Genomic DNA, 56,233 nt, shown 5'->3' on the forward strand with positions numbered 1-56,233 from the left:
GACAAGTACCCGGCGCTGGAGAAGGTGCTCCAGCCGGTCATCGACAAGCTCGACGACGACACCATGCAGCAGCTCAACGCGCAGGTGGACGTCGAAGGCAAGGAGCCGGACAAGGTCAGCGAGGAGTGGCTGAGCAAGGAGGGCTTCCTGAGCTCGCCCGCCGCCTGACAGCCCGCCTGCCCGCACCCTGAGGACGAGGATGGAACAGCCCCACACAGCACCAGCACCCCCGCCATCACGGCGCCTGCACGCCTGGGAACGCCGGACCGATCCCGTGCTGCTCGGCGTCGGCCTCCTGTTCCTGGCGAGCTGGGCACTTCCCATCGTGCTGCCCCAGCTGCCGGAGAACGCCGACCGATGGCTGGAACGCGCCCAGCAGACAGCCTGGGCGCTGTTCGCCGCCGACTACGCCATCAGGGTGTGGCTGTCCGACCGGCGCGGGCACTTCATCGCCACCCACATCCCCGCGTTGCTGGTCGTCCTGCTGCCGCTGCTCCGGCCGCTGGCCGTGCTGCGCTCGCTGCTGCTGCTCACCGCACTGATGCGCCGGGTCACGCTACCGCTACGCATGCGGGTGACCGTGTACGTCAGCGGCTGGGCCTGCTTCCTGGCCCTGGTCGGCGGCATCGCGGTGCTGGACGCCGAACGCCGCTCCGCCGATCCGACGATCGTCACCCTGTCCGACGCCCTGTGGTGGTCGCTGACGACGATGACGACGGTGGGCTACGGAGATCTGTATCCGACGACGCTGGAGGGCCGGCTGATCGCGGCGACGTTGATGCTTTCAGGCATCGCGCTGCTCGGCGTCGTCACCGCCTCGATCGCCGCCTGGTTCATCGAACGCTTCCAGCAGACCTCGGCCGCGGAGACGCGCAACGAGGCCGACCTCCGGCTCGTCCTGGCCGAGCTGCGGGAGGTGCGCGACCGGCTGGACGAGATCACCCGACGGCAGGACGACGACGTGAGCGGCGCCACGGCCCCGGACCGGTGAGCCGGGGCGAGGCAGCCGAAGATCTGCGCCGCGGCCTCCCGCATTCTTTTGCACTATGCAAGGATGAGAGGCGGCGGCCTACCACGGGAGGGCAGATGGGGTTCGGGGGCGCCGCATGAGGTCACAGTGGACGCTGCGCTGGCTGCCGTTCATGGTGATGGCCCCGGTGGCGCTCATCGACCTCATGGCCGGGCCGGCGCTTGGCTTTCTTCCCCTGCTCACCCTGGGGCCGAGCTTCGGGTCCGTCTACGGCAGCGTGCGGCGCACCGCCCTGATCGGTGCGGTCGCCCTCGCCATCTGCATACCCCTGGCCTATTACAACGGCTCCCTGCTGAAGTGGCAGAACAACCTCACCATCGCCACCATCGTCAGCGCCACCGGAGCGAGCATGCTCGTCAGCCACCTGAGGCTGAAGCGCGAACGCGAACTCGCCAGCGTCCGCCTCGTCGCCGAGACCGCGCAACGCGTCCTGCTGCGGCCGGTCCCCCGCAAAGCGGCAGACCTGCAGGTGGCCCTGTCCTACACCTCCGCGGCGGCCGAGGCGAGGATCGGCGGCGACCTGTACGAGGTCGTCATCACGCCCCACGGGGTGCGGCTGCTCGTCGGGGACGTCCAGGGCAAGGGGCTCGACGCGGTCGAGACCGCCGCCTGGGTGCTCGGCGCCTTCCGCGAGGCCGCCTACGACGAACCCGCGCTCGACGACGTGAGCGAGCGACTGGAGTCGAGCCTGTCCCGGCACCTGAGCGGCGAGAAGTTCGTGACCGCGATCATCGCCGAGGTGAGACCCGGCGAGATCGTCTTACTCAACCATGGCCATCCCGCTCCTCTCCTCCTCACCGCCGAGGGGAAGGCCTGCACCGTCGAGCCCCCGGCGGAAGCTCTCCCGTTGGGGCTCGGCCCGCTCGGCACCGACCGGCCCAAGGCGCACCGCGTGCCCTTCCTGGAGGGTGACCGGATCCTCCTGTTCACCGACGGCGTGGTGGAGGCCCGCGATGACAGCGGAACCTTCTACCCCCTGAACGACCGCCTTCACCTGTTGCGGTCGGACGAGCCGCAAGAGGCGCTCGACTCGCTCCGCGCCGACCTGGTGGCCCACACCGGTGGGCCGCTTCCCGATGACGCGGCGATGTTGTTGCTGCGCAGGCACGCCCGGTGACGCATGGCCTACGAGCTCTGCGCTGCCTCGGCGAACGCGGCTTCGCCGGCTCAAAGGCCGCCGGCGGATCCTCCAGCACATCACCGTGAGCCCCAGCAGAGTCGGTGACATCACCCGCGCGGCACTCGTGCTCACCCAGTTCGAGCACGACCACCTGACAGCAATTCGCTGAGATCACGTCGCTGCCGCCTCAGGCTTACGTGGTCCGACATCAACCCCTTCCACGCCGGGATTTCGGGGACAGCCCGGCGGATCGCCCGGCGGCGTCGTCATGAGCGCACCGCACTCGATGATCTCGGTGGACGAGTACTACACAACTGAGTAGTGTATAGCTCGTTTGAGTAGCTTCGTGTACGTCTGAGTAGGCAGGAGTTCGGGTGATGGCCAGGATCGAGGCGGATCTGGAAGATCTGACCGCTCGCGCGCGCATCAGAGATGCCGCGATGCGGCGCTTCGGTGAGTACGGGTTCGAGGGAGCGACGATCCGTGACATCGCCGAGACGGCCGGGGTCTCCTCAGGACTGGTGCGCCATCACTTCGGGTCCAAGCAGGCGCTGCGCGAGGCATGCGACGCCTATCTCGTCAAGGAGATCCGCCGGATGAACGACGAGGCACGCATCGATTCCACGCGCACCGCTGTGAACCCGGTCGGTACCGCTCTGGCCAAGCTGGGTCCGTACCAGCGGTATCTCGCGCGGGCCCTGGCCGAGGGATGGGCCGCGCCGTTGTTCGACGAGATGGCCAGGATGAGCGAGGAGTGGCTGGAGGAGGCCGACAAGGCCCGCCCGGATCCCCCTTTCGCCAGCCGCAAGGCCCGTGCGACGGTCGGCACCGCGATGGGGCTGGCCGTCCCGATCCTGCACCAGCACATCTCCCGCGGGCTCGGCGTCGACCTGGCAACCCCGCAAGGCGCGCATCTGCTCGCGGTGACTCTCCTCGACATCTACTCCCACCCCGTGCTCACCCCGGAGGCGGCCGCCTCGATGCGAGACGCCCTCGAAAGGCTCCGGGACAGCATGCCCTCATCGCCTTCCTAGGAGTGCCACATGACACAGGACGGCATCGAGTTGACCTGGTCAGCACGTGTCAGCCGGCCCAGCCCTTTCGACCCACCAGAGATCTTCACCAGACTCAGGAACGAGCGCCCGCTCCGTCCCCTGATCTTCGCCGACGGACATCCGGGCTGGCTGGCCACCGGTTACGACGTGGTCCGCGCCATCCTCGCCGACAGCCGTTTCAGTATTCGGCGCGAGCTGGCCCATCCACCGGTCATGATGCCCAACTCAAACGCACAGGCGGTGTTCACCGCGCCCGCCCCGCCCGGCATGTTCGTCCGCATGGATCCTCCGGAGCACACCCGCTACCGCAAGCTCCTCGCAGGAGAGTTCACCGTGCGCCGGATGCGGGGGCTCGAAGAGAGAATCGCCGAGGCGGCTCACGGCTGCCTCGACGACATGGAGACGTCCGGGCCACCCGCCGACCTAGTCACCGCCCTGTGTGTTCCCGTGCCCACCCTGCTCATCTGCGAGCTGCTGGGCCTGCCCCGCCCCATCATTCCCACGTTCCGGCAGGCCGCGGCGACCGCGCTCGACGCGGACTCCACCCAGGAGCAGATCCAGCAGGCATACGCCACCATGCTGGCCCTCTTCCCGCCCCTTATCGCGAGCAAGCGCGAACATCCCACCAGCGACGTCTACAGCGGCGTGATCAACAGTGGCGCCCTGTCGGACGAGGAGCTGGCCTCCATCGGGTTGCTGCTGTTCGCCGCCGGATACGAGACGACCTCCAGCATGCTCGCGATGGGCACGTTCGCCCTGCTGGAGCACCCCCGGCAGCTCCAGGCGCTGCGCCGCGATCCCAGCCTGATCGACAACACGGTCGAAGAGCTGCTCCGCTACCTCACCGGGCCCGGCGGCATGCTCCGTACGGCGCTCGAGGACGTCGAGGTAGGCGGCGAACTGATCAAGAAGGGCCAGACCGTGGAACTGCTGGTCGGCGCCGCCAACCACGACCCGGCCCGCTTCCAGCGCCCGCACGAGTTCGACGTCACCAGACCGGCACGAGGCCATCTGGCCTTCGGGCACGGCATTCACCAGTGCCTCGGCCAGCAGCTCGCCCGTGTCGAGCTGCGCGTGGTCATACAAGCACTCTTCACCCGATTCCCCCGGCTGCGCCTCGCGGCGCCCGCACAGGAGATCCCCATGAAAGACGACTCCCCCTTCTTCGGCCCCAAGCGCCTCCCGGTCCAGTGGTGAGCCCTGTCATGGCCGCCATCACCACCCGCGACCTCGTCAAGAAATTCGGCCCCGCCCGTGCACTGGACGGGCTCGACCTGACCGTCGGCACAGGGGAGATCCACGGCTTCCTCGGCCCCAACGGGGCGGGCAAGTCCACCACCATCCGGATCCTGCTCGGCCTGATGCGCGCCGACTCCGGCCGCGCCGAGGTGCTGGGCGGCGACCCGTGGGCGGACGCCACCGAGCTGCACCGGCGGCTGGCGTACGTGCCGGGCGACGTCGAGCTGTGGCCGAACCTCACCGGCGGGGAGGCCATCGACCTGCTCGGCCGCCTGCGCGGCGGCCTCGACGAGACCCGCCGCGCAGAGCTGATCGAGCGCTTCCAACTCGACCCCACCAAGAAGAGCCGCACCTACTCCAAGGGCAACCGGCAGAAAGTGGCGCTCGTGGCCGCCTTCGCCGCCGACGTGGAGCTGCTCATCCTGGACGAGCCGACGTCGGGTCTCGACCCGCTCATGGAGGCCATCTTCCAGGAGATCGTCGCGGAGACCCGCGCGGCCGGGCGCACCGTCCTGTTGTCGAGCCACATCCTTTCCCAGGTGGAGAAGCTGGCCGACCGAGTCAGCATCATCAGACAGGGCAAGATCGTCCAGGCGGGCACGCTGGCCGAGCTACGTCACCTCACCCGCACCACGGTAGAAGCCGTGACCGCTGCCCCGGTCAGCGGCCTGGCCGCGCTCCCGGGCGTCCACAACGCCGAGACCGAGCACGGGCAGGTGCGGTTCAGCGTGGACGCCGAGCACCTGGACGGCGCCATCAAGCATCTGGGCGCCTTCGGCATCCGGGCGCTGACCAGCCATCCCCCCACATTGGAGGAGCTCATGCTGCGCCACTACGGCAACGGAGCGGCCGCATGACCGCCACCACCGTCGGCCGCGTCACGGCCGCCGCTCCCAGCGGCGCCTTCAAAGGCACCAGGGCGATGCTGCGGCTGGCCCTGCGCCGGGACCGCGTCAAGCTGCCCACGTGGACGCTGGGAATCGCCTTGTTCCTCCCATACTTCGCCAGCGTGGCGAACGCCACGAACCCGACGGCGGAAACCCTGCGTGCCAGTGCGAAGATGATGGACGTCCCCATGCTGCGGCTGTTCTCCGGGCCCATGTTCGGCATGGAGAACCCCACGGTCCTGAAATATCTCGTCAACGCCTACTTCCCGGAGTTTCTGCTGGGCGCCGCGCTGATGAGCATGCTGCTGATCGCCCGGCACACCCGCGCCGAGGAGCAGAGCGGCCGGGCCGAGCTGGTGCGCGCAGCGGTCGTCGGCCGGCAGGCCGCACTCACGGCCGCGCTCCTCGTCTCCGTCCTCACCAACGTGCTGCTGGCCCTGCTGCTGACCGCGGCGGGGGTGGGCGTCGGGATGACGCCAGGCGACGCGCTACTGTTCGGCGCGGCCACGGCCGCGATGGGGCTTGTCTTCGCCGCAGTCACCTCGGTGAGCGTGCAGCTCACCGAGCACTCCAGAGCCGCGGTCGGAATCGCCGGCGCCGTGCTGGCCGTCGTGTGGCTGCTTCGTGCCGTAGGCGCCGTCCAAGACATTCAGGGCGGCTGGCTGACGTGGCTCTCCCCCATGGGGTGGGCGCAGCTCACCCGAGTGGCGGATGACGGGCGCTGGTGGCCACTGGCTCTGGCGGTACTGCTCAGCACGGCTCTGGCAGCGGTCGCATACGCGCTGTCGGCACGACGGGACCTCGGCGCCGGGCTGGTGGCCTCGCGCCCCGGCCGCGCGCGGGCGGCCCGCGGGCTGCGTTCACCCCTCGCGCTGGCATTCCGGCTCCAGCGCGCTTCCATCCTGTGGTGGGGCGGGTCCCTGATCGCGGCCGGCCTGGTGTTCGGCGGGCTCGCCGGCTCCATGCGCGAGGGGGTGGCCGAGGAGATCCTCGGCGGCGGCGCGGACGTGGTGGGCGGCTACCTGAGCCTCATGGCAGTCGGGATGTCCTTCCTCGTCGGAATCTTCACAGCCCAGGCGACGACGCGGTTGCGGGCGGAGGAGAACCGCGGGCGGGTGACGCCACTGCTCGCCACCCCGACCAGCCGATGGGCCTGGCTGGGCTCTTCACTCCTGGCCACCGGGCTCGCCGCAGTCGCGCTGCTCATGGTGTCCGGTCTGTCGATGGCCGCCGGCACCGCCCTGGCGCTCGATGACGCCACCCGGGCGGGGGCGGCGGCCGCCGCCGTGCTCGCCCGCACCCCGGAGATCCTCTTCCTGCTGGGGGTCGCGGCCACGCTGTTCGGGCTCGCGCCCAGGGCCGTCCCCCTGACATGGGCCGTGCTCGCCCTCGGCGTCGTCGTACGCTTCTGGGGCGCGGACCTGCCCGGCTGGGCTCGGGGGCTGTCCCCGTTCGACCACATTCCCCGGCTGCCGGTCGAGGACTTCCGCCTCGCCCCGCTGGTGATGCTCACCGCGCTCGCGGCGGGCCTGCTTCTCCTCGGCCTGTACGGCTTCCGCAGCCGCGATCTGAAGGGCGCATAGGCCTGTACGATCCGGGCAACCGCTCCGCGCCGCCCCGGCCGATCGTTCCCGCAGCCCGGCCGTCAATGCTCGTGGTGGGTCGCCGGAGGCCGGTTCGCGGACCGGCCTGGCGCCGTGACGACGAACTGGCCCATGAGGCCCTGATCCTCGTGGTTGAGGATGTGGCAGTGGAACATGTAGGGCGTCGCCGGGTCCGGTTCTCCGCGGAACCGCAGAGCGATGCGTACGGGGACGCCGGGCGGCGTGTGGACGGTGTCCTTCCAGCCGCGCAGTTCCGGGGGCGGGAGCCGGCCGCCGACCGACACCACCTGGAACTGCGCGTCGTGGACGTGGAAGTTGTGCGGGGCGTCGTCGATGGCGGTGACCTCCCACACCTCGGTGCCGCCCTGGGGGACGGCGAAGTCGACGCGGTTCATGTCCATCGACCTGCCGTTGATGGTGAACCCGGAGAGCTCGAAGCGGCGGACCGGCGGCGTCGCGGGATCGGTCACGAGCCTGGGCGCCTCGGCCAGGCGGGCCGGGAGGGGCGATGACCGGGCGAGCCGCGGCGCGGCGCGCAGCTCCATGACGTCCAGGGTGTCGTCGCCGCCGGTCCAGCGCCGGTCCCAGAGGTTCAGGCCGGTCTCGGGCGGGAGGCTCCGCAGCACATCGCGTTCCCCGGGCCGCAGGGCCACCACGATCTCGGCCCGTTCTCCCGGGCTGAGCTGCACGTGTCCGGTCTCGTACGGCGCCGCCAGCAGCCCGCCGTCGGTGCCGACCAGGGCGAACGTCCGCCCGGAGCCGAACCCGAAGCGGTAGATCCGCGCGTTCGACCCGTTGAGCAGCCGCAGCCGGACCCGCTGGGTGGTGACCGGGAGGTACGGCGCCGGGGTGCCGTTCACGGTGACGAGGTCGCCCACGATGCCGACGCCGCCCTGTTCCCGGTCCCGCTCGTCCAGCTCGTTGTGGTCGGTGAGGTTGAGGTCGCGGACGATGACGGGGATGTCGTCGATTCCGTACCGGTCGGGCAGGCCGTGCGGGTGCGGGTCGTCCAGGATGAACAGCCCCGCCAGCCCCCGGTAGACGTGGAGGGCGGTACGGCCGTGCGGGTGCGGGTGGTACCACAGCGTGGCGGCGGGCTGGTCGACGGTCCAGGTCGGCGACCAGGTGGCGCCCGGCCTTACCGGCTGGTGGGGTCCGCCGTCCATCCGGGCCGGTACGTGCATGCCGTGCCAGTGCAGAGTGGTGGACTCCGGGAGGTCGTTGCGGAAGCGGACCGTCACCGTCTCGCCGCGCGCCGCCCGCAGCGTGGGCGCCAGGTAGGGGCCGTTGATCCCCCAGGTGGGGGTCGGCCGGCCGGCTCGGAACCGGTGCTCGCCCCCGCTCGCCCGCAGGTCGAACACCCGGCCGCCGGCCCCGTCCCGCCGCGAGGGGGCCAGCGGCGGAATGGCCAGCCGGTTGACGAACCGGACCTTTCCGGCGGTGTTCAGATCCGCTCCGGCCCACCACAACCCGGCACCGCCGAGCGCTGCGGCGGAGGCGGCGGGTACGGCGATCAGCCCGGCCTTCAGAACAGTGCGGCGCTTCACGCGGCGACCACCGTGACGGTGTCGGCGCCGCCGGCCACGACCACCTCGTACCCCGGCGCGTCGCCGCCGTGGGTGGCCTGCGTGAGACCTCCGCCGACGGCGCCGTACCACTGGTCGTCCAGGCTGAGCCTGGTGACGGCCCGCGCGAACGCCACCCGGACCGGCACCCCGGCGGGGCGTTCGACGCGCAGGTCCTCGACCGAGGCCAGCCGGATGACCCGGGTACCGGCGGGGCGGCCCAGCACGAGGCGTACGTGCGCGGCGCCCGAGTGGAACGTCACCGACCGCACGTCGAGGCCGGTGAGGTCGGCGTCCAAGTGCGCGGCACCGCCGTGGACGTCCAGCGCCCACGGCACGGCGGGGTTGAGGGCGAGGGCGGACGGGCGGGTGCGGCGCAGCAGTCGCGCCCCGGCCGGGTAGGCGATGTGCACGTTGGCGTCGGCAGCCCACACCAGCGGCAGCGGCGTGCCGAACCGCGCCTCCAGCAGGCCCGTGAGGCCGGGCCGCGGGCCCAGGGTGACCCGCTCCAGCCCATTGTCGAAGCTCAGCCGCGCGACCGAGGGGGCGTCCGGCAGGGGGACGGCGACGTGCTCGTCCCGGACACCTTCGGCGGAGGCGAATGCGGTCATGACGGTTCCTTTCGGTACGGTGCTTTCCTTACGAGGGATCGGATCTAGGGCGTGCGCGGCCTGGCGGGCAGCGCCCAGGTCAGGGACAGGCCGAGGCCGAAGGCCACGACGGCGTAGCCGAGCGACCACTGCGCGGCGGTGTCGATGTCCCAGCCGGCGGCCAGCGCCGTGGTGTACAGCGCGCCGACCGCGGCGATGCCGGTGGCGCCGGCCACCTGGATGACGGTGTTGACGACGCCGGAGGCGGCGCCGGCGTCCTGGTGGGGCACGGCCGACAGCACGATGTCGACCAGGATCGGCGCGACCAGCCCGAAACCGGCGCCGCCTGCCAGCAGGCCCGGCACCAGGTGCCAGCCGGTCAGCGCGTCTCCGGCCACGGCGATCCCGGCGATCAGCGCCACCATGGCGGCGGCCAGCGCCGCCGCGCCGCAGGCCACCAGCCGGCGCCCGGCCGTCGCGGCGAGCCGTACCGCGAGGCCCGAGGTCACGGCCAGGCCCAGCGGCCAGGCCAGGAACGTCAGCCCGACCTGCAGCGCGGACAGGCCGTGGCCCTGCTGGAGCTGCAGGGTGAGCACCAGGAACAGCGCGGTGACCGAGGAGAACACGGCGAACGCCACGGCCAGCCCGGCCACGAAGGAGCGCTGCCGGAACAGCGAGACCGGCAGCAGCGGTTGCCCCCGCCGGCGCTCCCGCCGCGCCTGAAGGCGGGCGAACACCGCGAGCACGGCGACGGCGGCGGCCACCATCGGCCAGGTCCAGCCCGGCCAGCCCGACTCCGGTCCCTGGATCAGCGGGTAGAGCACCAGCAGCAGGCCCGCCGCCACCAGGACGACCCCAGGCAAATCCAGCCGGGGCGGCCGGGGCGAGCGGGATTCGCGCATCAGCACGGCGGCGCCGAGCAGCGCGGCCAGGCCGATGGGCACGTTCACCCAGAACACCGAGCGCCAGGCCGGCCCGAACACGTCGTTGCCGACCAGCAGACCGCCGGCGATGGGCGCGGCGGCGGCCGCCAGCCCGTTCACGGCGCCGTACAGGCCGAGGGCTTTCGGGCGTTCCGCGCTCGGGAACATCACCTGGATCGTGGCCAGCACCTGCGGCACCATCATGGCCGCCGCGGCCCCCTGAACCGCCCGTGCGGCGATCAGCATCCCGATGGTCTGCGCCAGCCCGCAGGCGGCGGAGGCGGCGGTGAAGCCGGCCACGCCCGCCAGGAACACGCGCTTGCGGCCGAAGATGTCGCCGAGCCGCCCACCGGTGATCAGCAGCAGGCCGAGCCCGAGGGCGTACGCGGCCATGATCCACTGCACGGCGGCGGTGGGGGCCCCCAGGTCGGCCTGGATGGCCGGGGCCGCGACGACGACGATGGTGATGTCCACCAGGTCCATGAACACGGCCAGTAACGTGACGGCCAGCGCGGCCCAGCGGCGCGGGTGCCCGGACCCGGCCGTCGCGGGCACGGTGGTCTGCTCGGTCATCAGAGGCTCCTCATCGGCGGGAAACGATCGACGCCGAACGAGCCTCGCGCTGAGCAGATACGTTCCGCTTCGGGGGAATGTCCTGTCCGATGCCTTAGATTCGGCTTCGAGGGGCCTTAGTAGACTCCGGCCGATGACAGCGTTCGTAGGGCGCCACGCGGCGCTGGAATCCGTTGGGAAGGCCGCGCGGGACGCGCGGGCCGGCGAGCCGCGGGCGGTGGTGGTGAGCGGCCTGCCGGGAATGGGCAAGACGCGGCTGCTGGAGCGGCTGGAGGCCGACCTCGGCCGGTCCGGGTTCCGGGTGTTGCGAGGCGCCTGCGTCGAGCTGGGGGTCGAGGGACTGCCGCTGGCGCCGATCACCGCCGTGCTCAGGCAGCTGGTGGACGACCCCGGCCCGCGCGAATTGCAGGCACTGCTGCCGGGCGTGGACGGGCTGCTGCGGTTGCTGCCCGAGCTGAACCCCGGCGAGCGCCCGCCCGAGTCGCAGGCCCGGCTGTTCGACCTGTTCGCCGCGCTGCTGCGGCGGCTCGGCGGCGCCCGGCCCACGGCGCTGCTGATCGACGACCTGCAATGGGCCGACCGGTCCACCCGCGACCTGCTGGAGGTGCTGGTCCGGCCCGCGCGCCCCGCTTCGACGCTGCTCGTGGTCACCAGCAGAACGGATCTGGACCGGCGCCACCCGGTGCGCCCGTTCCTGGCGCGATGGGCGAGGCTGGACCAGGTGCGCCACGCGCGCCTTGAGCCGCTGTCGCGGGCCGAGATCGCCGAGCTGGTCGCGGCGGCGAACCCGGCCTTCGCCGACCAGGTGCTCGCCGACCAGGTGTACCGGCGCTCGGGCGGCAACCCGCTGTACGCCGTCGAGCTGGCGGAGGCCGGCGCGCGGACCGTCACGTGGACCGGCGCTGAGGCCGGCGCTGGGGCAGGCGCTGGCGCAGGCGCGGAGACCCTGCCGGAGTCGTTGCGCGATCTGCTCCTCGCCCGGGTGCGCGGGCTCCCGCCTCAGGTGCGGCAACTGGTGGAGGTCGCTGCGGCGGGCGGCCGCAGCGTGCCGCACGGCCTGCTCGCCGCCGCCTCAGGGCTGGACGCGGGCGCGCTGCTGGAAGCGTTGCGGGCGGCCACGGAGGCCCGGGTGCTGACCGCCGACGGGGATGGCTACGCCTTCCAGCACGGGCTGGTCCTGGAGGCGGTCGTGGACGAGCTGCTTCCCGCCGAGCGGGTCGGCCTGCACCGCGCGTACGCCGAGGCGCTGCGCGCCGACCCCGGGCTCGTCCCGCCGGACCGGCACGCCGCCGAGCTCGCGTTCCATTGGAACGGCGCGGGCGCGCCCGCGGAGGCGCTGGCGGCCTCGCTGCGCGCGGCGGAGGTCGCCGAGCGGCTCTCCGCCCACGCCGAGCAGGCGCAGTTGCTGGAACGCGCCCTGGAGCTGTGGCACCGGGTGCCCGAGGCGGAGCGCCCGGCCGCCGGCCGGCTCGCCCTGTTCGAGACGGCCGCCACGGCCGCCGTATGGGCCGGCGAGCCGCTCCAGGCTCTCGACCTGATCGACCGGGCGCTCGCGGAGGCCGACCGGGTACGCGAGCCCGCGCGCGTGGCGCTGCTGCTGGCCCAGCGCGGCATGGTCATGCACGACCTGAACCGCGACGGCGCGGTGACCTCCGTGGACGAGGCGCACGCGCTGCTGCCGCAGCTATCCGGCCTCGACCGGGCACGGGTCCGCAACCTGACCGCGGTCGTGCTCACCCTGCGCGGAGCCGCCGGGCAGGGCCAGGACGCCGCCGCCGAGGCCGCGCGGCTCGCCGCCGCCCACGGCGACGCCGCGCTGGAGGGCAACGCCCGTACCACCCTGGGCTGGGCGCTCAACGTCGCCGGCGACCACGACGAGGCGCTGCGTGTCCTGGCGCAGGGCCGCGAGCTGGCCCGGGGCCAGGACGATCTCGTGGGCGTCGCCCGCGCCTGCCTCAACATCGCGGAGAGCCGCAACGCGGTCGGCCGTCACACGGCGGCGTGCGAGGCCGCCCGTGAGGGGATGGCCGCCGCCCGCCAGGCAGGGCTCGAACGCACGCTGGGCGCCCTGCTGGCGAGCAGCCTGGCCACAGCGCTGGCCGCCACCGGCCGGTGGGACGAGGCGGAGGCGGTGGCACGATCGGCGCTGGAACGCGACCCGCAGGGGGCGCCCGGCGTCGGGCTGCACCTGCTCCTGGCGAGTACGGCCCTGTCCCGCGGCCAGTGGAGCACCGCCCGCGCCGAGTCCGCCGCGGCCGGCGCGCTGCTGGGCGGGCCACCCGAGGCACCCTATGCCCAGGCCGTGGCGGTGGCGGCCACGCTGGCCGTGCGCGACGACCGTCCGGACCACGCCTGCGAGCTGCTCGCCGGCGCCCTGGCCGCGGCCGGTACGCCCGCGGCCTGGCCCCTGCTGCTCACCGCCGCGAACATCGCCGCCCTGCTGCGGCCGGTGGCCACACCGTCCTGGCAGTCGCGCCTGACCGGCGAGCTCCGCGCGGCGCGGACCCGCCTCCCCGCGGACACCCCCCTGCACGCGCAGTACGCGGCCCACGTGACCGCCGAACTCGTCCGGGCTCCGCCCTCGAAAGCCGCGGCCGTGGAGCAGTGGGCCGAGGTGGCGGCGGGATGGGAGCGCCTGGGGCGGCCCTTCGAGACCGCCTGCGCCGGGCTGCGCGCGGGTGAGCGGCTGCTGGCCGCCGGAGACCGGGAGGGCGCGGCGGCCCGGCTGCGGGCGACCGCCGAGGTGGCCGAGCGGTTGGGGGCCGCGCCGCTGCTGGAAGAGGTACGGGTGCTGGCGCGCAACGCCCACTTGCCCCTCGGGCCGGACGATGCCGCCACCGACGGCGCCCTCGAACGGCTGGGACTGACCGACCGGGAGACGGAGGTGCTGCGGCTGGTCGCGGCCGGGCGTACCAACCGGCAGATCGGTGAGCAGCTCTTCATCAGCGCGAAGACGGTGAGCGTGCACGTGTCCAGCATCCTGATCAAGCTCGGCGTCGCCGGCCGGGGCGAGGCCGCCGCGACCGCGCATCGGCTCCGCCTGTTCGACGGGGCCTGAGTGCCCGCCTGCCGATACTAAGGACTCGGATAAGGCATGTGCCGGATGTGGCCGGCCGGCGGCCCGGGACAGGCTACCGGCATACGAATCGCCACCGCGTTCCGCACCACCCCGCCCGGCTCGCCCCTACGGATGACCGGGCGCGGCGAGCGGCTGCGCGACGGATACGGCCCCGGTCCGTGACGGACCCACCGGCCCGTCACGGACGGCACGAAAGGAACTGATCATCATGAGCGAGCGGAACGTCCCCGTCCTGATCGTCGGCGGCGGCATCACCGGCCTCACCACCGCGCTGTTCCTGTCCTGGCACGGCGTCCGCTGCACGCTGGTCGAGCGTCACCCGGACCTGCTGACCCATCCCCGCGCCCGCGGCCTGACCCCGCGCACGATGGAGCTCTACCGGCAGGCCGGGCTGGAGCAGGCGATCAGGGACGCGGCCTACGTCGGCGGCGGATTCACCTGGACCCCGGTCGTGGCCGACACCCTCGCCGGCGAGCACGCCTCCCCCGAGGAGCCGGACGAGGACGACGGGTCCGGGTCGAGCCCGTGCGGCTTCGGCCCGATCGACCAGGACCGGCTGGAGGTCATCGTCCGGGACCAGGCCCGCAAGCTGGGCGCCGACCTGCGCTTCGGCACCGAGCTGGTCGCGTTCGAGCAGGACGGCGAGGGTGTGACGGCCACCCTCCTGGACCGGACGAGCGGGGTGCGCGAGAGCGTGCGGGCCGGATACCTGGTGGCCGCCGACGGCTTTCACAGCCCCGTACGCCATCGGCTGGGCATCGAGGTGGACGGGCCCGGCCCGATGTTCACCACGCTGACCGCGATCGTCGAGGCCGACCTTAACCCGGCTCTGCGCGGCCGCACCCTCAGCATCGCCTACCTGCAGCGGCCCCGCCCGTACACGATGCTCATGGCCCACGACACCGAGGGCAGGCGCTGGGTCTTCGGCACCGGCCTGGACGGCGCGGCCGAGGACTACGACGACGAGCGGGTGGCCGCCATGGTCCGCGAGGCCGCCGGGCTGCCGGACGCCGAGGTGCGACTGCACCCCCAGATTCCCGGCACCGACCTGACGGTGCTCGCCTTCCCCATCGGCGCCCACCTGGCCAGGAGCTACCGGCGCGGCCGGGTCTTCCTGGCCGGGGACGCGGCGCACGTGTGGCCGCCCACGGGCGGGCTCGGCGCGAACGCCGGCATCCAGGACGCCCACAACCTCGCATGGAAGCTCGCCTGGGTGATCACCGGCCGGGCCGGGGCGGGGCTGCTGGACACGTACCAGGCCGAGCGGCGGCCGGTCGGGGAACTGACCATGGGGCAGGCGCTGGCCAGGTTCGGCGCCCGCATGGGGCCGGGCCGCGGGCCCCAGGTCATCGACTACGGAGCGGTCTCCATGGGATATCGCTACCCCGTGGACGGGGAGCGGCCCGGCGAGCCCGTGCAACCGCGACTGCTCGACGGCACGCCCGGCACCCGCGCGCCGCACGTTCCGCTCGCCGGCGGCCGTTCCACCCTCGACCTGTACGGCTCCGCCTTCGTCCTGCTCACCCCCTCCCCCGCGTGGCGGAGCCCGGACGCCGACGTGCAGGTGGTGGAGGAGGAGGTGGCCCGCGCCCACGGCATCGGCCCTGAGGGTGCTGCGCTGGTCAGGCCGGACGGCTTCGTGGCCTGGCGCAGCGATGCCCACGATGAGGAAGAGCTGGCCCGTGCGCTCGACGAGGTCCTCCACCGACTCTGATCCGCCGTGCGGAGATCTACTCGGCTGCTCTCGCCCCAGCCCCGCAGCGCGGCCTCCCCCGAACCCCGGCGCGCGAAGACCTGGGCCGATACGCCGTATCCGATTGATCCTCCCTGTTCGGAGCGGCGCAAGCGAGCCGTGACGTCTACCTCTTCACTCTTGAAGGGGGCCGCCAGGAGCCAGGTCCACACCACCGGCCCATCCTGGCCGGCCCTGCCCTCCTTCTCGACGAGAACGGTTCGGCCAAGGGACGGACGGCAGCGTTCGGCAGCGGCCCGCATGAGCAGGCAGGGGTGCATCCGACACTCGAAACAGCAGGTGCGCGTTCACCAGCCTGTCATGAGCCCCAACCGGGCGTCGTCAGGCCGTTGACAGCCGCTACCGGGAAGCGTGGGCATGCTGGGCGGCATAGCGTTCGCGCCAGCTGTCGATGAGCGGGATCAGCTGCTCGGTCATGTAGGCATAGAAGTCCTTCATCTCGTGAAGGCGCCGGCCGGCGATGCCGTCGTCGCCCGCCGCGTCCAGGCCTTCCTGGGCGGCATCCCTCATGGTGGCCAGCATCGCGTTCTGCTGTGACATCAAGCTGGCCCAAGCCCCCTGGCGGAAACGATAGTGGTCGCGGCGGCTGCCGGGGGCCGGCACCCGTTCGATCAGGCCGAGCGGGATCAGCTGCTTGACCGCGGTGGACACCGCACCCGAGCTGATGGACAACTGCTCGCACAAGTCGGCGGCGGTCATCGACTCTTGCCGGGTGTAGAGCAGGGCGGTCATCACCCGCGCGGTGGTCTTCTGCATGCCGCCCTGCGCCAGGGTCAGCGCCAGCTTCTCGGCGGCCTCGCGCAGCCGCTGGTCGGTGTCCATGCCTGAATTCTATCAATCACTCCAAGTTCTCAGAGAATTTACAGATATCTGAAAGTTCTATACTCTCTGAGGCGCGGAGATCGCGCCATGGCGACCTCCCTGACGCCCTAGGAGAGCCAGCAGTGAAGCCCAAGAACGTAGTCGCAGGCGCGCACGGCATGACCGCCCAGGCATGGAAGAAACACGCCAATCCATGGAGCGTCTGGACCCGGTTCGCCGCTATTCCCGCCTTCGAACTGGCCGTTTGGAGCCGTGAGTGGATCGGCTGGTGGTCACTGGCCGGTGTTGCCCTCGTCGTCATCTGGCTCTGGCTGAACGTCCATCTGTTTGCGGCGGTCGAGCCGACCAACTGGGCGGCGCGCGGCATCTACGGTGAGCAACTCCACGTCGACGGCAAGGCTCCGGCGGCACATCGCGTGGTGCTACGGCTGCTCATCGTGGCCGGCCTGATCGGCTTCGCCTTCATCGCCTGGGGACTGATCGCCCTGGAGATCTGGCCGGTCGTGCTGGGCACCGTACTGCTCGTGCTCGCCCAGCTGTGGCGGATCGACCGTTACGGCCTGCTCTACGAACAGCACCAGAGCGAAAGCCGGTGACCCGGTACGGCCGGCGCACCACAGCACCGGCTGTACCGGCACCAACCCTCGGCCCGCCCCCTACGTGTGGAGAGCCTCATGCACGTCCCGGGCACCGCGCACCCGCGCCGCTGGTGGATCCTCGTAGCGCTCTGCTTGAGCCTGCTCGTCCTGGTCATCGACAACACCATCCTCAACCTGGCCGTCCCCGCGCTGATGAGCGCGCTCCACGCCACCCCCGCCGACATCCAATGGATCATCAGCGCCTACACCCTCGCCTACGCCGGCCTGCTGCTGACCGCAGGCGACCTATCCGACCGCTATGGCCGCCAGCGCCTGCTGATCTCCGGGCTTTCGCTGTACCCGACTCTGGAAAGTCGCGCACGGCCTCGGCTTGACTGCTCATCCGCCCCGGACGCGAGAAGTTGAGGGAGCAGTCTCTGCATGACTTACGTGTCGGATGTCACACGGCGGCCTGCGGCGACCCGTGCATGGAACGCCACCATCTTCTACGGCGCACATATGACCGGGCAGGAAGCCGCCGCACCACCATCGTCCTGGCCCGCCGCGGCCACGGCGGTCGTCCTGCTCACGGCGAACGTCTCCGTACTGCTCACCACCCTCGCCCGGCCATCGGTGAAGGCGAGTCAGGCGGGCAGCAGGCGCATGAGGATGTTGCGGGGGCCTTCCCGGTGGTGGCCGGCCAACCTCGTCATCTGGCGGGACATGGCCACGACACGTTGAGCGGGCCGTCTGCGCCGGGCGTCGTACGCACGCAATGCCGATCCCACGTCGCCGGCGGTCTCCAGGCACATGGTGAGGGCGGCCGCGTCCAGCAGCGCCTGGCACGCGCCTTGCCCGAGGGAGGGGGTCATGGCGTGGGCGGCATCACCCACCAGCGCCACGTTGCCGGCGATCAGGGACCTCAGGCGCGGGGACAGATCGTAGATCTCATGCCGCAGCACGGCCTCCTCATCGGCCTCGGCCAGCAGGCGCGGGATCGGGTCGTGCCAGCCGGCGAAGCGGGCGCGCAGCTCGTCGAGGGTCTCCCGATGGCCTTCCGGTGTCGCCACCGCGGCGTACCAATTGGTCACCCCCGGCTCCTGGGGCGTGATGCCGAACACCTGTCCGGCCCCCCAGGTCTCGCCGTACGACGGCGGGTTGAACCGCGCGACGCCCCGCCAGGCCACGATCCCGGCGTAACGTGGCCGCACCGTGGCACCGAAATAGACCTCACGCACTGTGCTGCGCAGCCCGTCCGCTCCCACCACCAGGTCATATCGCCCACGCAGGGCTTCCGGATCGGTGATCTTCATGCCGGTCTTGATCGCCGTGTCCCCCAACGCGTCGACCAGCATCTTCATCAGCGAGGTCCTGGACAGCATGAGCACGGCAGCGCCGCCCTTGCGCTCGATGCGTTTCAACGGGAGGTCCGCGATCCGCTCGCCCTGCGGCGTACGGATGACGGCCCGGCGATAGGGGACGGTACGGCGGAGCAACTCCTCGCGCAGGCCGAGCTGGGCGAGGGCGGCCTGAGCGTCGGGACGTATGCCGAGCGCCGTGCCTTCAGGATTGATCTCCGGCCAGCGTTCGAGCACGGTCACCTCCCAGCCGATCCTGCGCAGTCCTATGGCGGTCGCCAGTCCGCCGATTCCGGCTCCGACGATCGCGGCGGTTCCGTTCATCGCTCTTCCTTTCATCGAGTACCACATCTGTGGTACCACTAATGTGGTGAACGGACAAGCTGCGATGATGAGGGCCATGGCGGAGAACCGGGATCGGCGTGACTTGCTGCGTGACGCCGCGATTGAGGTGCTGGCCCGTCAGGGCGGCAGAGGGCTGACCCATCGAGCAGTCGACCACGAGGCCGGGCTGCCCGAGGGCACGGCCAAGAACTACTTCGCCAACCGCGACGCCCTCCTGCAGGGGGCGGCCGAGCGCTGCGTCGAGCGCTACTGGGCCGATCTTCAGGTGATGAAAGCCGCCAGCATCCAAGGGCGCAGGCACCTGGTCGCGCTGCTACGCGAGCTGCTCGACCGTGCCCTCACGGCCAACAGGTCCAGAGTCCTGGCCTACATCGAGCTGCATGCCGAGGCCGCGCGTCGGCCGCGCCTGCAGGAGACGATGGCTGAGCTCACCCGCGCCGACCTGGCACTGCACCTGGAAGCGCACAAAGCGGCCGACCTGCCCGCGACCCGGCGAAGCGCCGCCATGGTCACAATGTGCGTGAACAGCGCGCTGACGTACCTGCTCACCCAACCGCCCGAAACGCTCACGGCGTACGGCCTCGACGACCTCGACGCGTTCCTGACCGACCTCATCGACACCGTGTATCCCCCAGCAGGCCGATGACACCGTTCGACGACACGAAGACCCGAACGACTCCACTGGAAACCGTCCCGACCAAGGTGCCGTGCCAGAGGTCAGCGCGGGCCCTGTCAGCCGTCCTCATGCGGAAGGGACACTCATCCTCATTTCACGGCACCACGCCTATGACGGGGCCGAACTCGTACATCATTCCCGTGGACGCAGCCGATCTGTGTGCGGGACATCCTCGATCCCGAGTTGCTCGCCGAGGCACACCAGCACCTCGTCGGCACGTCCAGCGGGTCGGTCAGAAAGCGCCCGACGTAGCGGGCTGTCGTCAGCTGGAGGGCGAAGCCGAGGCGGGCGTGTGTCCCACGCCGTTCGGCGATCAGCGCCCGATCCGCGTCGTCCAGGTAGAAGAACCGCTCCAGCTCCGCCCGCGACGGAGCACCAGAGAAGCCGCCGGCCGCCTCACCATCACTCAAGACGGGACTTTTCGTTCGGATGCTCGTCACGCCCCGTCGACGACCGCTTCGGCGCCCGCGCCATGATCGCCGCCCCGGCCGCGACGAGGACATGAACGGCCCGGCGGCGCAGCCTCACGCCGCCCTCACCGGCACCGACTTCACCGGCATGACGCCCAAGGTGCTCGTCGTCGTCGGCGAGAAGGACTGGAACGCCTCCTTCTCCGACCGGCAGGACTGGCGCGGCGATGCCTACACGGCGGCGCCGGGGCCGAAGACCCTCCCGGAGATCTTCGACGCCGAGCGCCGTACGCGCGCTCATCTGGGCCTACCTGCGCAGCGAGCTCTACCCCGAGGACCCGGCGTGGACGCGGGCCACCGCGGCGCTCGCCGCCGCCATCCCGCCCATCGGACGCGTCGAGTCGAAGTAGGCCCCGCGCCATCGGCCAGGCGGGGCGTCAGGTACGCCTTCGCCGGGGGCGGCCCGTGGAGGAGCCCTCGGCGTACGGGGACGAGCGCCCGCAGGAGGTCCGTCAGCGCGGGCTGAATGCGGGTGACGGCCTGCAGAGAGGATCACGGCGAGAAGCGTGGTGATCACGCCGCCACGGGCCACACCTCGGCGGCGATGGCGTCCGGGACGCCTGCCCCATCGAAGCAGCGCAGACCAAGAAGCGCCTGTGGGCCGAAACAGGCCCGCCGTCCCCCGTGGACCGGGACAGGTACATCCATGGATTTGAGCGCGCCCGGACCCGCCCGACCGGGTGTGCGGCCTATTTCCGGCGCATTCCAGTGCTGCGCTCATGGACGCGATTAACGCTATTTATCGCGTCCATGAGCCGGTGGCGGATCAAAGCGTTTGATATCCGACCGAGATCGGCCACGAAGTGCTGCTGCATTTAGCGTTTGATTTGACGGAATCGGCGACCCATGGGCCGTACAGCGTGGTGTAGCCACCGCTGCTGTTCTGGCAGAAGAGCACGACCCGCGTCTGCGTCACTCCAGTGCCGCTGCACAGCGCCCAGCCGGTGCCGCCGGGAGTGCCGATCTGCGCGTCTGTGCTGCAGATCGCCGCCTGAGCGGGAGAAGCCGGCGAAAGGAGAGTCGTCGCGGCGGCGATCCCGGCCGCGGCGGCCGCCGAAACGGCGAATTTCTTGATGCGACCCATCAACTACCTCCTGCGGAGTCGATCATCACCGCTTGATGATAGCCACAGCATTGACGGATGGCCATAGTGAATGGCATCGGGTTTTTGCGGGCATTTGACGGGCCGGCCGCAGGGGGGTTGGTTCATGGTCCGGAAAAGAAATGGTCCGTCAGTGAGGCTTTTTTGATCCCCGGCGGGCCTCCCGTCGGGAGGCCCGCCGCGCCGGCTCACCTCCGGATGTAGAGGCGGTGGAGCGGCCCCACCAGGATCTTGTTGCACTTGTAGTCCTTCGCGTAGCCGATGGCCTTGTAGTAGCGCCCCGCGACCTGGCACGCCTGCTTGACGGCGAACACTCCCATGAAGTGCCACTTCGCCGCTGCGGTCGAAGCAGCGGTGAGGGAGGCGGAGACGCTGCTCGTGACGGCAGGGCTTGGCCGAGCGGAGGCCGCCGAGATGCCCGCCGCGCCCGGCGCCAGCGAGACCGCCGCGGCTGCGGCGAGTGCGGCCATGGTCATACGAACCCGCATGACGATCGCTTCCTCTCCTGAGATGGATGAACACCTTGTCTGACCTTGCGGAATCGACGGTAAGGCGGGGCATGTGGAGGACTCGTTGAGGATGTGTTGACTCAGGTACGGCGGCCCCAGCCGCGCTCGCGCCCTCGGCGGCAGGAGGTGCGAGACGCTCACCTGCGCGAGGCCGCGACGGCGCTCCGGTCGAGGAGGCGTCGCTCACCCTGCGCAGCCACCCCGAAGCCGACATTTCTCCTCCAAACAGGCCGATAGCGAGCACAGGCTCTAGAGGCGGACAAAAGAACATGATAATGATTATCACTGCACATCTGAGTGAGACTGTGCTGCTCTTGGCCGTCGTGCGTATATCTGGAGGAGACCCATGCCGGAAGCGCCCCCCTCCCCCGTATCCGTTGAGGACGTCACGGATCTCGTCGCAGAGGTCCTTGGGCTCCCGGCCGCGGAAGTGGCCGCCGACACTGCGCTGACCACGTTGGGATTGGAGTCGTTCACAGCCGTCCGGCTGCGTCGACGGCTCCGCGATCTCGGCCTCGACCTGCCGATGACGGCCTTTCTCGGCGCCGCGACGGTCCGCACCGTCACGGCCGGCATGGCCGACCCGGAAGGAACGACCGAAGAGGAGGGCTTCCCCCTCACCCCCTTGCAGACCGCCTACTGGATCGGCAGGGATCCGGCCTTCCCGCTGGGTGGCGTCGCCACCTACTACTACCGGGAGTACGACCGCGAGACCGGCGATCCCGAGGCCGACCTGGCGAACCTGACGCGGGCATGGAACCGGCTGGTGCGACGCCATCCCATGTTGCGGATGATCGTCGACCGGCAGGGCCGTCAGCACATCCTGCCGGACGCGGGCCCGTACGAGATCGCCGTGGAGGACCTGCGCGGGGCAGGGCCGGACGAGGTGCGCGAGCGCGTGCGCCGGCTGCGCCACGAATGTTCCCACCAGCTGCGCCCCGCCGACCGGTGGCCCCTGTTCGACGTCCGGGCGGCCTTCCTGCCCCACGGCCGCACCCGGATCTTCTTCGGTACCGACATCCTCGCCTTGGACATGAGCGGGTGGATGCAGATCATGTCCGAATGGGGACGGCTCGTCGCCGATCCCGGCACCGAACTGCCCTCCATACCGACGGCCTTCGCCGAGGTCGTCCGCCACCGGCAGGCCGATCCCGGTGAGGCGCGACGACGGGAACGCGACCTAATGTATTGGAGGGACCGGGCCGCGTCGCTGCCACCCGGCCCGCGCCTGCCGTGGGCGAAGGACCTGGCGCACGTGCACGCTCACCGGTTCCATCGCACGTACGCCGAGCTGGACAGCGGTGAATGGCAGGCGCTGAAGGAGCAGGCGGCACGGCGCGGGCTGAGCCCCACCGGGGTGCTGCTCGCCGCGTTCGGGCTGGTGCTGGCCCGTTGGGGCGCCGACGAGGCATTCTGCCTGAACACCACGCTGTTCGACCGCCCCGACGACCCCGAGCTGGCACACGTCGTCGGCGACTTCACCACCACGGTCCTCGTCGAGCTCCCGCGGGCGGACCTGCGGCGCTGGAAGGGGTTCGAGGACTTCGCGGCTCAGGTCAACCGGCGTTTCTGGACCGACCTGGAGCACCGTGCCGTCTCGGCCGTCGAGGTGATGCGTGCGGCCGCGACGCCGGCCCGGCTCACCCCCGACCATCCAGTGGTCTTCACCAGCGGCATCGGCCTGGCGCCGGAGGACTCGCCGGCGAGCTGGCTGGGCGAGGAGGTCTTCGGTGTCTCCCAAACTCCTCAGGTGGCTCTGGACCACATCGTCCACGACGAGGACGGAAGGCTGCGCATCTGCTGGGACGCGGTCGAGGGGCTGTTCGCCGACGGGTTCGTCGAAGGCATGCGCGACGCGCACCACCGGCTGCTGCGCCGGCTGGCCGCCGAGCCCGGCGCCTGGCACGACGCCGCCCTCGGCTGGGACCCGTCGTTCCTGGCCGACGAGCCGCTGAACGGCCGCTCGGACGTGGGTCCCCTCCTGACCGATCCCCTGCGCGCCGTGGCCGGCGCCATGCCCGACCGGCATGCGCTGCTCGCCGCGGGCGGCGGCCTCACCCATGGGGAGCTGGCCGGGCGGGCGGAACGCATCGGCGCCGTCCTTGCCTCCCTGGGCGTCGGCCCCGGCGATCTCGTCGCGGTCGCCTTCCCCCAGAGCGTCGACCAGGTGACCGCCCTGCTCGGTGTCTGCGCGAGCGGCGCGGGATACGTGCCGGTCGAACCGGCCTGGCCGCAGGAGCGGATCGCCTCCGTCTGCGAGCAGGCCGGCATCCGCCACGCGCTGGTGCCCCCGGATGGCGGGCCTGCCTCCTGGCCCGGCACGGTGAGCGTGCACCGGCTGCCCGACCTGGAGAAGGAGGAGCCGTCGGCACCGGTCCGCCGGCCGAGCCCGGACGACCTCGCTTACGTGATCTTCACGTCCGGTTCGACCGGGCGGCCCAAGGGCGTGGGCATCCAGCACAGGGCCGCGCGCACGACGATCGACGCGATGAGCGAGAGGTTCCCCGTCGGCCCCGAGGACCGCGTGCTGGCGCTGTCGGCCTTCAGCTTCGACCTGTCCGTCCACGATTTCTTCGGCATGATGGGCGCGGGCGCCGCGCTCGTCCTGCCGGACGCCGCCCGCGGGCGCGACCCCGGCCACTGGCTAGACCTCATGGAACGCCATCGGGTGACGGTGTGGAACACCGCCCCGGCGCTGATGGAGATGCTGGTCGAGTACGCCGAGATCGACCCGGACCGGGCCCGGCGGGCGCTCGCGTCGCTCCGGCTGGTCCTGCTGTCCGGTGACTGGATCCCGGTCACGCTGCCCGACCGCATCCGCGCCCTGGCGCCGGACGCCCAGGTGATCAGCCTGGGCGGTGCCACGGAGGCGTCGATCTGGTCGATCTGCCACCCGATCGGCGAGGTGTCTCCGTCCTGGGCAAGCATCCCGTACGGCCGCGCGCTGCCCGGCCAGAGTTTCCACATCCTGGACGACCAAGGGCGCCCGTGCTCGGTGGGACGAGCCGGTGAGCTGCACATCGGCGGGGACGGGCTGGCGCGCGGCTACGTCGGTGACCCGCGGCAGACCGACGAGCGCTTCATCACCGACGCGGTCCTGCGCCGGCGCCTGTACCGCACGGGTGACCTGGGACGCTGGCGCTTCGACGGCACCATCGAGTTCCTGGGCCGGATGGACCGGCAGGTCAAGATCCGCGGGCATCGGATCGAGCTGGGCGAGGTGGAGTCGGTGCTGCGCCGCGTCCAGGGCGTTCAGCACGCGGTGGCGCTGTCGGTGCGCGGCCCGGACGACCGGCCACGGCTGGTGGCGTACGTGGCCGCGGCCGATCCCGCACGGCCGCCCGCCGACGAGGAGATCGCCGCCCGCCTGCGGGAGCGCCTGCCCGACTCCATGGTGCCCAGCCGGTTCGTGCTGGTGGACGAGTTCCCCCTCACCGACAACGGCAAGATCGACTACAAGACGCTGCCGAACCCTTACCGGCGCCAGGCGGCCGCTCCGCCCGCGCCCGCACCGGCGGCTCATGAGCCGGATTTCGTCGCGCTGATCCGGGAGGCGGTCGAGGACGGCTTGGAGATCACCGTGCGGATCGCCGCCGGAACGCTGTCCCCGGCGCGCGCCATGGCCGCGGCCGGAGGCTGGGCGGAACGCCTGCGCACGGCGGCGCCCGGCGGCCTGACGCTCGGCGAGCGGCTGGCCGCCGACGGCACGCTGATCGAGCTGCCGGTCCTGCTCGGCACGCCGGACACGGAGGGCCCCGGCACGCCCCCCGGCCGACCCCATCCGGCAGGACCGCAGGCGGGGGCCGCGCCCCCGTCCGGCACGCCGGTGCCGGACGCCGGAACCAGGCTCGCGGCGCCGCCCGGCAGGCCGGCGGCGGTGCGGCCGGACGCCGAGGTGGAGCAGGTGGTGAGCCGGGTGCTGAGCGAGCTGCTCGACGGCGCGGACGTCGATCCGAGCGTGCCCTTCTTCCGGCTCGGGGCCACGTCGCTGACGCTGGTCCGCGCCCACGTGCGGCTGACCGAGCTGCTCGACCCGCGCCTGACCGTCGTGGACCTGTTCGACCACCCCACGGTCCGGGCGCTCGCGCTGCACATCACCGAACGCCGCGCGGCGGTCCCGCCTCCGTCGCCGGCCGGGAACGGCGACGCCACGCGGCGGGCCCAGGCCAGGCGGCTGGCCCGGCTCAAGGCCGAGGAGGGCACCCGATGAACGCCCATGACGACCTGGTCGCCGTGACCGGTCTGGCCTGTCGTTTCCCCGGCGCGCCCGACGCGGACGCACTGTGGCGGCTGCTGGTCGAAGAGCGTGAAGGTCTGACGTGGCTCACCGACGACGAGCTGGCCGCGCGCGGGGTGCCCGGCAGGCTGCGCCGCGACCCCGCGTACGTGCCGGTGGCCGGGCTGATCGAGGGCCAGGACCTGTTCGATCCCGAGCCGTTCGGTCTCACCGACGGCGAGGCCGCGCTGATGGACCCGCAGCAGCGGCTGTTCCTGGAGATCTGCTGGCGGGCGCTCGAGCAGGCCGGGCACGGGGGCGGCCGCGGCGCCGGAGCGGTGGGGGTCTTCGCCGGGGCGGCGCAGAGCGCTTACCTGGCGGCCAACCTGTACGGACGCTGGGACCCCACCGGCGGCGGCGAGGATCCGGGCGGCAGCCTGCAGACGGCCATCTCCACGCAGACCGACTACCTGCCCGCGCAGGTCGCCTACCGGCTGGACCTGACCGGCCCGGCGGTCTCGGTCAACACCGCCTGCTCGACGTCGCTGGTCGCGGTGCACTTCGCCGTGCAGGCTCTGCTGTCGGGTGAGTGTGACACGGCGCTGGCGGGCGGCGTCTCCCTGATCGTCCCGCAGGGCCGGGGATACCTGGCCACTCCCGACGGCATCTACTCCGAGGACGGCAAGGTGCGCCCGTTCTCCGCTGAGGGCACCGGCATCGTCTACAGCCAGGGCGTGGGCGCGGTCGTGCTGCGGCGGCTGCGTGACGCGCTGGACGACGGCGACCCGGTGCTCGCGGTGGTGCACGGATCGGCCGTCAACAACGACGGAGCGGACAAGACGGGGCTGACCGCCCCCTCGGTACGCGGCCAGGCCCGCGCCGTCGCCGAGGCCCTGGGGGTCGCCCGCGTCGACCCCCGTCAGATCGGCTACGTCGAGGCACACGGCACCGGCACCCGGCTGGGCGATCCGATCGAGGTCGCCGCGCTGCGCCAGGTGTTCGGCGACGCCGGCCCCGCCTGGTGCGGGCTGGGCTCGGTCAAGAGCAATCTCGGGCACGCCAACTCCGCGGCCGGGATCGCGTCGTTCATCAAGACGGTGCTGGCGATCCGGCATGGCGTGCTGCCCGCCTCGCTGCATGCGGAGCCCGTCAACGAGCTGCTCGGCCTGGCGGGGTCGCCGTTCGAGGTGGTGAGCCGTACGCGCCGGTGGGACGGTCCCGAGCTGGCCGGGGTCAGCTCGTTCGGCATCGGCGGCACCAACGCCCACGTCGTCGTCGGGCCCGCGCCCGAGCGGCCCCAGCCGCCCGCCGACCACCGGCCGCACCCCGTGGTGCTGTCGGCGCACACCCCCGAGGCACTGGAGCAGACGGTCGCCGATCTGGCCGCCTGGGCGCAGAGCACGCCCGCCCTGCCGCCGGCGGACCTGGCGTACACGCTGCAGCAGGGCCGTCGCCACCAGCGTCATCGGGTCAGCGTGGTCGCCGAGGACGGGAGCCTCGCGGCTGCGCTGCGCGATGCGGCGCCGGTCGCCGTGCCCGACGTGCCGCCGCGGCTCGTGTTCGCCTTTCCCGGTGGCGGCAGCGCCCGTGCCGGCATGGGCGCCACCCTGTACGACGCCGAGCCGGCGTTCGCCGCGTGCGTGGACGAGTGCGCCGAGCTGTTCTCCGCCCACCTGGGCCGTGACATCCGCGGGGTCATCCGCGGCGCGGAGGACGACGTACGCGGGCCGGTGCCGGGGTTGCCGGCTCTGTTCGCGGTCAGCCTGGCGACGGCCCGGCTGCTGGAGACCTGGGGGGTACGCCCCGACGTGGTCCTCGGGCACAGCCTCGGCGAGTACACCGCGGCCGTGGTCGCCGGAGCGCTGCCGTTGCCGGACGCGGTACGGCTCGTCGCCGTCCGTTCCCTGGCCATGGCCGAAGCCGCCGGCGACGGTGCCATGCTCTCCGTGCCGCTCGGCGAGGACGAGGCCCGCGACCTGCTGCGCCGCCATCCGGACATCGACCTGGCGGCGCTGAACGCCCCCGGCGCGTGCGTGGTCTCCGGCCCGGAGCCGGCCGTGGCGGCGCTGGAGAAGACGCTGAGGGACGCCGGACACGAGCCGGCTCGGCTACGGTTCGACGGGGCGGCGCACTCGCGGCTCGTCGAACCGGCTCTGCCCCGGCTGGAGGCGGCCGCGACGGGGCTGGTCGCCGCCACACCGGCGGTGCCGGTGGTCAGCACGCTGACAGGGGAAGCGGTCTCCACGGAGCTGTGCACGGCAGGCCACTGGGTGCGGCAGCTCCGTGAGCCGGTGCGGTTCTCCCAGGCACTGCGCACAGCCGTGGACCCGGCCGCAGGGCCGCCGGTCGTGCTCCTTCACGTCGGGCCCGGCGGGGCGCTGGCGGCCCTGACCCGGGCCCACCGCCTGCCACGGCTGCGGGCGGCGCTGACCACTCTGGCGACCGACCGGGACGACAGCGATCTGGCGGCCCTTCGCGAAACGGCCGGCCGGCTGTGGACGCACGGCGTGGAGCCCGACTTCGCGGCGATGCACCACCGGCGCCGGCGGGTCGCGCTGCCGGGGCAGGCGTTCCTGCGGCGGCGGCTGTGGATCGATCCTCCCGAGCGGCCCGCCCGATCCGTCACCGCGGCGCAGGAGCCGGACGAGGACGAGCCGCTGCAGATCCCGGTCTGGACGCAGGTCGCCCCCCTCGATCCGGCGGCCGCGCCGGACGGCCGGTGGGCGGTGGCCGGCGACGACGAGGCCGAGGTCACCGCCGTGGTCGAGGCGCTGTCCACGGCCGGTGCTCAGGCGATCCCCGCGGCACGCGCGGACGAGTGTCCCGGCACCGAGTGGACGGGCGTGGTGGTGCTGGCCGGCCGGCGGGCCACGCACCGCGCCGATCCCGAGGCGGTGACCGACGGTGTGCTGACGCACGCCCGGCTGGCCGAGAGGTTCTTCACCGGAGAGCGGTCAGCCCGGGTGCTCCTGCAGGTCACCCGGGGAGCGCAGCGGGTCAGCGGCGCCGACCGACCCGATCCCGCCACCGCGGCGCTGCACGCCCTGCCCAGGGTCATCGCCCAGGAGCAGCCGGGTGTGCGCTGGCGCGTGCTGGACGTGGACGAGCACACCGACCTGGCCGAGGCGGTGCCCGCCGAACTCGCCGACCTCCTCGTCACCGAGCACTCGGGAGCCGAGCCGGCCCTGCGCGGCGGCGCACGCTGGCTGCGGGCGATCAGCCCCTGGCGGCCCGTACCGGCCCCGGACGCCTCCGCGGGCGGCACGGCGCTCATCATCGGAGGGCTCGGCGACGTCGGACTCACCACCGCCGCTCATCTGGCCCGTAAGGGGATGCGCGTGGTGGTGACCTCCCGGAGCGGGCGGCCCTCCCCCGACGACGCCGATCCCGCCGCCCGAAGCCGCGCTTCGTCCCTGCGCGTGCTGGCCGAGGAAGGACTGCCCGTCGACGTCCGGCGGCTGGACGCCGCCGACACCGAGGGCACGGCCGCGCTGCTCGGGGAGCTGTCGGCCGGAGGGCCGATCGACCTGGTCGTGCACCCGGCCGGCGTGGTGGCGACCGCCGACCTGCGCCCGCTGCGCGCGGCCGGCCCCGGCCAGGTCACGGAGCACGTGCACGCCAAGATCGCCGGAGCGCTCGCGCTACGCGAGGCGGTCGAGCGGATCGCGGCCGAGCGCAGGCCCCGCGACGTGGTGCTGATGTCCTCGGCGGGCACCCTCGTCGGCGGCATCGGCATGGGACCGTACTGTGCGGCCAACCGCTACCTGGACGCCCTGGCCGAAGCCGAGACCGGCACCGGTGCGACCCGATGGGTCAGCGTGGTGTGGGACGCCTGGAAGGTCGGCCCCGCCGGGACGGAGCGGACGGTGCGGCTGGCGTTCGCGCTCGGGGCCCGGACCGGGATGGCGGCGCTGGACCGGATCGTGACCCGCCGCCGCACCCGCCCGCCCGTGGTCGCGGTCTCCACCACCGGCCTGAGCGAACGCGCCGCCCAGGCCGCCTACACCCCGCCACCTCGGCAGGGCGCCGGCCCCGGGCAGGAGAGCACGCTCACCCCCGCCGAGCGGACGGTGGCCGAGCTGTGGACGGAGCTGCTGGGCGTGCCGGTGACCTCGGCCGACGCCGACTTCTTCGCCCTCGGCGGGCACTCCCTGCTGGCCACCCGGATTCTCGCCCTGCTGCGGGAATCGCACGGGGTGCGGCTGCGGCTGCGGGACCTGATCGCCAACCCCACGGTCGGCGCGCTCGCCAGGCTGCTGACCGTCCGCGAGCCGGTCCAGCCCGCCGAGCCCGAGGTCACAACGGCACGCGAGGAGGACACGGACGGCACCTTCCCCATGACCCGCGTCCAGCACGCCTACTGGGTGGGCCGCGAGGGCGGCTACGCGCTGGGCGACATAGCCTGCCAGTTCTACCTGGAGTACGACTGTCCGGATCTGGACCTTGCCCGGTACGAGCGCGCCTGGCGAAAGGTAATCGCCAGGCACGCGATGCTGCGCGCGATCGTCACCCGCCAGGGGCGGCTGAAGGTCCTCGACCACGTGCCTCCGTACCGGATCCGGGTGCACGACCTGAGGGAAGCCGGCGCGACGGCCGCGGCCGAGCGGTTGGCGCGGCTGCGTGAACGGATCTCCCGTGATCCGGGGCCGGCCGATCGCTGGCCGCTGGTGCAGATCCAGGCCGCCCTGCTGCCGGAGGGACGGGTACGGCTGTTCATCGGCGTGGACGTGCTGGTCTGCGACGCCGGCAGCTATTGGATCATCGATCGGGAGGTCCGCCACTTCTACCAGCACCCGGGCACCCCGCTGCCCGAGCCGGGCATCGACTTCGCCGCCTGCGTGCGCGCCCTGGAACGGGCCCGCGCAGGCGACGACTGGCGGCGCGCCGCCGGTTACTGGCGGGCCCGGCTGGACACGCTGCCCGGCCCCGCACCGCTGCCCGTCACCGTGCCCGACGGTGCTCCGCGGTTCGTCCGCCGCACCGCGCGGCTGACGGCCGGGCAGTGGACGGAGTTCACGCGGGAGGCGGCCCGGCGCAGGCTGACCCCCGCCGCCGTCCTGCTGACCGCTTACGCCGAGACGCTGGCGGCGTGGTCGGGGAGCGAGCACTTCGCCCTCACGCTCACGTTGTTCGACCGCCCGCCGATCCACCCCGACGTCGAGAGGGTCGTCGGCGACTTCACCTCGCTGCTGCTGCACGAAGTGGACCGGCGGGCGGCCGGGACCTTCGCCGAGCAGGCGGAGCGGACCCAGCACCGGCTCTTCTCCGACCTCGACCACCGCGCCTACTCGGCGCTGGACTTCCTCGCCGAACGCGCCTCCGGGCAGGGCCGCGCCGGTTCCGTGCCCGTGGTGTTCACCAGCGCCCTGGGTCTGGAGGACCTCGTCGGCGGCCGGCCCGACCTGCAGTGGGTGGGCGAGCAGGTGCACGCCCTCAGCCAGACTCCGCAGACGTGGCTGGACCACCAGGTGCTGGTGCAGCGCGAGGAGTTGCTGCTGCAGTGGGATGCCGTCGCCGGGCTGCTGCCGGACGCGGAGGTGGACGAGATGTTCGCCCGGTACGCGGCCCGGGTGCGCCGCCTGGCCATCGAGCCTTCGGCGTGGGACGAGAGCGTCGTTCCTCCGGCGCGGGGTGAGCCGGCCGCCGTGTCCGGTGGCCACGACGACCTCGTGGTGCCGATGCGGGAGGCCACGGGCGACCGGACCCTGTTCCTCCTCCACCCGTCCGGCGGGGACGTGCTGTGCTACGCCGAGCTGTCGCGGCTGCTCGACGAGCGGTTCGCGGTCGTCGCGCTCACCGACCCCGCGCTGGCCGGGGCACCCGCCCCGGACGACCTGCCCGGACTGGCCCGCCGCTACCGGGAGGCGATCCGGCGGCACCGCCCGCACGGGCCCTATCTGCTCGGCGGGTGGTCGATGGGCGGCAGCCTCGGCCAGGAGGTGGCCTGTCAGCTGCACGAGGACGGCGCCGCCGTCGGGCTGCTGCTGATGGTCGACTCCAACGACCCGACCTACATCACGCCGCTGCCCGGCGACGAGATGGCCGAGGCGGCCGCACGGCAGCTCGGCGCGTTCGAGGCGTACCTCGGGCTCGACCTGGGCGTCGGCACGCCGGAGGAGCGTGCGGCGCTGCTCGCGACACCTGCCGATGAGCGGTGGGAGACGGTCGCGGCGCGGCTGCGGGCGCACCGGCTCCTGGGCCGCGGCGAGGACCCGCGGGAACGGGTCGCCGTCTTCGCCCGCCACCTGCGCGGCCTGGGCGCCCACACGCCCCGGCGGCTGGCCGACCCGGCCGCGACCGCCCTGCTGGTCCGGGCGGAGCGGCGGGCGTCGCGCAACTCCGGCATCGGCATGGGCGTGGACGACACCCCGCCGGACCTGCCCGACCTCGGCTGGGGCCGCCATCTGGCCGGCCCGCTGGAGATCCACGGGCTGGACACCGACCATTACGGCGTGCTGCGCCCGCCCGCCATCGCCCGGCTCGCCGAGCTGATCAACCGGGTGCTCGCCCGATACTGACCGAACCGCACGAGAAACGGAAACCCTTTGATGATCTCCCTGCCCGCACGCCTCGGCGCTCTCGCGCTCGGTCTGGCCATGGTGACGGCCGGATGCGGCGGCGATGCCGGCGGCTCCGCCGCCCCGGCGGGTCAGACCGTCCAGACGCTGCGGTACGTCGCGGTCGGCGCCCCCGCCACCGCGATCTACGATCCGCACGGCGGAGTCGGCAACCAGTCCGACCTGACCCGCTTCGCCTTGATGTACGACGTCCTGGCGACCCTCCAGCCGGACGGCACCCTGGAGCCGCGGCTGGCCACCTCCTTCGAGGCCGACGACAAGCTCACGACGTGGACGATCCGGCTGCGCCAAGGCGTGACCTTCACCGACGGCCGGCCCGTGCGGGCGGCGGACGTGCTGTTCTCGCTGCGCCGCATCGCGGACAAGGCCGCCGAGAACTTCGGCCGGATGGCGATGTTCGACATGGACGCCTCCCGGGTCGTGGACGAGCACACCCTCGAACTCGTCACCGTCAAGCCGTACGCCGAGGTGCCGCGGGCGCTGGCGTCGTTCACGTTCGTGGTTCCCGAGGGCACCACTGCCTTCGACCGCCCCGTGACCGGCTCCGGCCCGTACCGGATGACCAGCGGGAACGCGCAGCGGGCCGTGCTCGAACGCAACGACCGGTGGTGGGGCGACCCGCCGCCGACGCCGCGGATCGAGCTCATGGCCGTACCGGACCCGCAGGCCCGCGCGCAGGCGGTGATCTCCGGTCAGGCGGACGTGGCGAGCAGCGTCAGCCCCGCCGCCGTCCGCCAGGTTTCGGGGAACCCGAACCTGAAGGTCGTGCACCGCCCGGCCGTCACCATGTACCCGTTCGTGATGCGGCTGGATCGCAAGCCGTTCGACGACCCCCGCGTGCGGGAGGCGATCAAACTCGCGACCGACCGCCAGGAACTGCTGGACAAGGTCTTCCTGGGGTACGGGAAGCTCGGCAACGACCTGCTGACCCCGGCCGATCCCTCCAGCCCGACCGGCGTGCCGCAGCGGGCGAGGGACGTCGCCCGCGCCAAGGAACTGCTCAAGGAGGCCGGACACGCCGACGGCCTGGTCCTGGAGCTGGCCACCACCACCTCCTACCCGGGGATGGACACCGCCGCCACGCTGTTCGCCGGCCAGCTCGGCGAGGCCGGCATCACCGTGCGGGTGACCACCGAGCCGCCGGACGCCTACTGGACCAAGGTGTTCGCCCAGAGCGACTTCTACACCGGCTTCTTCGGCGGCATCCCGTTCACCGACGTCGCCCGCGTCTCCCTGCTCAGCGACTCCCCCACCAACGAGACCGCCTGGCACCGCCCCGAGTGGGACGCCGCCTACGACGGGGCGATGGCGATCGAGGACGAGACGCGCCGGCGGAAGGCGCTCGGAAAGCTCCAGAGCGAACTGCGTGAGGAGGGCGGATACGTGGTGTGGGGTCTCGGCGACGGCCTCGACCTGACCTCGTCGCGCGTCTCCGGCCTGCCTGACGGACCCGGGTTCGACCTGGCCTTCATCGAGCAGGTCCGGCTGGACGGGTGATGACACGTGTCGCCGGTGTGGCGCTGGCACGGGCGCTGGTCCTGCTCGTCGCGGTGTCGGTGCTGGTGTTCTGCGCGACGGAGCTGCTGCCCTCGGACGCGGCGCGGAGCCGTACCGGGGGCCGGGCCGGCGCCGAGCAGCTCGAACGGCTGCGGGCCGAGCTCGGGCTGGACGTTCCCGCCTGGCAGCGCTATCTGTCCTGGCTGGCGGGGCTGTGCCGGGGCGAGGCGGGCACCTCGCTCGTCACCGACCGGCCGGTCGCCCAGATCGTCGCCGAGCGGCTGCCCGCCACGCTCACCCTGGCGGGCTGTGCGCTGGCGGTGGCCGTTCCGCTGACGCTGCTGCTGGCCTGGCTGGTCGGCACGGCGGCGCCGCGATGGCGCGAGCCGCTGTCGACCGTGGTGACGGCGGTGGCGGCGGTCCCGCAGGTGGTGTTCGCGACCGGCCTGATCGTCGTGTTCGCCGTGGTGCTGGGCTGGTTGCCGCCGGTGTCGCTGCTGCCCGCCGCGGACGCGCCGGTGTTCGACGTGGAGCGGCTGACGCTCCCGGCGCTCTCGCTCGCGGTGCCGGCCGCCGCGTTCGGCGCGGGACTGCTCGGCGGCGCGGTCGCCGACACGGTGCGGCGCCCGCACGTACGGGACGCGGTGGCGCGCGGCCTGCCGCGCCACCGGGTGGCGCTGCGGCACGTGGCGCCCTTCCTGCTGGCGCCGGCCGTGCGGGTGCTGGCCATGACGGGGGGCGCGCTGGTCGCGGCGACCGCGGTGATCGAGATGATGTTCGGCTACGCCGGCCTGGGAGAGCTGCTGGTCAGCTCGATCGGCACCCGTGACACCCCCGTGGTGCAGGCCGTGGCGATGCTCGCCGCCGTGGTGGTGCTGACCGGGTCGGCGGTCGCGGACGTGCTCGGCGCGTGGTCGGATCAGGAACGGGGAGGTGTCCGTGCGCCGGCGTGACGGGGCGGCCACGGGACTGGCCACGGGACTGGCCGCGGGGCTGGCGGCGGTGACCGTGCTGGCGGCTGTGTGCGGCGGTGCTTTCGCGCCGCACGATCCGGCCGCGTCGATCGGCATGCCGTGGGCGCCGCCCGGCGCCGCCTGGCCGCTCGGCACCGATGTGGCCGGGCGTGACGTGCTGTCACGCGTGCTGGCGGGGGGCCGCGACCTCACGCTGACGGCGCTGGTCGCGGCCATGACGGCCGCTCTCGCGGGCGTCGCGGGCGGGCTGGTCGCCGGCTGGGCGGGCGGGCGGACCGGGCGGTGGCTGACGGCGCTGGCCGACCTGTTGCTGGCCGCGCCGTTCATGCTGACGGCGCTGGTGCTCGCCGTCGCGCTACCGGCGCCGGCCGCCGTGGTCGCCGGCACGGTGTGCGGCGGCGCACCGCTGGGCCTGCGGATGGTGCGTGACCTGGTACGGCAGGCCCGCCACACCGGCTACGTGGAGGCGGCCCGCTGCCGGGGTGAGACGGCCGTCTCGATCGTCGTGCGGGAGGTCCTGCCGTCGGTGGCGGGGCTGGCCTCGGCGGACGTGGTGCTCCGCTTCGTCATGGCGGTGCAGCTGGCCGCCGCCTTCGGCATGCTCGGCCTGGGGCCGCAGCCGCCGGCGCCCGACTGGGGATCGATGCTGCGGGAGAACCTGCCGGGCGCGACGCTCAATCCGGCGGCCCTGGTGGCCCCGGCCGCCGCGCTCACCGTGCTCGCCCTGGCGTCCCTGCTGCTGTCGGCCGCGCTCGACGCCTCGCCCGGCCCGCGCACCGTGCCCCGGGCCTGGCGCGACAACCCCTTCGTGCCCGGCAGGCACGACCTCTCCGTGCCCGCCAGGCGCGACGGCCCCTCCGCGGCCCGGGCCGGGCGGACGGCCGGGCGGACGGCCGGGGGCGCCGTGCTGGAGGTCGCGGGGCTCACCGTCGCCGACGGCCGCGGGCGGCCGATCGTCACGCGAGGCGCCCTGCACGCCGGTCCCGGAGAGGTCGTCGCGATCACGGGCCCGTCCGGCGGCGGGAAGACCACGCTCGTCCGGGCCGCGCTCGACATCCTCGGTCCCGGGCTGCGCAGGACGGACGGCGTCGTCACCTGGCGCGGGAGCCCGGTACGCCCCGGGCGGGCCGCGCGACGGTGGCGCAGGGCGCACGCCGGCCTGCTCGACCAGGACCCGGCCGGCTCCCTGAATCCGCTGCTCGGGGTGGGCGCCCTGGTCGGTGAGGACCGTTCTCGCCGACCGGCCGACGTGCGGGCCATGCTGACGGCGCTCGGCCTGGACGCCGACCGGCTGTGGCACCGCCCGCCCCACCAGCTGTCCGGCGGCCAGGCTCAGCGGGTGGCGCTCGCCCGCGCCCTGCTCGGCGAACCCGGCCTGCTGGTGCTGGACGAGCCCACCAGCGGGCTCGACCCCGCCGCCCTCGACCTGGTCGTCCAGGCCATCGGACGGCGCCGCGGCGACGGCCGGTCGGTGACCCTCGTGATCTCCCACGACGCGGAGTTCGTGTCCCGCGTCGCCGACCGCGTCCTGACCATCGGCGCACCGCCCACGAGCCCCCCGTCGACCACCGGCTCTGCCCCGGCTCCCTCGATCGCCGGAGTTCCGGACACCACGGAGCGCGCCCCCGCTCTCTCGTCCGTCGTCGTGCCGGGCATCGCGGCCCCCGGCTCCGCTCTCCTGGCCGCGCGACCCGCTCGCGGCGAGCAGCCCCTGCTCCAGATGCAGGGGGTGCGGCTGACGCGAGGCGGCGAGACGCTGCTGGCCGGCGCCGGGCTGACCCTGTGGCCGGGCGAGCTGGTCGCGATCCTCGGGCCCTCCGGCGCCGGGAAGAGCACCCTGCTGCGCGCGCTGGCCGGCCTGCTGCCTCCCGAGGCGGGCGGCCTGTGGTCCGGCGGGCTTCCCCTCGTCTGGCCGCTGGACCGGCGGCCCCGTACGGCGCTGCGGGCCGTGCAGCTCGTCGGCCAGGACCCGGCCGGCGCGCTCAACCCCGCCCACCGCGTGGCGACGGCGCTCGCCCGGCCGGCGCGCGTCCTTCGCCGGCTCCCCCGCGCCCACGCCTACGCCGAAGTGCCGCGGCTGCTCCGGCAGGTGGGGCTCGACCCGGCCGTGGCCGTCCGCAGACCGGGGGAACTGTCCGGCGGGCAGCGGCAGCGCGTCGCGCTCGCCCGCGCGCTCGCCGCCGGCCCCACCGTGCTGCTCGCCGACGAGATCACCTCAGCGCTGGACGGCGTGACCGCCGCCAGGCTGCTGGGCCTGCTGGAACGCCTGCGCGCCGGCGGCCTGGCCGTGTTGCTGGTCACGCATGACCGCGAGGTCGCGGCCCGCGCCGACCGCGTGCTGTACCTGGCGGGCCACCGGCTGTCCCTTGAAGCCATCGGAACGGAGACCCACACCCGTGCACCCTGATCCGGAATCCCCGCTCGCCGAAGCGGCCTTGACCCTGCTCGCCCACCCTTGGATCGGCGAAGCCCGGCCGGGCGCCGACGGTCGCCTGCACGTCCGCCCCGACCACTCCGCCCTGACCATCCGGCCCGTCGGCGGCCTGGTCACCGAGTACCTGGAACACTGGGGCGAGGTCTACGACTGGACCTACACCCACGACGACGCCCGGCACGCCCCCGACCTGGACCTGTCCGGCTGGCGCGCATCCGACACGGGCCGCCCGCTGCCCATCGCCCACATGCGCGAGTGGATCGATCACACCGTCGACCTGGTGCTCGGCACCGGTCCGCGCTGGATCCTGGAACTCGGCAGCGGCACGGGGCTGCTGATGCACCGCCTGCTCGATCACGTCGAGGGCTACGTGGGCACCGATGTCTCGGCCGCCGCCGTCGCCGCCCTCCGTGCCCGTGGCCTTCCCCGGACCGCGATCGTGCGGGCGGCGGCCCACGAGGCGAACACCCCCGCGGTCCGCGCCGCGCTCGAGGAGATCGGCGCGCCCGGAGGCCGTCCCGACTGCGTGGTGCTGAACTCGGTCACCCAGTGCTTCCCCGGCGTGGACTACCTGCGGGTGGTGCTGGGCGACGTGATGGGGCTGGTCGCGCCGGGCGGCTCGGTGATCGTCGGTGACGTCCGCGACTCCCGGCTGCTGCACGCCTACGCCCGCTGGGTGGAGGAAGCCACCGCCCCGTCCACCGCCGCCGGAGAGATCGCGCGGCGGGCCGCCGACCGTGCCGCCCGCGACGAGGAACTGCTGTTCGACCCGCCGCTACTGGCGCGGCTGGCCGCGGACCTGGCCCGGGACAGCGGGCGGACCGCCCGGTTGCGGGTCCATCCCAAGACCATGACCGACGACACGGAGCTGACCCGTTACCGCTTCGACGCGGTGCTGCGGGTGGACGCCGGCCCGCCTCCCGTGCCGAAGGAGGTCGATTGGACGTCGCTGCCCGGCGACGACCGTCTCGGCGCGCTGACGGCCCTGCTGTCGGGTGAGCCGGTGCACGTGCGCGGCATCCCCAACGCCGTGCTCGGGCCCGATCGGCCGGGAGCGGTGGCGCCGTCCCTGCTGCGGGCCGCGGCCGGTCCCGGCGCCGCGGTGGTGGCGGATCCCGGCGACCCGGCGACGCTGGGCGTGGCCGGCCCGGCCGACGCCGCGGCCCGGCCGGTGCAAGAGCTTGTGGGCGGGACGGCGCACGACCCGTTCATCGCGTTCACCCACCGCCGGCTCCAGGAGATCTCGCGTTCCGTCCTGCGCCGGTCGGTGCCTTCCCAGCGCGACATCGCCGTCGTGGTCGAGCCACCCGCCACCGACACCGGCGAGGATCAGGACGGGGACGCGGACATACGGCGACGCGCCGCCGCGCGGGCCGCCGAGGCGGTCGCGAACGTGGACGCCGCGCGGCTGCCGGGTTTCCTGCACCGGCTGGACGAGGCGGCGTTGCTGGCGATGGCGTGCACCCTGCGTCCGGCTGGATTGATCAGGGACGGCGCCACGGCCGGCGAGATCATGGACGCGCTGAAGGTGGCTGAGCGGCACGGGTGGATCCTGCGCCGCTGGCTGGAGGCGCTCACGCGCGAAGGGCTGCTGCGTCGCGACGCGCAGGGCCGCTTCCACGGGTTGCGCAAGGTGCGCAGGGACGAGGTCGTCGCGGCGGGCCGGGGCTTGGAGGCCGACGGCGCCGCGATCGGCTATCCGGCGGAAACGACCCGGTTCCTGCTGGCCGCCATGAACCGGCTGCCCGAACTGCTGCGCGACGAGGTGCCGGTGCAGGCGCTGCTGTTCGCCGGCGACGACATGAGCACGGCCGATGGCGCGTACCGGGAGAACACCGTCAACCGCTACCTCAACGCCGCCGCCGGAGAGACGTTGCGCTGGGCGGCCGGACGACGGGCGGAGCCGCTGCGGGTGCTGGAGCTGGGCGCGGGGGTCGGTGGCACGACGGTGGACGCGCTGCGGGCGCTGACCGGCCAGGACATCGACTACCTGTTCACCGACGTGTCGCGCTATTTCCTGTCACTGGGGCAGGAACGTTTCGGTGACCGGCCCGGGGTGCGGTTCGCGCTCTTCGACATCAACGCCGGCCCGGCCGGTCAGGGCGTGCCGCCAGGCTCTCAGGACGTGCTGCTGTCGGCGAACGTGCTCCACAACGCCCGCCACGCACCGGACGCGGTCGCCGCACTCGGCCGGTTGCTGGCGCCGGGCGGTCTGTTCGTCTTCGTGGAGACCTGCCGGGAGATGCCCGCCATCCTGACCTCGATGCAGTTCCTGATGTCGCCGCGAACCGGCGGGCCGCGGCTCGATCCCGGCGATCCGCGCGACGCCGGGGACCGGGTGTTCCTCACCCGCGAGGAATGGCTCAAGGTGCTGAGTGAGGCGGGCCTGGACCCGATGTTCACGCTGCCGGGCGATGATCACCCGCTCGCCGCCACCGGGTTGCACCTGTTCGTGGCCCGCCGGGGGTGAGCCGGTGTGGTGGCCGGAGCCTGGAGCTCCGGCCACCACCCCCAGGTCAGGACAGGTCAGGACGGGTCAGGACGGGGTCAGGCCGAGGTCGGAACGGAACAGGTCGCCGTCCATCCACACCGCCGCGCGCACCCCGTCCGCGGCGCCCAGCGAGACCAGCGTGGGAGCGTCCGGGACGGCGGGAAGTTTGGCGGTGTCACCCGCCGCCGCCACGCCCGGCACCGTGGTCTCCTGCAGCTCGTTCACCCGGACGGTCCCGTCGGCGTTGAGCTCGCAGCCCAGCTCGGCGGCCAGCGCCGAGTGCTGCCGGGTGGGCGCACGGTGGTAGAGGTCCTGGCGGGCCAGCGTGCTGCCGTCGGCGAAGTGCAGCTCCAGGGCGCCTGGCTCGCCCGTCACCCGGACGATCGGGGTGTCGATCACCCGGACGCCCTGCTCGCCGAACTTGGTGGCGAGCACAGGGGGCAGTTCCAGCGGGCCGTGCGTGCACAGGACCACGTCGTCGCTGAACCGGTCGGCGACGTACAGCGCGAGCGAGCTCTCCGCGGGGACGCGCGTGATCACGGCCAGGGACCGGTCGCGCGTCTCCCATCCGTGGCAGAACGGGCAGTGGTAGACGCCGCGCCCGAACCGCTCCTTCAGCCCTTCGATGGGGTACGGCTCGTCCACCTGCCCGGTGGCCAGGACGAGCCGCCGCGCCCACATGACCGCTCCATCGTCGAGCTCGACCTCGAAGTCGTCCTTCTTGCCGCGGGCCGACCGCACGGCGCCCCGCCGGAGCTCCACGGACGGATAGGCCGCCAGCTCCGCTCTGCCGAGCTCCAGCAGCCGCGCGGGCGGGAACCCGTCACGGCTCAGATACATGTGCATCTCGGAGGCCGGCGCGTTGCGCACGTTGCCCCCGTCGATCACCAGGACCCGCCGTCGCTGCCGTCCGAAGACCAGGGCGGCGCTCAGCCCCGCGGGGCCGCCGCCGACCACGATTACGTCGTATCTCGTCTGGCTCTTACCGTTGATCATTTTCATCCTTCATGCTCGGAAACGGAGGGGCGCTAGCGGATCTCGGCCTGCGTCACGAGCGGGTCTCCGGCCAGCCGGGCGAAGACGGCGGCCGCGTCCAGGCATTCGGCGGCGGACCAGGCGCCCGGCTTGACCCGGCCGCCCAGCACCTCGCCGGTGGCGATGGCCGCGACGACGCCACTGAGCGCGTACGAGTCCGGCGTCCGCAGGATCAGGCGGCGCGGGGCCATAAGTCCGGGCCCTGGAGCGGGCCCTGGAGCGGGCCCTGGAGCGGGCCCTGGAGCGGGCCCTGGAGCGGGCACGGCCTGGAAGAGCAGCGTGTAGTACGGGCCGGTGGCGGCGAGGTCGGCCTCGGCCGCCGCCACGACCGAGGGGACGTGCTCCTCGATGGGCGCGTCGTCCGCCCACGCCGCCGCCAGTGCCCGGGGGATGGCGTCGGTGACGTACACGGTGTAGTTGCGCACCTCGGCGACGTCCAGCTCAGTGGCGAGTCCGGCGACCTCGGCCGACAGGAACGGCCAGGCGTGCACCCGCCCGGCGAAGCCGGGCAACGTCACCTCATGCAGGGGGGCCAGGGCACCGGGCGCGATCCGTCCGTCCCGCCAGGCCGCGAGGGCGGTGCCGAAGCGCGGGCCACGGGTCAGCAGCACGTCCACCGCCGACAAGGCGCTGATGCGGGCGGCGCCTCCGACGTAGCCGTCCAGCCGGGCCAGGGGTCCGGTCGCCAGCAGGCGCGGCAGCAGCCCGGACAGCCCCGGCATCACCCCGGCCGAGAACACCGCCGCCCGCTCGGCGAGTTCCGGCGGGGCAGCGGACTTCAAGGCGCCGATGGCCGTCACGTCCCCGCCGGCGTCGACGTAGTCCGCTCCTGCCGCCAGCGCGGCCCCTGCCACGGTGTCGAGCACCTGGTAGGACGGCCCGGCGCAGTTGACCACGACCCGGCAGCCCGCGCAGAAGGCGCGCAGTTCATCGGGGTCGCGCAGGTCCACCCGCCGGGGAACGGCCGCACCCGGCGTCGCACGGCAGACGGCGCGCACCCGGTCGATGTCCCGCCCGCCGATGCGCAGCTCACCAAGGTTCTCGCCGGCCAGCCGGTCCACGGCCACCCGGCCCACCGTTCCCGCGCCGCCGAGGACGCCGATCACCGTCATGGCCGCGCGTCCGCCAGGCGTGCCCGGACCGCCGCCGCCACGCCCGCCACCGTGGGGGCGCTGAGGAACTCGCGCACGCTTGGCGCGCCGCCCGTTTCCTTGGCGATCCGGGCCAAGGTGCGGACCACCAGCAGCGAGTCGCCGCCGAGAGAGAAGAAGCCGGCGCCCCGGTCGAGCACGGGGACGCCGAGAACCTCCTCCCAGACCGTGCAGATCCGCTGTTCGAGCTCGTCGACCGGCGGACCGTCACCATGGTCGGTATCGGGTTCCGGCAGCCGGTCCAGCGTCAGGCGGGGCGCGGGCTCGGCAGCCGCCGCGGCGGGCAGGTCGACGACCTGGTCCCAGCCCGCCTCGTCGGCCAGCGTCTCGACCAGCGCCAGCAGGTCGGCGAAGGCGGCGTCCACCTGCTCGGTGTCGAACAGCTCCTTCACCAGCGAGAAGACGAGGACCAGCTCGTCGCGCAGCTCGTAGAAGCGGGCCTCCAGCGCCACCTGCGGGGTGCGCAGCTGCTGGTGGAAGTCGTCGAAGTTCAGATCGCCCAGCGGTCCCGCGGACTCCGCCTGCGCGCCTATCGCCGCGTCCATGCCGAGGGTGCTCTGGAAGACCACGGGTGCGACCGGGCGGGTGGTGGCACGCCGCCGGGCCAGCTCCCGTGACACCTCCACGCCGGAGACCAGGTTGTGCGCCGCGTGCTCGGTGAAGGTCCGCTGCGTCTCCGCCGCCAGTTCGGCGAACGTACGGCCCCGCGCCGGCTCCAGCGGGATCAGCATCGTGGTGGCGAACGCGCCAATGACGCGATGGATGTCGGGATGCAACGGCAGCCTGTTGAGCTGCAGGGAGTTGAGCAGCATCCGCCGGTGACCGGCCCAGCGGGCGAGCACCACGGAGAAGGCGGTCAGCATCGCGGCGGACGGCGTGACCTCCCGGCGGGCGCACTGGTCGCGCAGCGCCGCCCAGCGGTCCGCCGCCACGTGGTTCTCCAGGGTCTCCATGGTGCTGGCCCGCACGTCCAGGGGGTCGGCGCGCAGCGGCAGGGCGGGCGGGCGCGGCACGTCTCCGAGTCGTGCGTGCCACCAGTCGCGGTCCGCGGCGTACGGCTCGCTGTCACGCAGCCGGCCGAGCGAGGTCACGTAGTCGCCGAAGTCGACGTCCAGTGGGGCGAGGACGGCGTTCCAATCGGCGGCCAGGGTGAGCAGTTCGCGGTTGAGGAGGGTCGCCGACCAGCCGTCCATGATGAGCAGGCTCTCGCCGGTGTGCAGCCGCCCTCGATCGCCGGGCAGGAGGCTGAGCCGGATGTCCAGGCCCGGTCCGTGCAGCGGGTTCGGCCCGGTGGTGCGCATCTCGTGCCGGACGGCCAGCAGGTGCGCCTGCACCTCCTGCGGGCCGGCCGCGCGCAGGTCGTACACGCGGGGCCGCGGGATCCCGCCGGGCGCGTCGGGCGCGAGGACGTACTGCTCTCCCTGCGGGGTGATCCGTGCCCGCAGCATCGGCTGGTGCAGGGCGAGCCGCGCCAGCGCGTCCTCCAGCGCCTCCGGGGCCTCGTCGCCGTCCAGGCCGGCGAGCCCGAAGTCGGCGTAGAAGTGCGCCGACTCGTACGACAGCTCCCAGCCGTCGTGCTGCCCGACGAAGTATCCCTGCTGGAGCGGCATCAGCGGGAACGGCGCCGACGGGTCCGCACGACGCTCGATCTCCACCGGCAGGGCGCGTTGTGCTCCGTTCCCGCCGGCCCTGCGCCGGCGAATCGCTTCCGCGAGCCGGGCCAAGGTGATCTCCACCGTCACGTCGGACAGCGCCAGCTCCACCGCCATCCGCCTGCGGACCATGGCCGACATGCGTACGGCCAGGACCGAGTCGCCGCCCAGCCGCAGGAATGCGGCGTCGGCAGGAATCTCCTCGGGGTCCACGTCGAGCAACTCTCCCCAGATCCGGCTCAGCTCGGCTTCGAGGTCGTCATGCGGGGCGTGGGACAAGGACATGCGATCTCCGATCAACCGGGTCTTCATGGAAGGACGACGCGCGGGCAGGCCCGCCGTCCGTCCATCGGTGCCCCGCCAGAATAGATGCAAACGATAATCATTTCTATAGCGATGGACGGTTTGCGGCGATCATGGCACAATGACAATGGTTGTCGTTCTTGGTGCAGGAGGCTCCATCTCGGAACGCGTCCTTCAGGGCGCTGTCCTTGATCCGCAGACCTTTCAACCGCTTGATCGGCTGTCAGGCCGGCTTCGCTAGGGGCACCTCGGCGGCCGGCGGCAAGGAGGCGACGACGGCCGGGTAGAGGTCGCCCCAGAGCAGGGCGCGGGCGCGCGGCCGGCGTGAGCGTGAGGGCTCGCCGGGGGCGGTGACGTTGTGCCTGCCGCCGATCACCGCCACCGGCTCCCGCTGATCAGCGGGACGAAGTCGCAGGTCAGTGCGGCCAGCCCGCGTTCTCCGGCTGGCCGGGCCACCGCGAACCGGCGCGTCCCGGCGACCTGCCGGGACGGGAACGACTCCTGGGAGTGCTACCAGAGACAGCGGAGACGGACGGCGCTCTTGGTCGCCCGTCGTTGAACTCCTGACTTCACGCCGTTCAGTGATGGTTTCCGGGGAATTGCGTAGCGTCGATCAATCGGTCCAAGAGGCGTTGATCGTGAGCCTGTTGTGGAGCCGGATCGAAGCCGCCTCCTCGGCAGCCGGGCTCGGAGCGCGACGTGTCAATGCGGGTCAATGGTGAGCCCGGCGGGGAGAGCCCGCCGGGCACGCGTGATCGTGGCGACCCCTGGCCAGCGGCACCGTGGCCCGGAACACCTCCTCGCCGCCGGAGCGCACCTCGAGCAGCTCGGTCCCGGCGGTGCTCCCGGGCACCAGCGCGGGCAGCACCGTGGCCCTCGGCTGCGACGACCTGGTCGTCCACGGTGCCGCTGCGGGCCGTCACCAGGAAGATCAGGGCGGGGCTGTCGGCGCCGAACCGCGCGGCCGGCTGGGCCGCCGCCCGGTCGAACCCCGACCCGGGCGCCTCGAACCTGGCCAGCGACAGCCGCGGCACCGCCTCCGCCACCAGGGCTCCGGCCAGCACGAACAGCGCCAGGGCCAGCCCCAGTACGGCCCGGCGGCGTCGTACGAGGAAGAAGCCCAGCCTGCGGCGTATCGGCTGCGCGGCCGGATCGCTCACCGTGCAGGAGTACCGGGGCCTGCTGGCCGTGGCAGGCTTCGTCCAGGTCGACATCACGTTGACCGCCGATCACGGCGACGGGGTGCACTCGGCCATCGTCCAGGCCGTCAAGCCCGCCATCGGGCCCGGCCTGGAGATCCGGCCGATGCGCGACAGCGACGCCGAGCAGGTGCTGGCGATCTATCAGGCCGGGCTGGACACCGGCCATGCCAGCTTCGAGACCACCGCGCCCTGGGAGGGCTTCACCGCGAGCCGGTTGCCGCATCTGCGGTACGTGGCGACCGATGGCGACTGCGGCGAGGTGCTCGGCTGGGTGGCGGCTTCTGCGGTGTCGTCCCGTCCGGTGAATGTGGGCGTGGTCGAACACAGCATCTACGTCCACCCAGGCTGCCAGACCCACGGCACCGGCCGAGCGAGTCGCGCTCAACTCCATCTTCCAGGTGATCGCCTTCGGCGCGCTGGGCTGGTTCTACCTGCAGGTGCTGCCCGGCTGGCTCGGCCTGCCGCAGGCCGCGCTCGACGTCTCCGCCTTCGACATCGCCTTCTACGTGCTCGTCTTCCTCGGCATCCCGCTGCTCGCGGGCTACGCCTCACGCAAGCTCGGCGAACGCGCCAAGGGCAGAGCCTGGTACGAGCAGCGCTTCCTGCCGCGCATCAGCCCGATCACCCTGTACGGACTGCTGTTCACCATCGTCATCCTGTTCGCCCTGCAAGGCCACACCATCACCTCCCAGCCCGCGGACGTGGCCCGCATCGCCCTGCCACTGCTGGCCTACTTCGCCCTCATGTGGGGCGGCGGCTTCCTCACAGGCCGGGCGATCGGCCTGCCCTACGACAAGACGACCACGCTCGCCTTCACCGCCGCCGGCAACAACTTCGAACTGGCCATCGCGGTCGCGGTCGGCGTCTTCGGCGTCACCTCCGGCCAAGCCCTGGCCGGCGTGGTCGGCCCGCTCATCGAAGTCCCCGTCCTGATCGCCCTGGTCTACGTCAGCCTGGCCGACCGCCGCCTGTTCACCGCCGAGGAGCCCACCCGTGCCTGAGAACGCCCCCGAGACCACCACCGGCAAGCCGTCGGTCCTGTTCGTCTGCGTCCAGAGGTCCGCTCCGCCGGATCGGCCCCGGCCGATCAGGTCAACCCCGTCGCCATCGAGGCGATGCACGAGATCGGCATCGACGTCGCCGCGGCCCGGCCGAAGGTCCTCACCGTCGACGCGGTCGAGGCCAGCGACGTGGTGATCACTATGGGCTGCGGCGACGCCTGCCCGATCTTCCCCGGCAAACGCTACGAGGACTGGAAACTCGACGACCCCGCCGGGCAGGACATCGAAGCCGTCCGCCTGATCCGGGACGACATCCGTTCGCGCGTGGAGCAGTTGCTCGGCGAACTGCTGCCTGACTGCCCTGCCTCCACGGACGGGTTCAGGCCGCGACCGTTGGGGGTGTCTCAGCCGTATCGCTCGACGAGCGCGTTGCCGATCAAGGTCAGGTGGTCCCGCACACCAGGCGGGCCGGTCACTTCGAGCCATTCGACCAGTCCCGCCAGCTCGCCCGCGAGCGCGTACTCGTTGTAGCCGCGGATCACGACCTCGATGCGACCGTCGATCGTGGGACCTCCGACCTCGAGCCGGTCCCCAAGCGGCATCCGGAGCTTGCCGATCCCCTCGGGAGCGCACACCGCCTGAACTTCGAGAGGTGTTCGCCTTCGGTCGACCTCGTCGGCGATCTCCCTCCAGCTCTCAGCGAGATCGAACCCCTCGGGTCGGTGCACGGGATCGCCGGTCGGCTCGACGGATGACACGCGGTCGATCCGGAACGTCCGTCGACCGGCGTCGGTGTGCGTGACGAGATACCACGTCGGTCCTTTGGCGACGACGCCGAGCGGGTGGACGATCCGCTCGGTTCCGGAGCCGTCGCCGCCGACGTAGCCGAGCCGAGTCTGGACGCCACGGATCACCGCGTCCTGGACGTCGTCGAGGAACAGCGGGGTTGGGTATTCGACCCGGCTCACACCCCATCGATGCGGATCCACCAGCCTCGACGACGCCGCCGCCTCCGCTGGTACGCGGAAAGGCTCCGGCAAGGCTTGGACGAGCTTGCGCAGAGCGGCCTTTGCGGCCGGGTCCGCCGCCGCGGCCGGGCCGGCCACCAGGAACAGAGCCCTGGCCTCCCGAGCGGTCAGCCCGGTCAGGTCGGTACGGGCACCGCCCACGAGCCGCCAGCCACCTCCCCGGCCCCGCGCGGAGTACACGGGGACCCCTGCCATGGCCAGAGCGTCGAGGTCACGGCGGGCGGTCCGCTCGGAAACCTCCAGCTCCCGGGCCACCTCCGCTGCCGTCACCCGCTCGCGCCGTTGCAGCAAGAGAAGGACGGCCACCAGCCGGTCGGTTCGCACGCCGACAACACTTGCACAAAAAACCGGTCATGAGGTGACCGGTTTCGGCTGCCAAGATGGCCGCATCTCCACCGCACGATCACCCCGAAAAGACAGACAGGAAACGCGATGTTCAATCCAACCGATTTTCCCGAGCCCACGCTTATACCGGTCAACGGCGTGGAACTCGAAGTCTTCGAAGCGGGCCGAGAAAATGCGGGAAAACCCATCGTGCTCTGCCACGGCTGGCCGGAGCACGCCTTCGCCTGGCGCCACCAGATGCCCGCCCTCGCCGCGGCCGGCTACCACGTCATCGCACCGAACCAGCGGGGTTACGGCAACTCGTCCCGCCCGGCGGAAGTGACGGACTACGACATCGAACACCTGTCAGGCGACCTCGTGGCACTCCTCGACCACTATGGATACGAAGACGCCGCCTTTGCCGGGCATGACTGGGGTGCGTTCGTCGTCTGGGGACTGACGCTGCTGCACCCCGACCGGGTGAACAAGGTGATCAACCTGAGCCTGCCCTACCAGGCGCGCGGAGAGAAACCCTGGATCGAGTCCATGGAGGACACGTTCGGCGGCGACTTCTACTTCGTCCACTTCAACCGGCGGCCGGGTGTCGCGGACGCCGTGTTCGACGAGAACACCTTCCGGTTCCTCCGCAACCTGTATCGGAAGAACGTGCCCCCAAGGGAGCCTCGGCCGGGCATGGCGCTGATCGATCTCGCCCGGGCGGAAACACCCCTCGGTGAGCCCATCATGAGCGACGGCGAACTGGCCGTGCTCGTCTCCGCCTTCGAATCATCGGGATTCACGGGCGGCATCAACTGGTATCGGAACCTCGACCGCAACTGGCACCTGCTGGCGGACGTGGACCCGGTCATCCGGCAGCCCACTCTCATGATCTACGGCGACAGGGATGTGATCCCACGGGGTGAGAACCTGGCGGAGTTCGTGCCCGACGTGGAGGTGGTCAGCCTTGATTGCGGTCACTGGATCCAGCAGGAGAAGCTGGAGGAAACGAACCAGGCGATGGTGAAGTGGCTGGAACGGCAGGATGCCCCCTGAGCGCGACATGACCGGCCCGCATCCGGGAAGTGGCCGTTCCGCTCGACGGCGAAGACATCCATGACCTCTGCGCAACCCCGGCCGTCGGCGTCCCGAGCACCCCGCCACGTGGAGGCTCGACCACCCGGATGGCCGATGGCGGCTCGGGTACAGCCACACGTCAGCTCGCGGCGTGTGGCTGTGCTCATGGCGCACCGGCATCGGCAGGTAGTGCTTGCTCATCGAGGCGGCCGGGCGGCTCGGTGTTCAGCCCGGCCGGCTGGCCGGGGCGGGTGCCGCAGTGGCTTGCTCCTCCGGTCTTGGGCGGCCGCGGCGCAGGACGTACCAGCAGGCCGTGGCTGTCGCTGTGGCGCCACCCAGGATCCACGCCGTGGCCTGGTTGCTCACCTCCAGCAGCTTCAGGGCGGAGGCGAGCAGGACCACGGCGAGCATGGCGCGGATGACGGCGCCGGGGGCGCGGGAGGAGATCCGGGCGCCGAGGTAGACGCCGGGGATGGAGCCGAGGACGAGAGAGGTGGTGAGGTGGAGCTGGAAGTCGCCGTAGAGAAGGTGGCCGACGGCGGCGGCGGCGACCATGGGGACGGCCTGGACCAGGTCGGTGCCGACGAGTTGGTTGGCCTTCAGCGTGGGATAGAGGGCGAGCAGCGCGACGATGATCAGGGAGCCGGCGCCGACCGAGGAGATGCCGACGGTCGCTCCTCCGATCATGCCGACGAGCAGGGTGGGGATCGGGCGCAGGGAGATCTGCGCGATGTCGGCTTCGGCTCCGGACCGTTCCCGTACGGCGAGGAAGGCCTTGGCGACCAGGCCGGCCACGGCCAGCAGCAGGGCGACGCCGAGGGCGTACTTCACGGCCTGCTGGGCAGCGGCCTCGGTGTCGAAGGCGCGGGCCAGGAACACTCCGCAGAACGCGGCGGGAACCGATCCGGCGCAGAGCCAGGCGACCAGGCGCAGGTTGACGGTTCCGTGACGCAGGTGCACGTAGCCGCCGATGGGTTTCATGACGGCCGAGGCGACCAGGTCACTGGAGATGGCGGCCAGCGGCGGCACGTTGAAGAACAGCATCATCATGGGGGTCATCAGGGCGCCGCCGCCCATCCCGGTGAGACCGACGATCACCGCGACCAGGAAAGAGCCGGCCAGGAGAGGGAAGTCGATGATCACGCGAACTGCCTCCTGCGGACCATGGGCGTGCGGCGGGCGTGTCTTCTGCGTTTGACAGGTGATGGCCGGCGATGACGCGGGGCAGGCGCCAGACCGTGCAGGAGCGCGAAGGAGATGGACATCCAGAACCCTTACTGTGAGTAATGAGCAACTACTCTCAGTAGCTGAACGTGATGCTTGTGCATCAAGTGGCCACAGAGACAGATGCTTGTCGCCCCCGCGCGCCCACCTGGCGCAAATCAGTCCATTACCGTCCGCCTCACCGAACCCGCCGGGCGACATTTCCAGCCCGGACCGGCCGGCACCGGGACCCTGCTGCCCGTCTCGCCACGCCTCTTGCACCTGGACAAATGACTGCGTTCAGTTATCTATTGATTACATGGAGAATACAGCTTCAGCCCCCGCACCCGCCCACAACGGCACCCCCACCGACGCCGAACCCGATGTCCGCTTCACCTTCGCCAACGAACGCACGTTCCTGGCCTGGAGCCGCACCGCCCTTGCCCTGTTGATCGCGGGACTGGCGATCGTGCAAGTCTTACCTCCTTTTCCCGGCCTGCCCGGCGCGCGGCGCATGCTCGCGGTGCCCCTGATCGCGTTAGGTGCGCTCCTGCCCGGCGGCGCCTATCTCGAGTGGCGGCGCAACCAGCACGCCATGCGCCACGGCCACCGCCTGCCACGTTCCGTGCTGCCCCGCATCCTCGTCATCATCATCACAGCGGTCGCGCTGATGGCCGCCCTCGTCGTCCTGCGCGGCTCATGACCCCCGAGCTTCGCCGGCGCCCTGGCGGCACCCCCGGCCGAGATCCAGGTCTGGCCCCCGAACGCACGCATCTGGCCTGGATCAGGACGACCGTGTCCCTGCTGGCCCTGGGCGCCGCCGTCACCAAGGCCGTACCACCCGTGGGCCTGATCATCCTGCTTCTGGGCGTCTCGTGCTGGCTGCTGAGCCGCCACCACCAGCCGCCCCTGCGCTCGGGTGAGCACCATCGGCACCGCCCGCTGCGAGCGCTGGCCACCGCCCTCACGTTCGCCTCGCTCATCACGCTCCTCTCGATCTTGCTGACCAGCCGATCGCCCGCGCTCCCCCTCCTTCCGGCGCATCGGCCGCAGACTCCCTCGATATCCTCTCCCTCCTCGACCGTGCCGCCTCGCTGACCCGACAGCAGTGGCACCTTCGCCCTTCGCTCCCGTCCCGGCGCTGCGGCTGGCGGCGGGAGCGAACACCCGCGCCGCCGCGGCCGATGCCTGCCCCACGAGGTGCGCCGCGCCGACGACAGCGCGCCTGCCACGCCGCCGCTGCAGCGCCCGCAACGCTAGGGCCGGCCGCCCGTCGAACCGACACCGACCACGATCACGTCCCACGCGTCCACGTGCTCCCGTCATCCTCACGGTGCCGGCCGACCTTGTCCCCACGCCGGGATGCGAGGTCCTACTCGGTGATGCCGCCGTAGGCGATGACCTTGGTGGGGCGGAGCCGGACGACGACCTCGCCGGGGACCCCGTTGCGCCTGCCGAACTCCTCCGCCTGGTCCGGACCCACGTACCGGGCGGCGGCCCGGGTGGCGACATCCAGGAGCTCGTCCAGGTCCTCGCTCAAAGTCACCTCGCCGCGAGCCTCGACGTAGGCGAAGGGCGGAGCATCGTCATCGACACACAGCGCCGCGCGCGGATCACGTCGCAGGTGGCGGGCCTTGGCCGTTTCACCGTTGGTGGTGAAGGCGAAGTCCTCGCCGTCGAAGACGTACCAGACGGGCGTGACATGGGGAGCACCGTCGGCTCCCAATGTCGCGAATTTCCCGGTACGCGCGCCGCGCGTGACGAACTCGTGCCACTCCTGGGTCGTCATGGTGTGCACAGATGTCTGCCTTTCAATGTTCGCCCGAACGGACCCCGCAAGGCGTGTCGCCGTTGCCATGGCCTGCGGGCAGCGAGTCACGGACGAGCTCATGGAGTGCGGGACCAGGTCCTTCGGCGAGCGACGTCATCATGCGTCTTCCCCGCCCCTGTTCCCCTCGCTCCGCCACCGGCGCTACCAGCGAGCCGATTCGTACACTTCGGCCCCTACCCTCCTGATGACGCATCCGCGTCAGAAGCGGTCATACGTCAGCAAAGGACCCCCATACGCGCGCCAGAAGCGGCACTCCGGCACCGCAACCGGCCGTTCGATCACCCGAGCACGCCCATCCCGGCAGACAGCACCGAACTCCGGGTGTCCCCTGGCGACTATGAGCTGTCCGCCCCGCTTGCCGAGCGCTGCTGATCGAGGCCGGTATCGCCGGCCCGAGTTCCGGCACAACCTCGGGGTCTCCACGCTTCGAGGTGCTGAGACGAGCCGGGGAACCGGAACCGTTCAATCCATCAGGGCGGTCCAGGCAGCGGCGAGGTCGCCGCGCGCGACCGGACGCTTCCCGGTGACACGCCGAAGGCACGTTTGAACGCCCGGCAGAACGCCGTCTCCGACCGATACCCGAAACGATGGGCGACCGCCGAGAGTGGTTCCGGCGTCCGCCGCAGGTGGGTGCGGGCCAGCTGCAGCCGCCATTGGGCCAGGTATCGCATGGGGGGTTCACCGACGAGCTCGGTGAAGCGCGCCGAGAACGCCGACCGCGACATGCCGGCCTCCCGGGCGAGGGAGGCGACGTTCCAGTCCTGCTCGGGTGCCCGGTGGATCGCGGTGAGCGCGCGTCCGATCTGTTCGTCGCGCAGGGCGGCCAGCCAGCCCTGCCGCGCTTCCGGCGCGGCGTCGAGCCAGGATCGGATCGCCTGGATGACCAGGATGTCGGCAAGCCGGGTGAGAACGGTCTCACCGCCCGGACGCAGCGCCTGCGCCTCCCTCGACACCAGCCGCAGCATGCTGTGCAGCCAGCCGGCATCGTCGTCGTCCCAGCCGTCGAGGTGGATGATCGGGGGGAGCTGGGCGACGAGCTTGCTCCCCGCGGCATGGTCGAAGCGGACCACACCGTAGGTGACGTGGGTGCGCTCACCGCCGCCGCCGTGGCGCAGGATCTCGTACCGCTCGCTGATCTGCTCGACCGGGATGTCGAAGAGATCGTCGGTGGTGGCCTCGGGGTCGCTGCGGAACCGGTGCGCGACGCCGTGAGGGAGCAGGGTGAGGCTGCCCGGCTGCAGGAGGCGGGGGCCGGCGCCGTCGATGTCGGCGTCGACGTCCAGCCAGCAGTGCCCGGCGGTGACCACCACCAGCGCCATCAGCTCCGGCAGCGGTGGCACGGCTATGCCCCAGGGCGCGGTCAGCTCGGCCCGGCAGTAGAGCGTGCCGGTCAGGCGCAGCAGGTGCAGCGCCTCGCCGAGGAGGTCACCGGCAGCGGGAGGAGTACGGACGCGATCGTGCACGCCCGCCACTCTGCCGCATGTCCCTCGCGTCCGCCAGTCTGGATGAACGGCTAAGAATCACGGACTTCTTGTGATTGCCCGTCCAGGACGATGTGGCCGAGACTCGGTCTGTCACCAGCCCCAAGGAGCGCAGGAACCATGTCATCACGTCCCATCCTCGTCATCGGTTCGACCGGCAAGACCGGCCGGCGCATCGTCAGCCGGCTCACCGGCGGCGGCCACCGGGTCCGTCCGGCCGGGCGGCGCACCGACCCGCCGTTCTCGTGGGAACAGCCGTCGAGCTGGCCCGCAGTGCTCCACGGCGCGGGCTCCGCCTACATCGCCTACGCTCCCGACCTCGCCGTACCGAGCGCACCCGCCGCGATCGAGGAGCTCGTCTCGTACGCGATCGAGGCCGGTCTCGAACACCTGGTGCTGCTGTCCGGCCGTGGCGAGCACCACGCACAGCGCTGCGAGAAGATCGTCCAGGGCTCCGGGCTGAGCCACACCCTCATCAGGGCCAGCTGGTTCGCCCAGAACTTCAGCGAAGGCGACCTGCTGGAGCAGGTACGGCGCGGCATGATCACCCTGCCCGCCGGCCAGGTGGCCGAACCCTTCGTCGACGTGGAGGACATCGCCGACGTGGCGGTCGCCGCCCTCACCGACGACGGGCACTCCGGCCGGCTCTACGAGCTCACCGGGCCGCGGCTGCTGACCTTCGCCGACGCCGCGGCGGAGATCTCCGCCGCGGCGGGCCATCCGGTCGGCTACACCGCCGTCGCGGCCGGCGAGTTCCGCGCCGCGCTGGCCGAAGAGACGGGGCCAGAGTACGCCGACCTCTTCACCGCCCTGTGCGAGGAGTTGTTCGACGGACGCAACGCCACGCTGGGACGCGGCGTGCAGGACGCGCTCGGCCGCGAGCCACGCGACTTCGCCGGCTTCTGCCGGTCCGCCGCCGCGTCGGGCGTGTGGCAGCGATGAGCAGGCGCGTGGACCCGCACTCCGTCCTTCTCTTCGTGGCCGGTCTGGTGCTCATCGTCATCGGCGCGGCCAACCTGTTCGCGCCCGTGGCCTTCCACCAGGCCAACGGCATCATGGTCGTCGCCGACGCCGGCCTGTTGAGCGAGACGCGCGCGGCGGGCGGCGTCCTGCTCACAGCCGGGGTGTTCATCATGGTCGGCGCGTTCTCCACCCGGTTCGCGGTCGCCGCCGCTGCCGTCGGCGCCACGGGGTACCTCGCCTACGCGCTGTCCCGCCTTCTCGGCATCGCGCTCGACGGCGTACCGGCCGGCGGGCTGGTGCTCGCCGCGGTGGTGGAATCGGTGCTCGGACTGGCCTGCGCGTACTCGCTCCTGCGGCGTTCCCGCGAGGGCGCACGAGTCTAGAGCGACGTCACGTGGCCCCTGCTCGGCGGAATGGCGCGATCATTCACGACATCGTCCCGCGCGGGACCTTACGCTCGGCGCGGAGGTGGTCGGGATGGACGAGGGATACTCCTCGGCGGCGATGGTGGCACTGGTCACTGCGTCCCTGCGCCGTCGTGGCCTCCCGGTGTCGGACGGGGCGAGGTGCGAGGGGCCGCGCGTGACGTTGAGCGCCAAGCGGCGGCTGCTCGCCGCCGTCGCCGCCGCCTACGGCGAGAGCGCGTTGATCCTCGCGGGGCAGGCTGTGGCCGGCGGCCCGTTCGATCCCCTGGGGCACGCGCTGACCTCCGCGCCCACTCCCGTCGAGTGCCTGGCCAGGTGGGGACGGCTTGAGCGCTACGTGCACTCACGGCACCGGACGATCATCACCTCCGAGAGCTCCCACGGTGTCCGCGTGCGGCACTCGGCGCCGGCCGGTTCACCGCCCGTACGGCATGAGAGCCTGCTCGTGGCGGGGGTGCTGGCGGGCCTGCTCTCGGCCCAAGGGTGCGTGAACGTCCGGCTGAGCCTGGCCGACGGGACAGCGCTGCTCGACCACGGTCACCTCATCACCGGCCACGTGCCGCCGGGGCCGGTCGACCGGTTCCGCCTGGCCTGGATTCCGGGAACCGCCCATCCGCCCGGGGAACCGCCGCATCCGGCGCCCCCACCCGAAGCCGGGCGGGGACCGGTCACGGGCGCCGCGCTGCGCCGGGTCCTCGCCGACACGACCAGGCGGTGGACGGTCGGCGAGCTCGCGACGGCCGGCGGCATGTCCGCCCGTACGCTGCAACGGCGCCTCCACGAGGAAGGGAGCTCGTTCTCCTCAGTGGTCGCCGCCGCCCGCGTCATCCGCGCGTCGATGCTGCTCGGAAACGCCGACGTGCCGTTGTCAACCGTCGGATTCCTGGCCGGGTACGCCGACGGCCCCCACTTCGCCCGCGAGTTCGCCCGGCGAACCGGCGCCAGCCCGGGCCGCTACCGGACCGTCATCACCCCTACGGAGACCGATCATGAGCCTTCCCTATGACCGCGCCCTCATCACGGGCGGCAGCACCGGCGTGGGACTCGCCCTCGCCGCCGAACTGCTGCGACGCGGCTGTAAGCGGGTCGCGCTGTGCGGCCGCGACCCGCACCGGCTGGCCCGCGCCCGGCACGCCCTCAGCGCGGACGTGCTCACGGTGCCCTGCGACATCACCGAACCGGACGACCGATCCCACCTGCTGACCGTGGTCGAGAAGGAATGGGGAGGGCTCGACCTCCTGGTCAACAACGCGGCCGTGCAGATCGAGACCGATCACCTCGCCGGTGCCACACCCGCGGTCCTTCGGTCGGTGTCCGACGAGATCGAGACCAACCTCACCGCTCCGGTGCTGCTCACCTTGCGGGCGCTGCCCGCGCTGCGGGCCTCCGGTCACGCCGCGGTGGTCAACATCGGTTCCGGCCTCGCGCTGGCGCCCAAGCGGACCGCTCCGGTGTACTGCGCCACCAAATCGGCCCTCTCCACGTACACGCGGGCGCTGCGGTACCAGCTGCAGGACTCCGGCGCCCGGATCCAGGCCGTCGAAGTCGTGCTGCCCCTCGTCGACACCGACATGACGCGGGGACGCGGCAGCGGGAAGATCAGCCCCGAGCGTGCCGCGGAGGCGATCGTCAACGGTCTCGCCGGGAACCGCTCGGAGATCTATGTCGGCAAGGCCCGGCTGTTGCCGCTCCTGATGCGGGTGGCTCCCTCGATACCGCGCCGCATGCTCCGCGCCGGCTGAGCTTGCCGGGTCGGGTGGTTCCGCCCAACCGGCGAGGCCTCCGCCGCCGGACGCGAGGCGATCGGTATCACCCGGCAACTGGCCCTGCCCTTGCGCTCCCCAGCACGCGCTCCCCGGACCCGATCAACGTTGTGATCCCGGCCGCTTCAAGCTGACCCAGCGAGAACTGGTCGTGCTGGCGCTGCTGGCCGAAGGGTTGACCGCCCAGGCTGTCGCCCATGACCGGCCCGCCTGAGCCGCGCGTCGCGCGGCGCGCGGCGGTCGGCGGTCGGCGGTCGGCGGTCGGCGGTCGGCGGTCGGCGGTCGGCGGTCGGCGGTCGGCGGTCGGCGGTCGGCGGTCGGCGGTCGGC

The 56,233-nt window shown here is 72.4% G+C and carries 44 protein-coding genes and 3 pseudogenes; 28 read left to right on the forward strand and 19 right to left on the reverse strand.

Annotated elements, in window-relative coordinates; all coding sequences use genetic code 11:
* From AB0K28_RS48120 to AB0K28_RS48150, 7 genes are all read left to right on the forward strand, one after another.
* On the forward strand, positions 1-168 hold a 168-nt coding region (locus AB0K28_RS48120; protein WP_364384510.1), incomplete at its 5' end, for a glycine betaine ABC transporter substrate-binding protein.
* Positions 169-199: 31 nt separating this feature from the next.
* Positions 200-991 carry a potassium channel family protein gene (locus AB0K28_RS48125; protein ID WP_364384401.1) on the forward strand — a complete coding sequence of 264 codons (792 nt, stop codon included), beginning with the start codon at positions 200-202 and terminating at the stop codon, positions 989-991.
* A gap of 115 nt (positions 992-1,106) precedes the next feature.
* Complete coding sequence (locus AB0K28_RS48130) at positions 1,107-2,147, forward strand: PP2C family protein-serine/threonine phosphatase (protein ID WP_364384404.1); 1,041 nt, start codon at positions 1,107-1,109, stop codon at positions 2,145-2,147.
* Between the two features lie 380 nt (positions 2,148-2,527).
* Positions 2,528-3,184: a helix-turn-helix domain-containing protein gene (locus AB0K28_RS48135; RefSeq protein WP_345408135.1), complete on the forward strand. Its 657-nt coding sequence runs from the start codon at positions 2,528-2,530 to the stop codon at positions 3,182-3,184.
* A 9-nt stretch (positions 3,185-3,193) separates the two neighbouring features.
* On the forward strand, positions 3,194-4,402 hold the full coding sequence (locus AB0K28_RS48140; RefSeq protein ID WP_364384407.1) for a cytochrome P450: 1,209 nt from the start codon (positions 3,194-3,196) through the stop codon (positions 4,400-4,402).
* Between the two features lie 8 nt (positions 4,403-4,410).
* Positions 4,411-5,301, forward strand: coding sequence for an ABC transporter ATP-binding protein (locus AB0K28_RS48145; protein WP_364384410.1), 891 nt, complete (start codon positions 4,411-4,413; stop codon positions 5,299-5,301).
* Complete coding sequence (locus AB0K28_RS48150; RefSeq protein ID WP_364384413.1) at positions 5,298-6,914, forward strand: ABC transporter permease; 1,617 nt, start codon at positions 5,298-5,300, stop codon at positions 6,912-6,914. The genes AB0K28_RS48145 and AB0K28_RS48150 overlap by 4 nt, the downstream gene beginning before the upstream one ends.
* Positions 6,915-6,976: 62 nt before the next feature.
* Here AB0K28_RS48150 and AB0K28_RS48155 read toward each other — a convergent pair whose 3' ends face one another.
* The 3 genes from AB0K28_RS48155 to AB0K28_RS48165 are packed head-to-tail and all read right to left on the reverse strand — an operon-like array spanning position 6,977 to position 10,586.
* The gene (locus AB0K28_RS48155; protein WP_364384416.1) at positions 6,977-8,482 is read right to left on the reverse strand and encodes a multicopper oxidase domain-containing protein; all 1,506 of its coding nucleotides are present in this window, start codon (positions 8,480-8,482) and stop codon (positions 6,977-6,979) included.
* Positions 8,479-9,111, reverse strand: coding sequence for a hypothetical protein (locus AB0K28_RS48160; RefSeq protein WP_364384419.1), 633 nt, complete (start codon positions 9,109-9,111; stop codon positions 8,479-8,481). The genes AB0K28_RS48155 and AB0K28_RS48160 overlap by 4 nt, the downstream gene beginning before the upstream one ends.
* Before the next feature lie 44 nt (positions 9,112-9,155).
* Entirely contained in the window at positions 9,156-10,586 is a 1,431-nt protein-coding gene (locus AB0K28_RS48165; RefSeq protein WP_364384422.1) for an MFS transporter, read from the reverse strand.
* Positions 10,587-10,719: 133 nt separating this feature from the next.
* On the opposite strand from AB0K28_RS48165, the gene AB0K28_RS48170 reads away from it, so the two are divergent.
* Complete coding sequence (locus AB0K28_RS48170; RefSeq protein WP_364384425.1) at positions 10,720-13,644, forward strand: AAA family ATPase; 2,925 nt, start codon at positions 10,720-10,722, stop codon at positions 13,642-13,644.
* A gap of 229 nt (positions 13,645-13,873) precedes the next feature.
* Positions 13,874-15,379, forward strand: coding sequence for an FAD-dependent oxidoreductase (locus AB0K28_RS48175; protein WP_364384428.1), 1,506 nt, complete (start codon positions 13,874-13,876; stop codon positions 15,377-15,379).
* A gap of 378 nt (positions 15,380-15,757) precedes the next feature.
* Here AB0K28_RS48175 and AB0K28_RS48180 read toward each other — a convergent pair whose 3' ends face one another.
* Entirely contained in the window at positions 15,758-16,240 is a 483-nt protein-coding gene (locus AB0K28_RS48180) for a MarR family transcriptional regulator (RefSeq protein WP_345408152.1), read from the reverse strand.
* A 122-nt stretch (positions 16,241-16,362) separates the two neighbouring features.
* On the opposite strand from AB0K28_RS48180, the gene AB0K28_RS48185 reads away from it, so the two are divergent.
* Both AB0K28_RS48185 and AB0K28_RS48190 read left to right on the forward strand, forming a co-directional pair.
* Positions 16,363-16,836 (forward strand): DUF6653 family protein, encoded by a 474-nt coding sequence (locus AB0K28_RS48185; protein ID WP_345408154.1) that lies wholly within the window; start codon positions 16,363-16,365, stop codon positions 16,834-16,836.
* Between the two features lie 78 nt (positions 16,837-16,914).
* Complete coding sequence (locus tag AB0K28_RS48190; protein ID WP_364384433.1) at positions 16,915-17,244, forward strand: MFS transporter; 330 nt, start codon at positions 16,915-16,917, stop codon at positions 17,242-17,244.
* Positions 17,245-17,462: 218 nt separating this feature from the next.
* On the opposite strand, the gene AB0K28_RS48195 is transcribed toward AB0K28_RS48190, so the two are convergent.
* Positions 17,463-18,500 (reverse strand): FAD-dependent monooxygenase, encoded by a 1,038-nt coding sequence (locus tag AB0K28_RS48195; RefSeq protein ID WP_364384436.1) that lies wholly within the window; start codon positions 18,498-18,500, stop codon positions 17,463-17,465.
* 76 nt (positions 18,501-18,576) lie between these two features.
* On the opposite strand from AB0K28_RS48195, the gene AB0K28_RS48200 reads away from it, so the two are divergent.
* Positions 18,577-19,167 (forward strand): TetR/AcrR family transcriptional regulator, encoded by a 591-nt coding sequence (locus AB0K28_RS48200; protein WP_364384439.1) that lies wholly within the window; start codon positions 18,577-18,579, stop codon positions 19,165-19,167.
* A 242-nt stretch (positions 19,168-19,409) separates the two neighbouring features.
* Here the strand turns inward: AB0K28_RS48200 and AB0K28_RS48205 are convergent.
* A pseudogene (locus AB0K28_RS48205) lies at positions 19,410-19,607 on the reverse strand (DUF4158 domain-containing protein); the annotation flags it as partial.
* A 91-nt stretch (positions 19,608-19,698) separates the two neighbouring features.
* Here AB0K28_RS48205 and AB0K28_RS48210 point away from each other — a divergent pair.
* Positions 19,699-20,133, forward strand: coding sequence for a hypothetical protein (locus AB0K28_RS48210; protein WP_345408162.1), 435 nt, complete (start codon positions 19,699-19,701; stop codon positions 20,131-20,133).
* 300 nt (positions 20,134-20,433) lie between these two features.
* Here the strand turns inward: AB0K28_RS48210 and AB0K28_RS48215 are convergent, their stop codons facing one another.
* Together AB0K28_RS48215 and AB0K28_RS48220 are read right to left on the reverse strand one after the other, a co-directional pair.
* A complete protein-coding gene (locus tag AB0K28_RS48215) occupies positions 20,434-20,751 on the reverse strand; it encodes a hypothetical protein (protein ID WP_345408164.1) in 318 nt (105 codons plus the stop codon).
* Between the two features lie 206 nt (positions 20,752-20,957).
* Positions 20,958-21,257, reverse strand: a complete 300-nt coding sequence (locus tag AB0K28_RS48220; protein ID WP_345408166.1) for a hypothetical protein — start codon at positions 21,255-21,257, stop codon at positions 20,958-20,960.
* A 367-nt stretch (positions 21,258-21,624) separates the two neighbouring features.
* Between AB0K28_RS48220 and AB0K28_RS48225 the strand changes: the two genes are divergently transcribed.
* Genes AB0K28_RS48225 through AB0K28_RS48250 form a run of 6 tightly spaced genes read left to right on the forward strand, consistent with a single transcriptional unit; the run spans position 21,625 to position 39,447 of the window.
* Positions 21,625-25,488, forward strand: a complete 3,864-nt coding sequence (locus tag AB0K28_RS48225; protein ID WP_364384444.1) for an amino acid adenylation domain-containing protein — start codon at positions 21,625-21,627, stop codon at positions 25,486-25,488.
* A complete protein-coding gene (locus tag AB0K28_RS48230; protein ID WP_364384447.1) occupies positions 25,485-32,012 on the forward strand; it encodes an SDR family NAD(P)-dependent oxidoreductase in 6,528 nt (2,175 codons plus the stop codon). The genes AB0K28_RS48225 and AB0K28_RS48230 overlap by 4 nt, the downstream gene beginning before the upstream one ends.
* A gap of 30 nt (positions 32,013-32,042) precedes the next feature.
* Positions 32,043-33,569: an ABC transporter substrate-binding protein gene (locus tag AB0K28_RS48235; protein WP_364384450.1), complete on the forward strand. Its 1,527-nt coding sequence runs from the start codon at positions 32,043-32,045 to the stop codon at positions 33,567-33,569.
* Positions 33,569-34,522 (forward strand): ABC transporter permease, encoded by a 954-nt coding sequence (locus tag AB0K28_RS48240; RefSeq protein WP_364384453.1) that lies wholly within the window; start codon positions 33,569-33,571, stop codon positions 34,520-34,522. The genes AB0K28_RS48235 and AB0K28_RS48240 overlap by 1 nt, the downstream gene beginning before the upstream one ends.
* Positions 34,509-36,950 (forward strand): ATP-binding cassette domain-containing protein, encoded by a 2,442-nt coding sequence (locus AB0K28_RS48245; RefSeq protein WP_364384456.1) that lies wholly within the window; start codon positions 34,509-34,511, stop codon positions 36,948-36,950. The genes AB0K28_RS48240 and AB0K28_RS48245 overlap by 14 nt, the downstream gene beginning before the upstream one ends.
* Positions 36,940-39,447 carry a methyltransferase gene (locus AB0K28_RS48250; RefSeq protein WP_364384459.1) on the forward strand — a complete coding sequence of 836 codons (2,508 nt, stop codon included), beginning with the start codon at positions 36,940-36,942 and terminating at the stop codon, positions 39,445-39,447. Before AB0K28_RS48245 ends, AB0K28_RS48250 begins: the two co-directional genes overlap by 11 nt.
* Positions 39,448-39,513: 66 nt before the next feature.
* On the opposite strand, the gene AB0K28_RS48255 is transcribed toward AB0K28_RS48250, so the two are convergent.
* From AB0K28_RS48255 to AB0K28_RS48280, 6 genes are all read right to left on the reverse strand, one after another.
* Entirely contained in the window at positions 39,514-40,464 is a 951-nt protein-coding gene (locus AB0K28_RS48255; protein ID WP_364384462.1) for an NAD(P)/FAD-dependent oxidoreductase, read from the reverse strand.
* A gap of 32 nt (positions 40,465-40,496) precedes the next feature.
* A complete protein-coding gene (locus tag AB0K28_RS48260; RefSeq protein ID WP_364384465.1) occupies positions 40,497-41,615 on the reverse strand; it encodes a saccharopine dehydrogenase NADP-binding domain-containing protein in 1,119 nt (372 codons plus the stop codon).
* Positions 41,612-43,591, reverse strand: coding sequence for a phosphopantetheine-binding protein (locus AB0K28_RS48265; RefSeq protein WP_364384468.1), 1,980 nt, complete (start codon positions 43,589-43,591; stop codon positions 41,612-41,614). The genes AB0K28_RS48260 and AB0K28_RS48265 overlap by 4 nt, the downstream gene beginning before the upstream one ends.
* Before the next feature lie 241 nt (positions 43,592-43,832).
* Positions 43,833-43,991 carry a hypothetical protein gene (locus AB0K28_RS48270; protein ID WP_364384471.1) on the reverse strand — a complete coding sequence of 53 codons (159 nt, stop codon included), beginning with the start codon at positions 43,989-43,991 and terminating at the stop codon, positions 43,833-43,835.
* Positions 43,992-44,187: 196 nt separating this feature from the next.
* Positions 44,188-44,769: a hypothetical protein gene (locus tag AB0K28_RS48275; protein ID WP_364384474.1), complete on the reverse strand. Its 582-nt coding sequence runs from the start codon at positions 44,767-44,769 to the stop codon at positions 44,188-44,190.
* 183 nt (positions 44,770-44,952) lie between these two features.
* Positions 44,953-45,141: a hypothetical protein gene (locus AB0K28_RS48280; protein WP_364384513.1), complete on the reverse strand. Its 189-nt coding sequence runs from the start codon at positions 45,139-45,141 to the stop codon at positions 44,953-44,955.
* A gap of 44 nt (positions 45,142-45,185) precedes the next feature.
* Between AB0K28_RS48280 and AB0K28_RS48285 the strand changes: the two are divergent.
* Positions 45,186-45,812: pseudogene (locus tag AB0K28_RS48285) on the forward strand (arsenical-resistance protein); the annotation flags it as partial.
* 45 nt (positions 45,813-45,857) lie between these two features.
* Positions 45,858-46,163, forward strand: a pseudogene (locus AB0K28_RS48290) (heat-shock protein HtpX); the annotation flags it as partial.
* A gap of 53 nt (positions 46,164-46,216) precedes the next feature.
* On the opposite strand, the gene AB0K28_RS48295 reads toward AB0K28_RS48290, so the two are convergent.
* Positions 46,217-47,164 carry a WYL domain-containing protein gene (locus AB0K28_RS48295; RefSeq protein WP_364384477.1) on the reverse strand — a complete coding sequence of 316 codons (948 nt, stop codon included), beginning with the start codon at positions 47,162-47,164 and terminating at the stop codon, positions 46,217-46,219.
* A gap of 108 nt (positions 47,165-47,272) precedes the next feature.
* Between AB0K28_RS48295 and AB0K28_RS48300 the strand changes: the two genes are divergently transcribed.
* On the forward strand, positions 47,273-48,217 hold the full coding sequence (locus AB0K28_RS48300) for an alpha/beta hydrolase (protein WP_364384480.1): 945 nt from the start codon (positions 47,273-47,275) through the stop codon (positions 48,215-48,217).
* Between the two features lie 246 nt (positions 48,218-48,463).
* Here the strand turns inward: AB0K28_RS48300 and AB0K28_RS48305 are convergent, their stop codons facing one another.
* On the reverse strand, positions 48,464-49,381 hold the full coding sequence (locus AB0K28_RS48305; protein WP_364384483.1) for a sulfite exporter TauE/SafE family protein: 918 nt from the start codon (positions 49,379-49,381) through the stop codon (positions 48,464-48,466).
* 379 nt (positions 49,382-49,760) lie between these two features.
* On the opposite strand from AB0K28_RS48305, the gene AB0K28_RS48310 reads away from it, so the two are divergent.
* Positions 49,761-50,144, forward strand: coding sequence for a DUF202 domain-containing protein (locus AB0K28_RS48310; protein WP_364384486.1), 384 nt, complete (start codon positions 49,761-49,763; stop codon positions 50,142-50,144).
* Positions 50,141-50,539 carry a DUF202 domain-containing protein gene (locus tag AB0K28_RS48315; RefSeq protein ID WP_364384489.1) on the forward strand — a complete coding sequence of 133 codons (399 nt, stop codon included), beginning with the start codon at positions 50,141-50,143 and terminating at the stop codon, positions 50,537-50,539. The genes AB0K28_RS48310 and AB0K28_RS48315 overlap by 4 nt, the downstream gene beginning before the upstream one ends.
* A 274-nt stretch (positions 50,540-50,813) precedes the next feature.
* On the opposite strand, the gene AB0K28_RS48320 is transcribed toward AB0K28_RS48315, so the two are convergent.
* Together AB0K28_RS48320 and AB0K28_RS48325 are read right to left on the reverse strand one after the other, a co-directional pair.
* On the reverse strand, positions 50,814-51,239 hold the full coding sequence (locus AB0K28_RS48320; protein WP_364384492.1) for a PPOX class F420-dependent oxidoreductase: 426 nt from the start codon (positions 51,237-51,239) through the stop codon (positions 50,814-50,816).
* A gap of 503 nt (positions 51,240-51,742) precedes the next feature.
* Complete coding sequence (locus tag AB0K28_RS48325; RefSeq protein ID WP_364384495.1) at positions 51,743-52,735, reverse strand: AraC family transcriptional regulator; 993 nt, start codon at positions 52,733-52,735, stop codon at positions 51,743-51,745.
* A 138-nt stretch (positions 52,736-52,873) separates the two neighbouring features.
* Between AB0K28_RS48325 and AB0K28_RS48330 the strand changes: the two genes are divergently transcribed.
* The 4 genes from AB0K28_RS48330 (at position 52,874) to AB0K28_RS48345 (ending at position 55,883) form a co-directional block, all read left to right on the forward strand.
* Entirely contained in the window at positions 52,874-53,695 is an 822-nt protein-coding gene (locus tag AB0K28_RS48330) for an NmrA family transcriptional regulator (RefSeq protein WP_364384498.1), read from the forward strand.
* Positions 53,692-54,099, forward strand: a complete 408-nt coding sequence (locus tag AB0K28_RS48335) for a DUF4345 domain-containing protein (protein ID WP_345408214.1) — start codon at positions 53,692-53,694, stop codon at positions 54,097-54,099. The genes AB0K28_RS48330 and AB0K28_RS48335 overlap by 4 nt, the downstream gene beginning before the upstream one ends.
* 94 nt (positions 54,100-54,193) lie before the next feature.
* Positions 54,194-55,147, forward strand: coding sequence for an AraC family transcriptional regulator (locus tag AB0K28_RS48340; protein WP_364384501.1), 954 nt, complete (start codon positions 54,194-54,196; stop codon positions 55,145-55,147).
* Positions 55,131-55,883: an SDR family NAD(P)-dependent oxidoreductase gene (locus AB0K28_RS48345; protein ID WP_364384504.1), complete on the forward strand. Its 753-nt coding sequence runs from the start codon at positions 55,131-55,133 to the stop codon at positions 55,881-55,883. The genes AB0K28_RS48340 and AB0K28_RS48345 overlap by 17 nt, the downstream gene beginning before the upstream one ends.
* Positions 55,884-55,950: 67 nt before the next feature.
* Here AB0K28_RS48345 and AB0K28_RS48350 read toward each other — a convergent pair.
* A partial coding sequence (locus tag AB0K28_RS48350) for a hypothetical protein (protein WP_364384507.1) occupies positions 55,951-56,233 on the reverse strand: 283 nt, incomplete at its 5' end.

This window comes from Nonomuraea sp. NPDC049504 (assembly GCF_040676845.1).
Taxonomy (GTDB): Bacteria; Actinomycetota; Actinomycetes; order Streptosporangiales; family Streptosporangiaceae; genus Nonomuraea; species Nonomuraea salmonea.

Bases quoted from the DNA above. Each gene is read 5' to 3' on its own strand.
- AB0K28_RS48140 (WP_364384407.1), top strand. From the start codon at position 3,194: ATGACACAGGACGGCATCGAGTTGACCTGGTCAGCACGTGTCAGCCGG.
- AB0K28_RS48160 (WP_364384419.1), bottom strand. From the start codon at position 9,111: ATGACCGCATTCGCCTCCGCCGAAGGTGTCCGGGACGAGCACGTCGCC.
- AB0K28_RS48260 (WP_364384465.1), bottom strand. From the start codon at position 41,615: ATGACGGTGATCGGCGTCCTCGGCGGCGCGGGAACGGTGGGCCGGGTG.
- AB0K28_RS48135 (WP_345408135.1), top strand. From the start codon at position 2,528: ATGGCCAGGATCGAGGCGGATCTGGAAGATCTGACCGCTCGCGCGCGC.
- AB0K28_RS48340 (WP_364384501.1), top strand. From the start codon at position 54,194: ATGGACGAGGGATACTCCTCGGCGGCGATGGTGGCACTGGTCACTGCG.
- AB0K28_RS48240 (WP_364384453.1), top strand. From the start codon at position 33,569: ATGACACGTGTCGCCGGTGTGGCGCTGGCACGGGCGCTGGTCCTGCTC.
- AB0K28_RS48145 (WP_364384410.1), top strand. From the start codon at position 4,411: ATGGCCGCCATCACCACCCGCGACCTCGTCAAGAAATTCGGCCCCGCC.
- AB0K28_RS48215 (WP_345408164.1), bottom strand. From the start codon at position 20,751: ATGGGTCGCATCAAGAAATTCGCCGTTTCGGCGGCCGCCGCGGCCGGG.
- AB0K28_RS48280 (WP_364384513.1), bottom strand. From the start codon at position 45,141: ATGCTGTGTTCGACCACGCCCACATTCACCGGACGGGACGACACCGCA.
- AB0K28_RS48265 (WP_364384468.1), bottom strand. From the start codon at position 43,591: ATGTCCTTGTCCCACGCCCCGCATGACGACCTCGAAGCCGAGCTGAGC.
- AB0K28_RS48255 (WP_364384462.1), bottom strand. From the start codon at position 40,464: ATGATCAACGGTAAGAGCCAGACGAGATACGACGTAATCGTGGTCGGC.
- AB0K28_RS48175 (WP_364384428.1), top strand. From the start codon at position 13,874: ATGAGCGAGCGGAACGTCCCCGTCCTGATCGTCGGCGGCGGCATCACC.
- AB0K28_RS48230 (WP_364384447.1), top strand. From the start codon at position 25,485: ATGAACGCCCATGACGACCTGGTCGCCGTGACCGGTCTGGCCTGTCGT.
- AB0K28_RS48200 (WP_364384439.1), top strand. From the start codon at position 18,577: ATGGCGGAGAACCGGGATCGGCGTGACTTGCTGCGTGACGCCGCGATT.
- AB0K28_RS48210 (WP_345408162.1), top strand. From the start codon at position 19,699: ATGAACGGCCCGGCGGCGCAGCCTCACGCCGCCCTCACCGGCACCGAC.
- AB0K28_RS48225 (WP_364384444.1), top strand. From the start codon at position 21,625: ATGCCGGAAGCGCCCCCCTCCCCCGTATCCGTTGAGGACGTCACGGAT.
- AB0K28_RS48235 (WP_364384450.1), top strand. From the start codon at position 32,043: ATGATCTCCCTGCCCGCACGCCTCGGCGCTCTCGCGCTCGGTCTGGCC.
- AB0K28_RS48180 (WP_345408152.1), bottom strand. From the start codon at position 16,240: ATGGACACCGACCAGCGGCTGCGCGAGGCCGCCGAGAAGCTGGCGCTG.
- AB0K28_RS48310 (WP_364384486.1), top strand. From the start codon at position 49,761: ATGGAGAATACAGCTTCAGCCCCCGCACCCGCCCACAACGGCACCCCC.
- AB0K28_RS48150 (WP_364384413.1), top strand. From the start codon at position 5,298: ATGACCGCCACCACCGTCGGCCGCGTCACGGCCGCCGCTCCCAGCGGC.
- AB0K28_RS48315 (WP_364384489.1), top strand. From the start codon at position 50,141: ATGACCCCCGAGCTTCGCCGGCGCCCTGGCGGCACCCCCGGCCGAGAT.
- AB0K28_RS48220 (WP_345408166.1), bottom strand. From the start codon at position 21,257: ATGCGGGTTCGTATGACCATGGCCGCACTCGCCGCAGCCGCGGCGGTC.
- AB0K28_RS48170 (WP_364384425.1), top strand. From the start codon at position 10,720: ATGACAGCGTTCGTAGGGCGCCACGCGGCGCTGGAATCCGTTGGGAAG.
- AB0K28_RS48125 (WP_364384401.1), top strand. From the start codon at position 200: ATGGAACAGCCCCACACAGCACCAGCACCCCCGCCATCACGGCGCCTG.
- AB0K28_RS48195 (WP_364384436.1), bottom strand. From the start codon at position 18,500: ATGAACGGAACCGCCGCGATCGTCGGAGCCGGAATCGGCGGACTGGCG.
- AB0K28_RS48330 (WP_364384498.1), top strand. From the start codon at position 52,874: ATGTCATCACGTCCCATCCTCGTCATCGGTTCGACCGGCAAGACCGGC.
- AB0K28_RS48165 (WP_364384422.1), bottom strand. From the start codon at position 10,586: ATGACCGAGCAGACCACCGTGCCCGCGACGGCCGGGTCCGGGCACCCG.
- AB0K28_RS48335 (WP_345408214.1), top strand. From the start codon at position 53,692: ATGAGCAGGCGCGTGGACCCGCACTCCGTCCTTCTCTTCGTGGCCGGT.
- AB0K28_RS48130 (WP_364384404.1), top strand. From the start codon at position 1,107: ATGAGGTCACAGTGGACGCTGCGCTGGCTGCCGTTCATGGTGATGGCC.
- AB0K28_RS48190 (WP_364384433.1), top strand. From the start codon at position 16,915: ATGCACGTCCCGGGCACCGCGCACCCGCGCCGCTGGTGGATCCTCGTA.
- AB0K28_RS48300 (WP_364384480.1), top strand. From the start codon at position 47,273: ATGTTCAATCCAACCGATTTTCCCGAGCCCACGCTTATACCGGTCAAC.
- AB0K28_RS48345 (WP_364384504.1), top strand. From the start codon at position 55,131: ATGAGCCTTCCCTATGACCGCGCCCTCATCACGGGCGGCAGCACCGGC.